Source organism: Oceanobacter sp. 4_MG-2023 (assembly GCF_030689165.1).
Lineage (GTDB): Bacteria > Pseudomonadota > Gammaproteobacteria > Pseudomonadales > Oceanobacteraceae > Oceanobacter.
Genome location: NZ_JAUYVV010000013.1, coordinates 1 through 57671, shown reverse-complemented (window position 1 = coordinate 57671; position 57671 = coordinate 1). Strand labels below are relative to the sequence as shown.

Sequence of the window (57671 nt, the reverse complement as noted above, 5' to 3'; positions counted from 1 at the left end):
GCGCCGGCGAGGATATATAACAGAAAGTCCATGTTTGAGGTCTACACTGCCGAGAACGGAAAGAGGATGTGATGGTACTCTAACCGAGCACCTTCTATACTTAAAAAGAATATTTGATTATATTTTTATAACTGAATTTCTGGGGAGGTAGCATGAAGCTACAGCAGCTTAAATACATATGGGAAGTAGCCCACCACGATCTGAATGTGTCTGCCACCGCTCAGGTGTTGTACACCTCGCAGCCAGGCATCAGCAAGCAGATTCGTCTGTTGGAAGATGAGCTGGGCGTTGAGATTTTTGCTCGCAGTGGCAAGCACCTGACGCGGGTTACCCCTGCCGGTGAAGAAATTCTTGCGGTAGCCGGAGAAATCCTGCGCAAAGTCGAAGGTATCAAGCAAGTTGCCCAGGAATTTAGCGATGAAACCAAAGGCTCCCTGACGCTAGCTACCACGCATACCCAGGCCCGTTATGCCTTGCCAGGAGTGATCAGCGTCTTTATGAAGCAGTATCCTGATGTGGCGCTGCATATGAACCAGGGGACGCCAATGCAGATTGCAGAGATGGCGGCCAATGGTACCGTCGACTTTGCCATTGCGACGGAAGGCATGGAGCTGTTCAGTGATCTGGTAATGATGCCGTGTTACCGCTGGAATCGCAGCATACTGGTACCTGCAGATCATCCATTGGCGCAGTGTCAACAGCTGACGCTGGAGCAGGTCGCCAATTATCCGTTGGTAACATACGTCTTTGGTTTTACTGGGCGTTCCAAGCTGGATGAGGCTTTTAAAAGTCGAGGGCTGACACCGAGAGTAGCGTTTACTGCCGCGGATGCCGATGTGATCAAAACCTACGTACGGTTAGGGGTTGGTGTTGGCATTATTGCCAGCATGGCGCTTGATCCAGTGCAGGATAAAGATCTGGTCGCGATTGATGCCAGCCATTTGTTTGCGCCCAGTGTGACCAAGATCGGTTTCCGAAAAGGTACCTTCCTGCGTGGTTTTATGTATGACTTTATTGCCGGGTTTGCGCCACATTTGACGCGAGAGCTGGTGGATGCGGCGGCACAATGTGGCAGTAAACACGATGTGGAAGACGTATTTGATGGGATCAAGCTGCCGGACGTCTGACCGTAGCCGGTAGGGGGGACCCGCCGGGGTTGGCAAGTTGTCTGGCAGGTAAGCCGTTTACACCGTTACAGCATCGAGGCACTGAGGCTGTAATCGCGGGGTAGCGCATGGATGCCAGGCCCTGATGGAACTGGCAACCGCAGTGCGCAAGCCTCCGCCAGGGCGGAGAGTCGTTATCCCTTGCTGATGATATTGGCGCTGTGCAGGCCACATTCCTTATGGGTTTCTTCTTCCCACCACCAGCGACCTTCCCGTTCGTGCTGGTTGGGTAATACCGGGCGTGTACAGGGCTGGCAGCCGATGCTGACAAAACCACGGCTATGCAGCGGGTTGTATGGCACATCAAACATCTTGATGTATTCCCACACCTGCGCGGATGTCCAGTGGGTTAACGGGTTGTACTTGATTAACTCCCCCTGGCGGCCGGGTGATGCATCAACCTCGATCATTTCGATATTGCTGCGAGTACCGGGGCTCTGGTCACGGCGTTGGCCGGTGATCCAGGCATCCAGGGTGGCCAGTTTGTTTTTTAACGGCTGGATTTTACGAATCCCGCAACACTCTTTATGGCCGTCTTCGAAAAAACTGAACATGCCCTTGTCGGAGGTAAACTCCTGCAGTGCCTGCTGGTCCGGCGTTTGTACCTGGATCTTGATGCCATAGTGCTTGCGTACGGCTTCGATAAATTCATAGGTTTCAGGGTGCAGGCGGCCGGTGTCGAGAGTGAATACCTGAACATCCCGGCGAAGCTTGACGGCCATATCGATCAGCACCACATCCTCGGCACCACTGAACGACACGGCAATGGCGTCGTGCTGTTCAAGGGCGTAGCGAATCAGGTCTTTGGGGCGCTGGCTAGCATACTCTGCATTAAGTTGGGTGAAGTCTGTCATCTGGCTGAACCGCTAATTACTGGAAGTTTGGTTAAATGGTAGCACGCCACTTTTAGGTCAAAAAATACTAATAAAGAATATTGTTATTTCATTATGGTTATAAAGTCAGTGTTTTTAAGCTGCGCGCCGTTAAGGCCCAATACCATCAGCTGGCGGTAGCGTGGCAGGGTGCTGGTAATCATTTAACCAGAAGGAATTCTGTTATTTTGTCCTTGCTCTTAAAAGCTAACAGATCGTTGTTGAACCTTAAACCTCCGTTCCCCCCGGCGGTTGTGTTATAGCAGGCAACTGGCTAGAGTACGGCGGCTGAAAATACCCCGAAAAACTTCCTCGAATCGCGGAGATATCATGGAAATCGCATGTTTGGACCTTGAAGGTGTTCTGGTTCCTGAAATCTGGATTGAATTTGCCAATAAAACCGGGATTGAGGCGCTTAAAGCCACAACCCGTGATATTCCTGACTACGACGTGCTGATGCAGCAACGTCTGGGTTTATTGAAACAGCATGGTTTGAAAATCCAGGATATTCAGGACGTGATAGCGACCCTGTCGCCACTGGAAGGGGCTGCGGAGTTTGTTGACTGGCTGCGTGAGCGTTTTCAGGTAATTATTCTGTCCGATACGTTTTATGAGTTTTCCCAGCCATTAATGCGTCAGCTGGGTTTTCCAACGCTGTTTTGCCACCGCCTGATTACGGACGAAGCCGGTAACGTTGTGGATTATAAATTGCGTCAGGCCGATCCCAAGCGGCAATCGATCCGGGCCTTGCAAACCATCTACTACCGCACCATTGCGGCCGGTGACTCCTACAACGACACCACCATGCTGGCTGAAGCGGATGCTGGCATTCTGTTTCATGCACCGCAAAATGTGATTGACGAATTTCCGCAATTTCCAGCAGTGCATACGTATGACGATTTGAAAAAGGCGTTTATCAAAGCCAGTAATCGTGAACTAAGTCTCTGATCCTGATGTGATTTAATGCATGCATGGTCAAGTATTGTATTTGATGTCATGTATCCACTGTAATACGTATTGAGCGATTGGCGGATTGTCCGTCAATCGTTCATCGGTTTTGTCGTAATGGGCGGTAAGGGTGTGTTGAATAGCCAATACATCTTTTTAGGTCAGCCAAAACAGTGTAATTTGACGATGACATTCATGGGCAGGTACCGCTGACAGCCAGAATGACAATTAAATCGGGAAGTTATTACTGTCGCGACTATACTAGGCGTTCGTGACAGTGTGTTTTTTAAGAAAGCTACGTTATTCAAGATAAAATCTGGTTGGATGTCGTTTTTGCCATGGTGGCCAGAGCATCTTCAGGGATTTTCCAGTACTTGTAATTCCTTTGCTGATAAGTGATAAACGGGTTCTGAATATGTATCAGCAATGGCTGATTTTAAGTATGACCAACAGGCAATGGCGGGAGAATCCAGTCAGGAACTCCAAGAGAGAAACTGTCAGATGGTTGCTGGCATTCGTGCTGTGTGGGCTTGCCCCAACCGTCATGGCTGATAACGTGGTGATTTCCACCGGGCAATCGCATCTGGAAGATCACAAAACCTACGATCAGACTCCAATGACCTCTTCCGGCAGTAGTACGGTGACGCAGCATTCGTCAAGCGCCGGTCAATCGTCTGCTGCCAGCCGTTCTCCGGTAATCCGCTCCGCCGCCAAGGCGCCGGCCGTTGCGCCGGTCAAAACAACAAAACCGGTCGCCAAAGAAAAGAACACCACGACCACGACGGTCACCTCGACTCCCAAAACAGCAACTGCCAGCAACCTGCCAGCCGCTGCGGTAAGAATCGAAGAACAACGCCGCAGCAGTTTTGCTTTGCCGGTTCCTTCGCAGGAGCTGACGGGTGTTGCCCGTACCGAAACGGCCGACACCCCCAGTGGTCATGGTGAAGGGCAAGAGCATGGTGGCAGTGCCGCTGTTGCAGAAGACGAGTTGATGGAAATTCTCGCTGGCAGCGTAGAAGTCGGTGCCGGGAGTGATAGCTCGCCAGAAATCACCCAGCAGGTAGTTAATCCACCAGCGGTCAGTGCTCAGGTGGTCAGTCCGCAAATGACCAGTCAACAAATGACCAGTCCGCAAATGGCAGTGCCACAGGAAGTTGTTCCTCATGTGGCGGAAATACAGCAACACAGTGCCCCGGTAATCAAGTTGCTACCGGCGGATCAGGTCAATCAGTTACAGTCCCGGCGGCGGGTTCAGCCCCAGGAAGCTGCCGGTATGGTGGAGGTGCCGGCGGCACATCATAGTGGGCGCGTCGTGGTCAAGGAGGAAGTGAATTACCGGCCACCGGCTGAAGTAACGTATTTGCCTCCGCAACCACTGGAAGCAGACCGCCACCCAGGTGCTGCTGATACCACTCGATCATCCGTTCCTGCGGCCAGGGTATCTCCGGGTTATACCCGTTCCAATGTGGTTGAGGTCGCGCCAATGCCGACGTCTGAACTGGTTTCCAGAAACAGCTCCGGCAGTACCGGAGTGTCACACCGTCAAGGTGTAAAGAATATTGGTTCCCGCTCCCGGTCGGTTAGTAGCAATACAACCCAAGGGTACACCCGGTCAGAAATTATCGAAGTGGTGCCGATTCCTGCTTCGGCACTGGTTTCCAAAAAAACGGTTCGGGATACCGGGACAGCCCAGCGCTCAGTCCCGGCTTATGTGGCCCCCAAGGCATCGTCTGGCAAGAGTGTGGCTGGTGTGAGCAGCTCTAAAACCCTTGCCACCAAACCTGCGGTGACCAGTCAGCGGGCATTGCCAACGCCGTCCAGCAGTCTGACGCTGAACAAAACAAAGCCGGTGGTCAAGTCGCCTGCGGTGAATCAGGCAGCGACGTCATCGGTCAAGACCACCAAAAAAGTGCCGGCAGACTTTCCGCGCTGGAATGCCAATCGTGATCTGAATAATCCCGGTGCCGAACCTGCGGCGACAACAACCAGTAAAGCCAGGAAAACACCAGTGGCTGCAACCCCTGCCAAGTCACAAGACGAGGCCAAGGCTGAGTCCGCTGTTGTGGCCAAGGCGGTAACCGTGGTCGAACCGAGGGAGCCGGCCAAAGCGGCGGCACCGGCGAAGTCGACCACACCAACCCGGTCAGTCAAGCCAGCCAAAACAACGGCAGCCAAAACAACGGCAGCCAAAAAATCGTCGACCACCAGCACCGGTACGACCGTGATCAGCAAGCAGGATGCGGTAATGAACATCAAGACGCGTGAAAGTGGTGGGCAGGTAATATACCGGATCGATCCGTAGCCATGGCTGATGACCGGTCTGGTTGGCCCTGAACGATGATGTCAGCCGATGATATCCAGCAGCGCCTGAACCTTGCTGTATAACTCGTCGTATTCCCCTGTTGCGGTAGAATCCTTGACCACGCCGCCACCGGCCCAGCATTCTGCCCCCGTTGTGGTCGCCACGACCGAGCGGATCAGAATATTGAAATCAGTTTCCCCCTGATCACTGAAGTAACCAAAAGAACCGCAGTACAGGCCACGGCTATCGGGTTCCAGTTCCTGGATGATTTCCAGTGCCCGTTTTTTGGGTGCGCCAGTGATCGAGCCACCAGGAAAAGCACTTAATACAGCCTGCAACGGTGAAATATCCGCTTTCAGCTGTGCCTGAATGGTGCTGACCATATGGTGGACATTGGCATGGGATTCAATATCAAACAGCTTGTCGACCTGAACACTGCCGGTGCGCGCGGATTGCCCCAGATCATTACGTAACAGATCCACAATCATCAGGTTTTCCGCCTGATTTTTTTGACTGTCGGCCAGCCACTGGCGATTGGCCTGGTCTTCGCTGGCGGTTTTCCCCCGGGGGGCGGTGCCCTTGATCGGGCTGGTGGTCATCTGGCGTTGACGGATACGCATAAAACGCTCCGGACTGACACTGAATAGCGTCAGGAACTGGCTCCGGAAATAGCAAGAAAACGGCGCATCAAAATGCTCCAGCAACCCGGCCGGTGCCGCATCGGTCAGATCGTTTTGACAGCGAAAGGGCATGGTCAGATTCACCTGATACACATCACCGGAAAGGATGTAATCCTGCACCTGATTGAATGCCTGTTCATACTCGCGGGCATTCCAGCGGACTTGCCAAGCGGGTTTGTCCGGTTGTTGGAGCTGAAGAGCGGTGTCGTGAGTACTTTGTTGCTCAAGCGCTTGCTGTAACTGCGTAATCAGCTCGTGACGGTATTGGCCAGTCAGAGGCTGTGGGCTGCGAAGGGTGACGGTGTCTGCGTTGAAGTCGAGTAGCAGACTATGGGGATAATAATGAAATTCTGCCAGCGGTGGTTGTGCCGGTGTCGACTGCGTCGCCGATGGCTGCATGCCCGCGACCGTCTGATGACAGGCATCAAAGGAGAAATACCCCATCCAGCCACTGATAAAACCACTGTTGTCGGAACGGCCCGTCGGGTTTGTTGATGGCGTTTGCCCTGTTTCCAGAGTGCGTTGCAGTTGCTGCCATTGTGATGCACTGCGAGCCGACAGGGTGCGGCTCGGAGCCCAGGCCAGTACGGCCCAGCGTTGAGAGTGCGACTGGCCACTGCTGCCGCTGTACAATAAGGCAGCCTCGGGGAGTTGATGGCAGCAGAACAAGAGTGATCGGGCTGAAAAGGGCAGTCCGGTGGCGTGAGATGCGGCCGGTATGGGCGTGCTGGACATGAGAGCGAAGGATTCCCGATCGGTCGGTGGATAAAATAGCGGCGTATTATCCGGCGCATGGTGTCCGATTCACAACCCCTGGCATTGCTATAACCTGCTGGTTAGACTGGCGCTGTCGTCTTTGGGCAGCCTTTGCCTGCCCGTCGAGCCCTTCTGAACCTATTATTCTGTCAGTTTTAAGGCTAATTGTGGAAAAGCACCCCGTTAATCTTCGTACCACCCGTGTTAATCAACATGCACTGCTGTTGCAATCGACATCGCCATCAACATCTCAGGCCGGGCACCGGCGTCTGGTGTTGCTGCACGGTGCCGGTATCGCCGGGGAACTGACCTGGACGTATGTGGCTAATTATCTGGATGGTTGGAGTGAAATATTGATTCCGGATTTTGCCGGGATGGGCAAGTCGTCCTTTATCGATTGCGACAAGCCAACCATTAACGATTATGCGCAACAAATTGAAGAATTGCTGACAGCGCTGGATTGGTGGGATACCGATCTGGTTGGGTATTCTTTTGGCGGTATGGTGGCGACAGAATTGGTCAAGCGGCATGCGTTTGGGTTGCTGTATTTGCTTGAACCGGCGCTATTGTCTGGTGACGATGCCGCTGGCCTGCAAGATAAAGAAGCGCGCTATGCGGCATTGGCGCAACGTTTCCGGCAAGGGGATGACGGCGCGTATCGGGATTTCCTCGATGTGGTGTCGCCCAATCGCCGACGTAATCCGACAGCAGATAAAGTAGCCATGAAGCGTTTGCAGGCCAATCGTCCGGGGTTGAGCCAGGCTCTGGGAGCCGTCAGTGAATCGCTGGGACGCCAACAGGCTTATTACCTCGACTGGACATCACCACTGCCGGGTATGAGTCTGGTGGGCGAATTGAGTGCCCCGGAGATGAAACAGCGGCAGTTACGGCTGGAGCAGCAAAGCAGCGACTGGATCGCCCAGGGGGTCGCCGGGGCGGACCACAGTCTGGTGTTTACTCATCCCAAGCAGGTGGCGCGGCTGATGAATGATCGTCTGGCGCTGGCGTTGTTGTCATAGCGTAGCGGGTCAGACGTCATACCGGTTTGATCCGTCGCGCACCCTGAATGTCTTGTTCTTCAGGAACGTAGCTTCCGTTGCATGCCCGTCTTGGCCAGGATCCGGGTGGAAATTTCCTCGATCGACTTGTCCGTGGTGCTGATAAAGGGGATTTGTTCGCGCTGGTACAGGGTTTCGACCTCGTCCACTTCGTGATAACACTGCTTCAGGGAAGAATAACGGCTGTTGGCGCGGCGCTCATTACGAATCACCGACAGACGATCAGGATCAATGGTCAATCCAAACAGCTTTTTGCGATACGGCTCAAGGCTTTTGGGGAGTCGTAAATCGGCCATGTCTTCTTCGGTCAGTGGGTAGTTGGCCGCCTTGATGCCATATTGCATCGCCAGATAAAGACAAGTAGGGGTTTTGCCGCAACGGGAAACCCCCACCAGAATCACATCGGCGGTTTTGTATTGGCGGGTACGGGCGCCGTCGTCGTTATCCAGTGCGAAGTTGACGGCGTCGATGCGAGACAGGTAACTGGTGTTCTTGGCAGAGTGGGACATCCCCACGCTGTAGGAAGAATCTTCCCCTAGCGCCTGTTCCAATGGTTTCAGGAAAGCATCAAAGATATCGATCTTCAGGCCATTGGCGGTATCGATGACATGCTGGATGGACTTGTCGATGACGGTATCAAAAATAATCGCTGGCTGGCCGCTCTTGATTGCATCAGCATTAATCAGGGCAACCGCTTGTTCGGCTTTGACGATGCTGTCGATGTAGGGCAGGGTGACACACTCGAATTCAATCTTCTCAAATTGTGCCAGCAGGCTATTGCCCAGCATCTCGGCGGTGATGCCGGTGCCATCAGAAATAAAGTAGGCGTATCGCTTCATATGGAAATTTGTTCTACCTGCACTTAGTATTACGCGCGCTTGCTACGGCCCGATTTGAGTCACTGAGTATACGAATAACCGCAGACGATGATCTGCATCAGTAGACTGTTATGATAATGAACCATATCGGTACGCTGGATGGTCCGGAAGCAGCATAAAAAGGGTTATCTGAACCCGTAATCACCGAAACCCAAAAACGGTGTTCTTACCGTCGAGGTCACCACTGGTGGCGTCGATGAGTTCAGCAGGCTCATAAAGCACGCGATGGTACAGGAGAACAACATTGACTGACTATGTACTTTGGTTTGATCAGGTAGGTATGGCAGATGTGGACCGGGTTGGTGGCAAAAATGCCTCGCTCGGAGAAATGATCAGCCACCTGGCCAGTTCTGGCGTTACCGTGCCGGGTGGTTTTGCCACCAGTGCCGACGCCTATCGGGAATTTCTTTCCTATCAGGGACTGGATGATCGTATCAATGCCGCATTGTCCGATCTGGATGTGGATGATGTACGGGCACTGGCAGAAACCGGTGCTGCCATTCGTAGCTGGATTCTGGCGGCGCCGTTACCACCGGCGCTGGAGTCTGCTATCCGGACAGCGTACGACACGCTGCAAGGCGATAATGACCAGATAGCGGCTGCAGTGCGCTCGTCGGCCACAGCAGAAGACCTGCCAGACGCCTCCTTTGCTGGTCAGCAGGAAACCCATCTGAATATCGTGGGGATTGATAACGTTCTGCATGCGGTTCGGGATGTCTTTGCCTCATTGTTTAATGACCGGGCGATTGCCTACCGGGTACATCAGGGCTTTGATCACAGCGCGATTGCCCTGTCGGCCGGTGTGCAGCGCATGGTGCGCAGCGAGACTGCCAGCAGTGGTGTGATGTTCTCGATTGATACCGAGTCCGGTTTTGATCAGGTGGTGTTTATTACTGCATCATACGGCCTCGGTGAAACCGTGGTGCAAGGGGCAGTAAACCCGGATGAGTTCTACATCCACAAGCACAATCTGCGTGAAGGCCGTCCCTCTATATTACGTCGCAATCTCGGTGCCAAAGCCATCAAGATGGTATACAACGCTTCGGCCAGTGTTGGCCAGTCGGTTGAAACCTTGCGGGTGGATCGTGAGTTGCGACAGCAGTTTTCCATTACCGATACCGAAGCCGAAGCACTGGCACGCATGGCGCTGACCATCGAAGAGCACTATGGCCGGCCGATGGATATCGAATGGGCCAAGGATGGGGATGACGGCAAGTTGTACGTGGTGCAGGCGCGACCGGAAACGGTCAAGAGCCGCACCAGCAAAACCGTGATGGAGCGCTACCTGCTGAAAGAAACCGGCACGGTGCTGGCCGAAGGACGCAGTATTGGCCACCGGATTGGCTCCGGGCCGGTTCGGGTCCTGAACGATATCGACGATATGGATCAGATCCGGGAAGGGGATGTACTGGTTGCCGATATGACCGACCCGGATTGGGAACCGATCATGAAACGCTCGTCAGCCATTGTTACCAACCGGGGTGGGCGGACTTGCCATGCCGCGATTATTGCGCGTGAACTGGGCATTCCGGCGGTGGTCGGTTGTGAAGACGCTACCGAGCGACTGAAAGATGGCCAGCCGGTCACGGTATCCTGTGCCGAGGGCGATACAGGTTATGTTTACGATGGCGCACTGGATTTTGATATCCGCACCAACAGCGTGGACTCAATGCCGGAGCTGCCGTTCAAAATCATGATGAACGTAGGCAATCCCGACCGGGCCTTTGATTTCCAGGAGCTGCCAAACGCCGGGGTTGGTCTGGCGCGGCTGGAATTTATTATCAATCGCATGATCGGTGTGCACCCCAAGGCCTTGCTGAATTTCGACAACCTGCCCGAAGACCTCAAGCCTACGGTACAACGCCGTTTTGCCGGCTATCCGGGGCCGGTCGACTTTTACGTCGAAAAGCTGGTGGAAGGGATTTCAACACTGGCCGCCGCGTTCTGGCCCAAGCGGGTAATCGTGCGCTTGTCAGACTTCAAATCAAACGAGTACGCCAACCTGATTGGTGGCCGTTTGTACGAGCCGGAAGAAGAAAACCCGATGCTGGGCTTCCGTGGCGCTTCCCGTTATATCTCGAAAAATTTCCGCGATTGTTTTGAGCTGGAATGCCGGGCCATGCACAAGGTGCGGGATGAGATGGGCTTTACCAATGTCGAGATCATGGTGCCCTTTGTGCGCACCCCTGGTGAAGCGGAGCAAGTCGTTAACTTGTTGAAAGACAACGGCCTGGAGCGCGGCAAGAACGGCCTCAAGCTGATTATGATGTGTGAGCTGCCGGCCAATGCCATTCTCGCCGACGAGTTTTTACAGCACTTTGATGGTTTCTCGATCGGTTCCAATGATTTGACCCAGCTGACACTCGGACTGGATCGGGATTCCGGTATTATTGCCCATCTGTTTGATGAGCGTAATCCGGCGATCAAGGTGCTGCTGGAAAAGGCCATTCAGGCATGTAAACGACAAGGTAAATACGTGGGTATTTGTGGCCAGGGGCCATCAGATCATCCGGATTTTGCCCGCTGGTTGATGGAACATGGCATCGACAGCGTGTCGTTGAACCCGGACTCTGTTATGGATACCTGGTTCTTCCTCGCGGACAAGTCACATTAATGTCCAAACGGGCTGCCATTCTTATCTTACCGCAATGAGTACCCGGTCGCTGGTGATCGGAGCTTTGGAGATATTCCCGCATGAAAAGCAGCAGTGCGCTGTTTCCGGTAACACTGGCCAGGGCTGATAACCTGGCCGGTTTTACCGATGATGTTTATCTGGTCAAGCACAACCTTGATCAGGATCGCAGTGTCGAAGTGGCGGTAACACACCTGTCCCCCGGCAGTTATGAAACATCTCCAGACCGTGATGGCCGTCGTCCACCGGTTGTGCTGCTGCATGGCTCGTTTACCAATCGCAGTTTCTGGCTGACCGCCGATGGTGACGGCCTGGCTGCCTGGCTGGTGCGGCAGGGGTTTGATGTCTGGTTGATGGAGCAGCGGGGCCATGGATTGTCGCCACGCAATATCGAATACACGGACAATACGGCGCAACAGTACGCCTGTTACGATGTGCCCGCCGTCAATGATTTTGTCTGTGAAAAAACCGGAGAATACCCGGCCTGGATCGGACACTCCTTGGGTGGAGTGGTGCTGGCAACTGCGATTGCAGCGGCCAAATTACACCCGGACAACTGCGCCGGTGTGGTGTCGTTTGGTGCCCAGGTGCTGAAACGCCCCTGGTATTTGTGGATGCCATTAGGGGCATTAAGTTTACGGACGCTGATGTCCATCAAGGGTGAGCTGGACGGTCTCAAGGTCGGCATTGGCCCCGAAAATGAACCGGCCGGTATCGTGAATGAATACCTGGCACGACAGGCTATTTTTGGCAAATGGCAACTGACAGCAGCCAAACAACCATTGTTGCCCGCCTGGCGACAGGCCAGGGTGCCGTTGCGCATGTTTGCCGGTGTCGCTGATCGTGTTGATCCGCTCACCTGCTGCCGTCGTTTTTACGAACACTACGGTTCCGACGCAGGCGTGGAAGTGCCCAAATCCATGACGGTGCTGGGTACCGATAGCGGTTTTAGTGAAGATTATGATCACTCCGGCATGGTCAACAGCCCGACAGCCTGTCATGAAGTCTGGCCATTGGTGGGCGACTGGCTGGGTAATCTGCATGCCTTGCCGGGGAATCCAGTCGTTAATCACTCGTTATTACTTGAATGATTCTTGCTTGCTATCAGCCCAAAGTGGTCTGGACGACAGTGCCCTGTATGGTGTTTGATAGCCAACACACTTAACAGGAGACCACTTGTATGACTGATTATCTGACCCCCGATCTGTGCGATGAATATCCTGAACTGATCGAAGTGGTTGAACCTATGTTCAACAATTATGGCGGCCATGACAGCTTTGGTGGCGAGATTGTGACCATCAAAGCCTTTGAGGATAACTCCAAGGTCCGTGAGCTGGTGGCCACTGACGGCAAGGGCAAGGTACTGGTTGTCGACGGTGGTGGTTCACTACGCCACGCCATGCTGGGTGATATGCTGGCAGAAAAAGCCGCTAACAACGGCTGGGAAGGCATTATTATTAATGGCTGTATTCGTGATGTTGATGCCATTATGGAAACCGCACTGGGTGTTCAGGCATTGGCGACCCATCCACTCAAAACCGACAAGCGTGGCCTGGGTGATGTGAACGTTGAGGTCAAATTTGGCGGCGTTGTATTCAAACCCGGCTGCTTTGTCTATGCCGATAACAACGGCATTATTGTTTCTCCCAAAGCATTGTCGATGCCAGCTGAATAAGTACCCTGCTGACTGGGAAATCAGTCGCCTCCGCTGCGTGGCCCGGTTTGGCCGGGGCATGCAGGTTGGGGCATGCAGGTTGGGGCATGAGGTTGGGAGAAAAAAGAGTGGGTAGAGGGAGAGAGAGGCTGGAAGTGTGGAGCTGTCAAGCGTACGAATAAACACTAATAAACCAATAAAAAGTACAGCCTGAATTCAGCATATCAATAAATCATTGCTGGCAAATCCTGGCGACTGCAAATAAACAATCATGCAATAAAAACAATCAATATCTGGTGCTGATGCATACCGGTTTTCTGGCGTTCTGCAAAATCACAATATCAGAACCGGGTGCAGGATTAATGTTGGTTTTATTTGGTATTCATAAAATATCATCAATGGAGATAATATGTTTCGTGAGCTATAGATGTCCCCTTTACCTTAAAGGCAGCAAGACTGATGAGATTTTGTCGATTGCTGAAATAAAGCGTATATCTGTTGACCCCGAATAAAGAGCGTATTCAAAACCCTGTGTAAGGCTGTTCAGTGTTCTGGGTCAGTCACTGGTCGCGCTACCCATCCAGATACGCGTCGATGCTGCCACTCAAAATGGATGCTCAGCTGCAACAGCGTGAGGTTCCAGTTCTGCCCCTTGATTCTATCTGCCGCTGCCGCCCCATCATGCCTCAGCACACGCTGCAGTCGATGTGGAGCGACAAGCAAGTGGAGCCTGGCGACAAGGTGACACCAAACGGGTCATCGTCACCGATTGCATACAAAATCGTTTTCTGAACAAATATTCTGGCCTTTTTTTAGCCAGATTATGCATTTTCGTATACAATATTAGCCTAAAGTCTATTGTTAATCTCCTTCAAGGGCCTTATTGTGAGCACATCCCAATCGATTGTAGACAATCTGATGGCAGACCCTCAAACACTCGCAGATAAGGTTTTTTCAGAACTCACCACCGCCATTGTGCGGGGAGAGCTGAAGCCGGGTGTACGAGTGTCGGAGCAAATGCTGGTGCAGAAGTACGGCGGTAGCCGTGCGCCGATGCGTGAAGCCATTCAGAAACTGGAAGCCCGGCACCTGGTTGTGCGTATTCCCCATGCCGGAGCCAGGGTAGTGTCGTTATCGTTGGCGGAGCTGCGCGATATCTATGAAGTCCGGGTTGAACTGGAAAGCATGGCTTGCCGTCTCGCCGCCGAGCGGATGACGGACGACGAAATTGCTGAGTTACAAACCTTGCTGAATGAACACGCGGCATCGATTGAGGCTGAGCAAGGGCAGAGTTATTACCAGAAAGCCGGTGATCTCGACCTGCATTACCGGCTGATTCGTGGCAGCAAGAATGAACGCTTGCAGCAAATGTTATACGGCGAGTTGTATCACCTGGTGCGTATGTACCGCTATCAAACCAGTACCAGTACCGAGCGCCCATTACAGGCTCTGCAGGAACACCAACGTATCGTTGAAGCCATCGCAGCACGTGATGCCGAGTTGGCTGAACTGTTGATGCGACGTCATATCCAGACGTCGCTTCTTAATCTTGAACGACTTATGGCAGAAGAGGAGGGTCAATGATGACTCCAGGACAAAAATTTCGTCAGGCACTGGCGGAAAACAAACCATTACAGATTGTGGGCACCATCAATGCTTATAGCGCCATGATGGCTGAACGTATCGGACACAAGGCAATTTACCTGTCCGGTGGTGGTGTGGCGAATGCCTCTTATGGTCTGCCAGATCTGGGTATGACGTCGCTGAACGACGTGATCGCCGATGTTAGCCGTATTACGGCAGCCTCTTCTTTGCCATTGCTGGTGGATATTGATACCGGTTGGGGTGGCGCGTTTAACATTGCCCGCACTATCCAGCAGATGGAAAAAGCCGGTGCCGCTGCGGTTCACCTGGAAGACCAGGTAGCCCAGAAACGTTGTGGTCATCGTCCGAACAAGGAAATTGTTTCGGTTGAAGAAATGACCGACCGTATCCGTGCGGCGGTTGATGCCCGTACCGATCCTGATTTCTTCATCATGGCCCGTACCGATGCCTTTGCCCAGGAAGGTCTGGAAGCGGCGCTGGAACGTGCCAAAGCCTATGTGGCTGCAGGTGCGGATGGCATTTTTGCGGAAGCAATCAAAACCGAAGAACATTACCGTGCCTTCTCTGAAGCGCTGGGTGATGTGCCAGTACTGGCGAACATTACCGAGTTCGGTCAAACCGAATTGTGGAACCGTGAGCAGCTGGGTGAATGGGGCGCTGCCATGGTGCTGTACCCACTGAGTGCGTTCCGTGCCATGAACAAGGCAGCAGAAACGGTATATACCAGCATTCTTGAAAACGGTGATCAGCGCGCAGTTGTCGACATGATGCAGACCCGTATGGATCTTTACTCTTACTTGAACTACCACGATTTTGAACAGAAGCTGGACCAGCTGTTCTCTGAAGGTAAAAACAAGTAAGCCTCCGGCTGACCCAATAATAACACCAGATCTACACCTGTACGTATCGCGTTACTGCGGCCACAACACAACGGATATTGGCTGTTGGCGCGATACGGCATACCACCGCTACAGGTGTGGCAACTGACCAGTTTCGATGGAGCATAATGATGGCTGAAGCAAAAAAACTGAGTGGCGCAGGCTTGCGCGGACAATCTGCCGGTGAAACGGCACTGTGTACCGTAGGTAAAAGCGGTGCCGGTCTGACCTACCGTGGTTACGATATCAAGGAATTGGCCGACAAGGCCCAGTTTGAAGAAGTCGCTTATTTGTTGCTGTACGGCAAATTGCCTAATCAGGCAGAGCTGGACGGTTACAAAGCCAAATTGAAAAGCCTGCGTGGCTTGCCCGACGCCTTGAAAACCGTACTGGAACAGATTCCAGCTGACGCTCACCCAATGGATGTGATGCGGACCGGTTGTTCGATGCTGGGTAATCTGGAAACCGAAACCGATTTTTCCCAGGCCCACGACAGCATTGATCGCATGCTGGCGGTTTTCCCTGGCATGATCAACTACTGGTACAACTTTACCCATAACGATGGTTTGCGTATCGAGGTAGAGACCGAGGCCGACAGCATTGGTGAACAGTTCCTGTGGACCCTGCACAACAAAAAACCTGATCCAATGCATGTGGATGTGATGCACGCGTCACTGATCGTGTATGCAGAACACGAATTTAATGCTTCGACGTTTACTGCCCGCGTGTGTGCTTCCACCCTGAGCGATATTCACAGCTGTGTGACCGCTGCCATTGGTTCCCTGCGTGGGCCACTGCATGGTGGTGCCAACGAAGCGGCCATGGACATGATCGAGCAATGGCGTTCAGCCGATGAAGCAGAAGAAGCCATCATGGGTATGCTGGCGCGCAAAGACAAGATCATGGGCTTTGGTCACGCGATTTACAGAGAGTGTGACCCGCGTAATGCCATCATCAAGGAATGGTCACAAAAACTGGCTGAACTGGTCAATGACAAGCATCTGTACGCTGTTTCCGAGCGTGTTGAAGCGGTGATGTGGCGCGAGAAAAAACTGTTCTGCAACGCGGATTTCTTCCACGCCTCGGCTTACAGCTTTATGGGTATCCCAACCAAGTTGTTTACACCTATCTTTGTGTGTTCACGGGCTTCTGGCTGGTGTGCTCATGTTATGGAACAGCGTGCCAACAACCGGATTATCCGTCCATCTGCAGACTACTCCGGCCCGGAAAGCGCCGAATGGGTTGATATATCTGAACGCAGTTGATTGTTGTGATGAGCAGGTGATGGATGCTGGCCATAGAGCTGTCCATTCGCCACAAGCCGGGTGCCTGAAACCAGTGTGTTGAAGGCACCTGACGTGTTGGGCCAAGCAATGCTGCTGCCTGAAGTCACAACCAAATTACAACAACCGGTTGTTGTCCGACAGCCGGAAGAGAGAACACCATGAATACTGAATTCCGTAAAAACCTGCCTGGTACCGACCTCGATTATTTCGATACTCGTGCAGCTGTTGATGCGATCCAGCCTGGGGCCTATGCCAAGCTGCCGTACACTTCCCGCGTGTTGGCGGAACAACTGGTTCGTCGTTGTGACCCTGCCGACCTGACCGCTTCCCTGACACAGCTGATCGAACGCAAGCGTGACCTGGATTTTCCATGGTACCCGGCACGAGTCGTGTGTCACGATATTCTCGGTCAGACGGCGCTGGTCGACCTGGCGGGTTTGCGTGATGCCATTGCTGACCAGGGAGGCGACCCGGCCAAAGTGAATCCGGTTGTGCCAACCCAGTTGATTGTTGACCACTCGCTGGCAGTTGAAGCCGCAGGTTTTGACCCGGATGCCTTCGAGAAAAACCGGGCGATTGAAGATCGTCGTAACGCTGACCGCTTCCACTTTATTGAGTGGACCAAAACCGCTTTCAAAAACGTCGATGTGATCCCGGCCGGTAACGGCATCATGCACCAGATCAATCTGGAAAAGATGTCGCCAGTGATTCAGGCCCGTGAAGATGACAACGGCAAGCTGGTGGCTTTCCCGGATACCTGTGTCGGGACCGATTCCCACACACCACACGTGGATGCGCTGGGCGTTATCGCGATTGGTGTTGGTGGTCTGGAAGCCGAAACCGTGATGCTGGGCTTGCCATCCATGATGCGCCTGCCAGACATTACCGGGGTTGAGCTGATTGGCAAACGTCAGCCCGGGATTACCGCTACCGATATTGTTCTGGCGTTAACCGAATTCCTGCGCAAGGAACGGGTAGTCGGTGCCTATGTTGAGTTCTTCGGTGCCGGTGCCGCCAGCCTGTCCATTGGTGACCGTGCCACGATCTCTAACATGTGTCCTGAGTTTGGTGCCACCGCTGCGATGTTCTACATCGATTCCCAAACCATTGATTACCTGAAACTGACCGGGCGTGAGCCTGAGCAAGTCGCACTGGTTGAGCAATACGCCAAAGAGACCGGCTTGTGGGCGGATGCGCTGGTCGACGCTGAATACGAGCGCGTGCTGCAGTTTGATTTGTCCTCTGTGGTTCGTAACATGGCTGGCCCGTCCAACCCGCATCGTCGTTTGCCAACCTCGGATCTGACCGAACGCGGTATCGCCGATGAAGGCAAACTGGCTGCTGGCAGGCAGGAAGAAGCCGATGGCCTGATGCCGGATGGCGCGGTGATTATTGCGGCGATTACTTCGTGTACCAATACATCGAACCCTCGCAACGTGGTTGCAGCGGCATTGTTGGCGAAAAAAGCCAATGAATTGGGCCTGACACGCAAACCCTGGGTGAAAAGCTCGTTTGCACCAGGTTCCAAGGTTGCCAAACTGTATCTGGAAGAAGCTGGCTTGCTGACTGAGCTGGAAAAACTCGGCTTCGGTATCGTGGCTTATGCCTGCACGACCTGTAACGGCATGTCGGGTGCACTGGACCCAGCGATTCAGCAAGAAATTATCGACCGTGACCTGTACGCCACCGCAGTACTGTCGGGTAACCGTAACTTTGATGGTCGTATCCATCCGTATGCCAAGCAGGCTTTCCTGGCGTCACCACCACTGGTTGTGGCCTATGCGATTGCCGGTACGGTGCGTTTTGATATCGAGCACGATGCCCTGGCCGTGGTTGATGGCAAGGAAATTACCCTGAAAGACCTGTGGCCATCAGATGAAGAAATTGATGCCATCGTTGCCTCCGCGGTTAAGCCGGAGCAGTTCAAGCAAGTCTATATCCCGATGTTTGATCTGGGTGAAATCGAACAAGCCGAGAGCCCACTGTACGACTGGCGTCCAATGTCGACCTATATCCGTCGTCCTCCTTATTGGGAAGGTGCCCTGGCGGGTGAACGCAGCATGAAAGACATGCGTCCTCTGGCGGTGCTGGGTGACAACATCACTACCGATCACCTGTCGCCATCCAATGCGATTCAGGCACACAGTGCGGCCGGTGAATACTGCGCCAAAATGGGCTTGCCGGAAGAAGATTTCAACAGCTATGCAACGCACCGAGGCGATCACCTGACGGCGCAGCGTGCGACATTCGCCAACCCGAAATTGCTGAACGAAATGTGTCGTGACGAGCAGGGTGACGTGATTCAGGGGTCTCTGGCGCGGGTTGAGCCGGAAGGCGAACAAATGCGTATGTGGGAAGCGATTGAAACCTACATGAACCGCAAACAGCCGCTGATTATTGTGGCGGGTGCTGATTATGGTCAGGGTTCTTCCCGTGACTGGGCCGCCAAAGGCGTTCGTCTGGCAGGCGTGGAAGTGATCGTCGCAGAAGGTTTCGAGCGTATTCACCGGACCAACCTGGTGGGTATGGGAGTATTACCGGTGGAATTCAAGCCGGGTACCACTCGTCTGACCCTGGGTCTGGATGGCACCGAAACCTACACCATCAAAGGCGATATTTCTCCACGCAGTGAGCTGATCCTTGAAGTGACTCGCCGTAGTGGTGAGGTGGTTGAGGTACCGGTGACCTGTCGTCTGGATACCGCAACGGAAGTACGTGTTTATAACGCCGGTGGCGTATTGCAAATGTTTGCCAAGGACTTCCTCGGACAGGAATAAGCGGCAAACTCCGTAGCCGCTGGTTGCCCCTGAAAACAAGAGGCCGCCAGCGGTTCGTTTTGTCCAGAACCGATTTATAGACATGGCCGGTGCCTGTTTCCCGGTACCGGCTCATCAAGGAGACCATATGGCCCACGTTCCTCAAATTAAAATTCCGGCGACCTATATTCGTGGTGGGACATCAAAAGGTGTGTTTTTTCGCCGCCAGGATTTACCGCCTGCCGCTCAGGAGCCGGGTGAAGCCCGTGACAAGATTCTGCAGCGTGTGATTGGCAGCCCGGATCCTTACGGTCAGCAGATCGATGGTATGGGGGGCGCTACTTCCAGCACCTCGAAAACCGTTATCGTGGATAAAAGCACCCAGCCAGACCATGATGTGGATTATTTGTTTGGTCAGGTAGCCATCAATAAAGCATTTGTCGACTGGTCGGGTAACTGTGGCAACCTGACGGCAGCGGTGGGTGCCTTTGCCATTATGTCCGGTTTTGTGGATGCCGGGCGGATTCCGGAAAACGGCGTCTGTACGGTACGTATCTGGCAGAAAAACATCAGTAAAACCATTATTGCCCATGTGCCCATCACGGCGGGAGAAGTACAGGAAACCGGTGACTTTGAGCTGGATGGAGTGACCTTCCCGGCGGCAGAAGTCGAAGTGGAGTTCATGGATCCGGCCGATGGCGAAGGCTCGATGTTCCCAACCGGCAACCTGGTCGACGACCTGGAAGTACCGGGTATCGGAACCTTCAAGGCAACCATGATCAATGCCGGTATTCCGACCATTTTTGTCAATGCTGCGGATATTGGTTACACCGGTACCGAGTTGCAAAAAGACATCAACAGCGATGCTGAAGCACTGGCACGTTTTGAAACCATGCGGGCCTGGGGTGCGGTCAAAATGGGATTGATTAACGATATCTCAGAAGCAGCCGCTCGCCAGCACACTCCCAAAATTGCATTTGTGGCTCCTGCGACAGCGTATGTCTCGTCCAGTGGCAAGCAGATTGAGGCCGACGCCATTGATGTCTGTGTCCGTGCCTTGTCGATGGGTAAATTGCACCATGCCATGATGGGAACGGCATCGGTGGCTATTGCTACTGCGGCGGCAGTGCCCGGCACGCTGGTGAATCTGGCAGCCGGTGGTGTCGAGCGTGACGCGGTTATTTTTGGGCACCCGTCCGGTACCTTGCGAGTCGGTGCTGCGGCAGAGCTGGTGGATGGTGAATGGCGTGCCCAAAAGGCCGTGATGAGTCGTTCCGCTCGCGTATTGATGGAAGGTTTTGTCCGTATCCCCGGGGATACGTTTTAGCTGCCGGGCAGGCCATTAAAGCCTGCCGGGTTTGTAGCTGAAGACAGCAGGAGTCCCTGTGACCTGCGTTCACGATGCTCCTCGCGGAACGCAGTTTTTTGCCCCCGGTCTTAGCCAGGCCGGGGGCATTTTTATGGCTGGTCGGTACTGGCCAGCAGGCTTTGATATTTGCTCATCAGGTTTTCGATCAACACAATGTCGAAGGTATCGATGGCGGCGAGCAGATTGCTGGCAATTTCAGTCAGTGAGGTGATGCCTTCTGCGGTCGATAACTGCTGCAATGCCTGGGCAAATTGGCCGATGTCTTTCAGGTTGTGGGTATGACGGGCCTGCTCGTAAAGCGGCATCAATTGGTCCTTGATGCTCACCAGTACGCTGCTGTCGGGAGGGTTCGACAAGGGTAAGGGTGTGGTATCGGTGGTGGTATTGGCTGTTGCCGGTGTGTCCGGGCGGTTGTTTTCGTCTCTGGTGGCGAGGAACTGCTTCAGTGTCTTGATCAGTTCACGCTGCAAGACCGGTTTTTGCAAATGGGCGTCAAAGCGTTGCAAATCCGGTGCAGATTCTCCCCCTTGTAATACTGATGCTGTCAGTGCGACCACCGGCAGGCCCGGGTAACGCTTGTGCAGGATTCGGGTGGCTTCATAGCCGTCCATTACCGGCATGCGGATATCCATCAACACCAGATCCGGCGGTGACAAGGCGACGGCATCGAGGGCTTCCTGGCCGTTGGCTGCGGTGAGAATCTGGATCTGTGAGTGCTCAAAAATACGGGCAATCAGTTCGCGGTTATTGTCGATGTCATCAACCACCAGAATGCTGCAGGGTTCAAAATCATCGATCCGGAGGCGACCAAGTTTTTGTCCCGGCTCTGTCCGGTCAGCGGTTTCAACTGATGCGATGTCGATACCAACCAGTTTGAGGGTAAATGTTGATCCCTGGCCGGGGCTGCTGGTGACGGAGATGCTCCCTCCCATACGTTCAATCAGGCGTTGGGATATGGCCAGCCCCAACCCGGTGCCACCGGCGTGGCGGCTGTCGAGTTGTTCAAACTCGGTGAAAATGGCCTGAATCTGATCCGGCTCAATGCCTATGCCGGTATCACTGATGGTGATTTCAAGGTCGACCTTGCTGAGGTGATCGTCGATGTGCAAGGTGCGTGAGGTGAGTGTGATGGCACCCTGATGGGTGAACTTGACGGCATTACCCACCAGATTGATCAGGATTTGTCGCAGGCGGACATCGTCGAGTAATAAAAAAAGCGGTAATCGGGTATCGGTGTTGACGACCAGATTCAGTCCCTTGGTAGTGACTGCGAGAGAGAAAAACTGGGCGATTTCATCAATCAGAACATTCACATTGGTGGGCGCCTTGGTTATCGCCATCTTGCCGGATTCGATTTTCGACAGATCCAGAATGTCATTGATCAGTTGCAGCAATGAGCTGCTGGCTTTGTGTACGGTGTCGACATAAGAGCGCAGGCGAGGCTGGTCGAGCTGCTCACTCAACAGCTCGGTAAAGCCGATAATTGCGTTCATGGGGGTACGGATTTCATGGCTCATATTGGCGAGAAATTCCGATTTGGCGCGGTTGGCGACTTCGGCCTTGTCGCGGGCGCGGGCCAGTTCAGCGGTGAGCCGTTTCTGCTCTGAAATATCTTTCAGTACGGCATAAATGGCTGGCTGGCCTTCGTAGTGAATGCGCGTCAGGGAAATATCAAGCCAGCGTTGGGTACCATCCTGACGGCGAATCATCAGTTCCAGGTGAAAGGTGCCATTGTTGAGACAGGTCGCAAAGGCCCGGGTGATCACCTCTTCAGACTCGCGGCCATCGGGCTGGGTTAATGGCGTGGCATTGGCGAGTGTCATGCCGTCGATATTGTGGCCGTTGCGATAACCCAGCAGCCGTTCGGTGGCGTGGTTGTGGGCGATACACTGGCCAAACTGAAAGATCAGATTGCCTTCGGTGGCTTCCTTGAACAGGGTTTTGAAGTTGTCACGTTCGGTTTGCAAGGCCTGCTCGGTCTGTTTGCGCTGCTCGACTTCCTTGCTCAGGCGGCGGTTCCAGTAAATGCTGATAATGATGTAGAGGATGAAAACGGCAACAACACTGGCAACCAGCTGATAGTTGATGCGTTCGGCAAACTGGATATTTGACCATTGGTTGAGAACGGACAGCCGGTCGGCATCACTGAGTTTGATTCCGGTGGCCAAGATAGCCGACATCAACTCCGGTGACTGGCGGTTTACCATAATGGCGGGTTGAATTGTCACGCTGGTTTTACCCACCACTTTGAGATGACGGAAGTTCTCCAGCCGCAGCAGGTGATTGGCTTGTATCAGAGGCATGGTCACGGCGTCGAGTTGCCCGGCTTCGAGCATGTCCAGCAGCTGGGTAGGGGAGTCGATATGGGTCAGCAATAAACCGGGAATCCGCTTGCCCAACAGTTGGTCAAAACTGGCAGATGCCAGTATTCCTACTCGCAAGCGGCTGAGCTGCTGTTCGTCATCGATAAACGCCGCATCCTCGGTCATCAGAATAACAACCGGAGTTTCCAGTAGCGTTGCGACCGCTCGATAGTCGTCATTGAGTGCAGAATCGTTGAGATCGCAGATAATGATATCGGCATGATGGTCGGAGGGATTGGGCGCAAAGCGAATATCCAGAGCCTTGCCGACCCGGCTGAAATATTCACCCGCGATGCCACCGATTTGTTCTCCTTCGGTGATTACCAGAGGAGGCAGGAAGTGGGCATCAACAGTGACTTGCGGGTGCTGCTGTAGCCATTCGATTTCATGGCGCGACAATAATAGCTGATGATTGCTGCTTGGGTGGTCAGGCAACCAGGTTTGTGACAGGGCACTGATATCTGCAGCGGATATTTCCAGCAACGCCTTGTCGATAATACCTTGCAGGATTGGCTGTGAACGAGGCACGGCCATATGCAGGTTCACGGCATCATAAGGCACCAGTGGCTTGATATTGATGATGCCCTGACGGCTGAGTTTGTAATGCATCACCGCGTAGATATCGATCAGCAAGTCGGCCTGGCCTTCCAGTATCATGCGGATGGCTTCATCCAGATTGGACACGGTGAGAATAGTGAGGTCGGGGTAAAGAGCCCGGATGCTTTCATCCAGAGCGAAGTCGGCAGGCATGACCAGACGCTGTTTCATCAGCATCTCTTTGCTGGCGCCCACCAGATCGCTGTGACCAAAAAAATACTCACTTAAACGCAGGTAAGGCTTGGTGAAGTGCAAATATTCTTGCCGCGCAGGGGTGTGGACCAGGGAAGGCAAGATCAGAATCTCGCCGGAACGGGCATCACGCAGCAAGCTGGACCAGTCATCGATACGATAATCGGGCTGGATGCCGACTGAGGCCAGAATATTGCTGATCAGGCGTTGGGAAATGCCATCTGGATTGCCGTTGTAGTCTACAAAGTCAAAAGGGGCCCAGTTACGCTCGACCGCCACCGTGACGGTGGGGTGGGCATCGATCCAGGCTTGTTCTTCCGGAGTGAGTTCGAATCCGGCCACGACCGTTGAGGACAGTAATAGCGTCAACAGCAGGAGCAGGGTTCTGCTGTTCCTGAGCCAGCTGGCTTGTTGCCAGTGGCTACACTTCTGCAAGCGCAATGAATTGATCCAGGTTGTCCCGAAACAGCTCGACCAGATAAGGGTCAAAATGGGTGCCGCTGTTATTGATAATGTAGGCGGTGGTGTCTGCCATGGTCCAGGCTGGTTTGTAGATGCGCTGGTGGGACAGGGCGTCGAAGACGTCGGCCAGAGCCACAATGCGGCCATAGATATGAATATCATGGCCTTTGAGGCCCAGCGGGTAGCCGCTGCCATCCCAGCGTTCATGATGTTGCCAGGCGATGGTATCCGCAGCCTTGAGAATACGACGGGGCGAGTTCTTGAGGAAATTATGGGCACAGGTGGTGTGGGTTTTCATGGTGTCGTATTCCTCTGCCGTCAGTTTTCCGGGCTTGTGAAGAATCGCTTCAGGCACAAAGACCTTGCCGATATCGTGCATCGGGGAAGCGTGGAAGATGATGACGGCATCTTCTTCGGTCAGGCTGTTGTGCAGCTGTGCCAGCAGTTGCGAGTATTCGGCCACACGTTTGATATGGCGGCCGGTTTCATCGGAAGTGAACTCCATCAGCTCGGTGAGGATATGGATCATTTCCAGCTGGGTTTGCTCCAGCTCGGAGAGTAGGCGTTTTTCGGTCAGCTCTACTTTTTGACGCAGGCTGATATTGTGCTTTTGCAGCAGCGCTTTGGCAGTATGCAGCTCCAGATGAGTGCGCACCCGGGCGAGCAATTCGGCGGCATGAAAGGGTTTTATGATGTAGTCGACCCCTCCAAGCTCGAAGCCCTTGACCACTGAATCGACATCCGCCCGTGCGGTGAGAAAGATAATGGGGATGTCCCGATGCTTGAGGTCTTTGCGGATGCGTGTGCAGACATCAAAGCCATCCAGATCGGGCATCATGACATCGAGTAAAATCAGGTCAAAAGACTGGGTTCGCAATAAAGCGAGGGCATCGTTACCCGACATGGCGTAAGACAGTTCGTAGTTGTCTTCACGCAGGATATTCATGGCGACCTGAATGTTGTTGGCGACGTCATCGACAACCAGGATACGTGAAGGCTGATCCACAGGTTCCTCTACCTCGTCCTTATCTGAATATCGTTTAAAACTAGCACGTAGCGGGGCAGGAGAGAATGTTATTGGTCGAAATCTTGGTTGCTATTGGACATATCGGCAAGATTGGCGCAGTTGTGTCCGAATTCGTGTGGTTGCACCGGCTTGGCTGGAGAGGGAGTATTGATTGATGGTGAAATTCAAAAGGCCTGCACGATGGCAGGCCTTTTGAATAGAAAGCCAGCGGACTTTGGGGAGTCCGCCTGTTTTCGTCTATTGTCCAGAAATCAGGAGGATTTCGGATCTTTGCTGGTTGCGGTGTCGTCAGTGGCGGTTGTTTCCGCCGGTGTGACTGCAACCTTGCTGTCAGCTGCTGTGTCGTTGGTTTCGGTCGTGGTTTCTGCGACAGGTTTGGCTGGCGCAGGATCATCGACTGTCACTTCGGCTTCTGTTTTTACTTCGGCTTCTGTTTTCACTTCAGCTTCTGTTTTTACTTCAGCTTCTGTTTTTACTTCGGCTTCTGTTTTCACTTCAGCTTCTGTTTTTACTTCGGCTTCTGTTTTCACTTCGGCTTCTGTTTTTACTTCAGCTTCTTTAGCCTCAACAACCTTAGCAGCAGCGACTGGTTCAGCAGCAAGTACTGGTTCCTCTGCAGGCGTGGTGGTTGAAGTCTCTGTCGTATCCAGCGGTTTGGCTGCTGTTTCTGACTCGGTTTTAACGTCACCCTGGTTGCGAGGATCATTCGGCGCACGGTAGTTTTGGCGACGGTTACGACGGCGGCGAGGCGCTGTCTGTTCCTTCGTGGTGTCTGCCGCTGGCGGTGTTTCCACTGCGACCGTCGCTTCTGCCGTGGCGGTTGTCTCGGTTGCTGGAGCAGTTTTGGCTTCCGTCACTTCGGCGGTCACGGTCTCGGTGACGGCTTCTTTGGCTTCTGTTTTGACTGGCTCTGGTTGCTCAGCAGTGTCAACCGGTGCCGGGGCGCTGGCTGTTGCCGGAGCCGGTTCCGGGGTTGCTGTTTCGGCTTTCGCGTTGTTATCCGGCTGCTCTGTTGCTGCAGATTCGGATGTGTTGTCGCGGTTTGAGCGATTACGGCTACGACGGCGACGGCGGGGACGGGTTTCTTCGGTCGTCTCTGCTTTTTCTGGCGTCGGGGCTGCTTCCGCTTGCGGAGCGGGTTCAGCTGCTGCGTCAGTGGCCGGGGTGTCCGTGGTTTCAGACGGCGTGCTAACCGCAGTGTCTGTTGCATCAGCGCTGGTATCGACAGCAGTAGCGGTCTTGTCGTCGGTAGCCGCAGTGGCTGCAACGTTACTCTCGGTCGCTGTGCTTTCTGCAACCTTGGTTTCAGTTTCAGCTTCTGGTGCCGTGGTTTCGGTCGCTACCGTGTCAGCGCTTGCCGTTTCTACTGCTGTTGTGGTTTCTGTTGTTGTCGTTTCTGCTGCTGCTTCAGTTTGGCGATCTTCATTACGGCTGCGACGACGACGTGAACGGCGTGGTGATTTTTCTTCACTGCCGGACTCATTGCTGCTGTCGGTTGCCGTGGTTGAGGAGCTGGCATTACGGCTCGCAGGTGCGATGGACTGCTTTTCTCCTTCTTCTGCACCTGGTTTTGGCGCTTCACGACGGAACTCACTGCTGCCACGACTGCGGTCACGACGTGGACGACGACGATTGTTCGACGAGGTCTCTGTTGCCGAGCTGTTGGTTGTGTTGTTGTCGGTCGTTTCCTGCGGGGTGCTGGTGGCCTCTTTGGTGGCCTTGTCCGTTACCTGCTCGGATGTTTTTTCAATGTTTTTGTCGGTAACCGCGGTGTTGCTGCTGTCTTCCGGACGTTCGCGACGACGGTTACGGCTACGGCTGCGGTTGTTTTCCCGGTTGGATGAATCGTTGTCCGGGTTGCCGGACTGGCGTTCTTCGCGACGTGGGCGACTGGCTCGCTCTTCGTTGCGGTTGTTACGCGGCTTGTCGTTATCCGTTTGGCTGTCGTTGCTGTCGGTATTACCAGCGTTGTTGCGACGACGACGGCCACCATTACCGGAGCGTTCTTCGCTACGGGAGGACTCTGAACGGCGGCGATTGGTGCTGCTACTGCTGCGATTGCTATTGGCCGCTGCTGGTGTGGATGGCGTGGCTGCCGGTGCTGCTGTTTTGGCCGCCGGGCTGCTGGTAGTGCTACTGTTGCCGGAATCGCCACCAAACAGGCCAGACAGGAAAGACGCCACTTTCTCTATCATGCCCGGGTTGTTATTGGCGGCCGGCGCGGCAGCAACCGGGGTGGCGGCTGGAGCTGCTGCAGCTGGTTCTGGTACAGCGGTGGTGGTTACTGGCTTGGCGTGAACCACACCTTTAACGGCTGCCTGTTGGGTTTTGGCTGTTTCTTTGAGATTGGTGTCGATGCCGTATTCCGGTTCGACTTCATCAAAGCGGTGCTCGTAGGAAACCTCTCCTACCAGGGTGTCATCTGGACGCAGGCGCAGGACTTCAAAATGCGGCGTGTCCATGTTCGGATTTGGCAAAACGACAACACGGTTACCGTGACGGCTTTCGATGGCGTCAATCAGTTTGCGTTTTTCGTTCAGCAAGAAGCTGGCGACCGATACCGGCACAATGGCACGTACCTGGCCAGTGTTTTCCTTGGCGGCTTCTTCTTCAATCAGGCGCAGAATGGACAGGCCAGTGGACTGGATGTCACGGATAACACCGGTGCCGTTACAGCGTGGGCAAACGTGGCCACTGGTTTCTTCCAGTGACGGGCGTAGGCGCTGACGAGACATTTCCATCAATCCAAAGCGGGAAATACGGCCAACCTGAACGCGGGCGCGATCCATTTCGAGGGCTTTTTTCAGGCGTGTTTCGACTTCACGCTGATGCTTGTTGGAGAGCATGTCGATAAAGTCGATAACAACCAGGCCACCCATGTCACGCAGACGCAGCTGGCGCGCAATTTCATCGGCAGCTTCGAGGTTGGTATTGAAGGCTGTGTCTTCAATATCGCTGCCTTTGGTGGCGCGTGAGGAGTTGATATCGATCGATACCAGTGCTTCGGTCGGGTCGATAACAATCGAGCCACCGGCAGGCAGCTTGACTTCACGCTGGAAGGCGCTTTCGATCTGGGTTTCGATCTGGTAACGGTTAAACAGCGGCACGCTGTCGTCGTAGCGCTTGAACTTGTTCTGATAGTGCGGCATGACTTGCTGCACAAAACCAAGGGCTTCGGCATAGGCGGCATCGGTGTCGATCAGCACTTCGCCTACGTCTTGACGCAGGTAGTCGCGAATCGCACGAATGATCACGTTGCTTTCTTGCAGCAGCAGGGAAGGGGCTTTGACTTCGTTGTAGGCGCGTTGAATGGCATCCCACAGTTGCACCAGGTAGTCGAGATCCCATTGCAGTTCCTGACCGCTGCGGCCAATACCGGCAGTACGGACGATCACGCCCATTTTGTCGGGAACCGTGACGTCTTTCATGGCTTCACGCAGTTCGGTACGCTCATCCCCTTCGATACGGCGGGAAATACCACCGGCACGAGGATTGTTGGGCATCAATACCAGATAACGACCTGCCAGGCTGACCTGGGTCGTCAAGGCTGCACCTTTGTTGCCGCGTTCTTCTTTATCGACCTGGACGATGATTTCCTGGCCTTCGCGCAGGACGTCCTTGATGTTGATACGGCCAGGGCCGGGATCGCGGGCAAAGTATTCTTTGGAGATTTCCTTTAACGGCAAAAAGCCGTGTCGCTCGGCACCAAAATCCACAAATGCTGCTTCAAGGCTGGGCTCTATTCGAGTGATCCGGCCTTTGTAGATGTTGGATTTTTTCTGTTCGCGAGCACCGGATTCAATGTCCAGATCGTAGAGTTTTTGGCCGTCTACCAGGGCTACGCGCAACTCTTCAGGTTGAGTCGCGTTAATCAGCATTCTTTTCATGCAGTACAAATTGCTCAGTAGGGCAACGTACTCTGATGGCAATTCCAGTCGTTGATATGACTGGCCAATACCAAAATTTTTATGGGTGCTTTGCTTTATCCTGCCAGCACCGCGCAATGACTGCCCGGTCTGTCTCAGTGTGTAAGCATAGGGGCCTTCGTTGAGGCTCCGACACGTCAGGTTGCTGTCTGTTGTCACTCTGGGCAGTTGGCCACGCTGCGGCAGGGGTATTAGCGCTGCGGGAGGTGGCTTGCATCAGAGTGTTGCCCGGACCGGTTTGTGGTCTGGTATCGGCAACACCGTCCATAATTTGATAATGCGAGATCGCCCGCAGGTCGCTGCGTGGTTTATCTCACCGGGCGGCGCCAATATGGTTGATCGTACAGGGCGAGGTTTGGCGGACGTTTTGTGTGTCCGGGGACTCTGCTGGCCGGGGCTGGGGCAAGTTGCCTGCAGCTATCTCACTGACCCGTCAAGTCCGACGCTCGTTTATACGACCTGTTATACTGGCAAGCCTGCCGTGTTAAATCTTGCGAAGAGTTTTGTTGCTGACTCTTCTTCTTCTATACTCGCCGCTTTCGATGTTGGCGATACTTGCATCGGTCAAAATGTTTGTGTAAGACCCGAATGCCGCTGGAATATAGCAACAAAGTATGAAGTCAGCAAAGTATTAGATTCTCTGTCGCGGTAATGTGACACTCAATTCTCTTTAAATCCGGCGCTTGTTGCAGCAATCACGCCGGTGGTTACCCTGAATATATGGCAAAGTTTGAAATAGATACCACCAAGGTGTCGTTGCTGGAAGTGACGACGGATAACGATGGCCAGCGTGTCGATAATTTTTTGATGGCGGTGCTGGGAAAGGTACCGCGAGCGCTGGTGTATCGCATTATCCGCAAGGGCGAGGTCCGGGTTAACAAGGGAAGAGTAAAGGCCGACTCTCGTGTGGCCGCGGGTGATGTTGTACGTATTCCTCCGGTGCGTTTGCCCCAGGAACAGGCGGTTGGTCATGCTTCGGCAGATCTGCTGGCGGGGCTGAAAAAAGCCATTGTTTATGAAGACGATGCCCTGATTGCCATTAACAAGCCGCATGGTTTGGCGGTGCATGGCGGCAGTGGCGTCAATCTGGGGCTGATTGAAGCCATGCGGCAGTTGTATCCGGATCACAGCTTTCTGGAGCTGGTGCACCGGCTCGATCGGGATACGTCCGGTATTATCATGATTGCGCGCAAACGATCGGCGCTGGTAGCGTTGCAGAAAATGCTGGTGAACAAAGTCGGTATCCGGAAGCGTTATCTGGCTCTGGTGCACGGTCATTGGCCTTTGTCTGTTACTGAGGTGAAGGCACCGCTAAAAAAATCCGAGCGCCAGTCCGGTGAGCGCATTATGTTGGTGGATGCCGAAGGCAAGGCCTCGCATACCCGCTACCGGTTGTTGTCGAGCGGCCCGCATTATTCCTTGCTGGAAGCGGAACCTGTCACCGGTCGAACCCATCAGATTCGGGTTCATTGCCAGTTTCAGGGGTTTGCCATTGCCGGGGATGAAAAATATCGGGATCGTGCACAAGTGGCGATCGATCAGCAGCATGGGGTCCGGCGGTTGTTTTTACATGCCTTGCGACTGGAGTTTCGCCATCCATTAACCGGAGAGGCGTTGTCGCTGACCGCACCTCCGAATGCAGATTTTGAGCGACTACTTATAAAGGAAGGCTGTGGTTATGAGCTATGACCTCATTGTTTTTGATTGGGATGGTACGCTGGCTGATTCCACGGGGCGGATTGTGGACAGTATGCAGCGGGCAGGACGGATTATCGGCTTGCCTCCGGTCACGGATGCCCAGGTGCAGAATATTATTGGCCTGGGATTGCCTGAAGCCATTACAACACTATGGCCAGCTATTGATGAGCAGAACATGGCGGCGATGAAAGAGTGTTACGCCCGTCATTTTGTCTCAGACAGTCCGGTGGCGATGGGGTTGTTTGCCGGGGCAGAAACGATGTTGGCACGCTTGCAGGAGCAAGGCATATTGTTGGCCGTTGCGACAGGTAAAAGTCGGCGGGGGCTGGATCGTATTCTGGATGATCTGACGTTGCGGCACCGGTTTGCTGCCACCCGTTGCGCCGATGAAACCTGCTCCAAGCCCGATCCGCTGATGCTGCAGGAAATTCTGGCGCAATTGAGAATTCCAGCATCGAGGGCGTTAATGGTGGGAGATACCACCTATGATCTTGATATGGCCAATGCTGCCGGAATGGCATGTGTGGCCATGAGTCACGGTGCTCACGATGAAGTGGCCTTGTCTGCTTGTCGGCCCTTGGTGATGTGTCATAACATCGCCGGGCTTGATGCCTGGCTTGCCCGGCATTTATCAACGGCTGGTAAATAAAGTTGTCTGTATGTTGTCACTGAATAAATTGGAAGTCATGCATGAATCGTCCTGAAGACAGCAGTAAAGAGTGGAAGTTGATCAGCAAGTTGGTGATGGACTTGCAAAAGGAACAGCGACGGTCACGCCGTTGGGGAATATTTTTTCGGGTACTGATGTTCAGCTATCTGTTTGTTGTGCTGTGGATGTTCCGTACACCACTGGAAGATGCAGCAGCAGGGGGTAGTGCTGGCGGCGAGCCATTTGCGGCGGTAGTTGAAGTCACAGGTGCTATTGCGGCAGACAAGGAAGCCAGTGCCGATGCGCTGATCAGTGGGATTCGCAAAGCATTTGAAGATCAGGATGCCCTTGGATTGATTCTGCGCATCAACTCACCCGGGGGAAGCCCGGTACAGGCCGGTTATGTGTATGACGAGATCAAGCGCCTGAAAGAAACCCGCCCGGATTTTCCAGTGTATGCCGTGATCGTAGACCTGGGTGCTTCCGGGGCTTATTACATTGCCGCTGCCGCCGATGAAATTTATGCCGACAAGGCCAGCCTGGTTGGCTCTATTGGTGTGGTGGGTTCCGGCTTTGGTTTTGTGGATGTAATGGACAAACTGGGGGTTGAGCGCAGAAGCTACACCGCCGGGGAGCACAAGGGGTTTTTGGATCCATTCTTGCCGGAGCGTGCTGATGAGCGTGAATTCTGGGAAGGCGTTTTGGCAGTTACCCATAAACAGTTTGTTGAGCAGGTGCGCAACGGCCGTGGCGATCGTCTGAAAGAAACCCCGGATATGTTCAGTGGTTTGATCTGGTCTGGCGAACAAGCACTGGAGATGGGGCTGATTGACGGCCTGTCATCTACCAGCCAGCTGGCACGAGAACAGTTGGATACCGAAACCCTGGTCAACTTCACCTTGCGGCCCAACCGTTTTGAAGAGCTGGTTGGACGCCTGGGAGCCAGTATGGGTCGTGGGCTTTCCAGTGTTTTTGTCGATCAGGGTATTACGCTGCGCTGATACTGGCGTTGGTTAATCAAATAATTTTGACAACAGGAGGCGAGATACCTATTATCTCGCGCACTATGGCAGAGGCACAAATACCCCACCGGGTTGATGCACCTAAACTTGTTGAACATAATCAACAGTTTAAGGCGGCAATCAACAGTTCCGATCTTCCTCGTCTGAACGAAGCCGTCGATCAGTGTCTGGCACCGATCGACTGCGTTATTTCTTTCGAAAAAGATGCTGAACGTTTTCGTATGATTGTGGGTAGTTGTTCTACTCGTGTCGCCATGACTTGCCAGCGTTGTCTGGGGAGAGTGGAGATAGCGGTTGGTAGTCAGTTTTCACTGGGTTTGGTTTTTAATGACGAGCAGGCGAGAAATTTGCCTAAACGTCTTGAACCTGTGGAAATGGACGAAAATGGCGTGATCGACCTGTGGTCGGTGTTGGAAGACGAAGTGCTGTTGGCACTGCCTGCTTTTCCAACCCATCCCGAGTCCGAATGTCAGATTCAGCAGCCCGAGCCTGAAGACATAATCAGTAACGAAAAGCGGCCCAACCCGTTTGACGTTTTGGCACAGCTCAAACAGAAATAGTGTAGGAGCCAATCATGGCTGTTCAGAAAAACAAAGTAACTCGATCCAAGCGTGGCATGCGTCGTTCACACGATGCACTGGATACTGCTTCAGTAGCCCTGACCACAGATCCAACCACGGGTGAAATTCACCGTCGTCACCATGTGAGCGATGATGGTTTCTATCGTGGTAAAAAAGTTGTGGAGACTGGCACCAACTAAGATGTTAACCATCGCGGTAGATGCCATGGGCGGGGACTTAGGTCCCCGCGCTGCGTTTTATGGCTGCAAAAACCTGCTTGGCAAGCATCGGCAAGTCAGGGTGATGCTGTTTGTTGAGCAAGGCTGGGTTGGTGAAGCCACCCGGAGCACGGCAGAGTTTTCTGACCGTATCAGGATTGTAGGTTGCGGTACCAGTATCGCGGCTGATGAAAACCCTTCTGTAGTACTTAAAAAGCGCCAGTCTTCATCCATGGTGATGGCTCTGTGTGCGTATCGCGATGGTGAAGTGCAAGGTGTGTTGTCAGTTGGCAGCACGGGTGCACTGATGATTCTTTCTCGCCGCTTGTTGGGTGTACTTCCTGGTATCGATCGTCCTGCTCTGGCAACGCAAATCCCGACCCGTGGCAAACCTTTGTTGCTGTTGGATCTGGGGGCTTCTCTGGGAGCTACCTCGTCGCAGCTGGTGCAGTTTGCTGTGCTGGGGGTGGCCTGGTGCCGTTCCATGAAAATAGAGCGGCCGGATGTGGGCTTGCTGAATGTTGGTCATGAGTCTGGCAAAGGCACGGCGGATATCCGTACTGCCGATTCGATACTCAGCTGTTTGTTGCCTGAGAACTACGCCGGTTTTTATGAAGGCGATGATCTGTATCGTGGTGATCTGGATGTCATGGTCTGTGATGGTTTTACCGGTAATATCGCGCTGAAAACCAGTGAAGGGTTGACCGACTGGCTCACCCAGATGGTAAAAGACGAACTCAAGCAGCATTGGGTGTTGCGGCTGGTGTCGCCCTTGTTGCGGCAGGCGTTCAAGCGTATTCACAAACGTATTGCACCCACCCGACATGGCGGTGCCATGTTGTTGGGAATTGATGGTGTGGTGGTGAAAACCCACGGTAAATCTGATATATCTACTTATGAATTTGCCATGGGGTATTTGGTCGAGCAGGCCATAAATCATGACCGTGAGGCACTAATCAGGCAGATTTTGCCCATGCAAGAGGCGATTGCCTGAAACAAATTCATTAAAATTGTGCCAATTGGGTGTTTACTGGAGCGAGCGAGAATCCTACTATGGCGCCGCTTCCGGGTTATTGGACACCGTATTTGTTTTGAATCAGTGTGCTTTGGCCTCTGGAACCGGTTTCCAACTGGTATCAATACATGCCCGCTACAACAACGGCAGCTAACCGATTTGGTGATTGATAATATGACAGAAGTAATCGCAATTTTCCCCGGTCAGGGTGCTCAGCAAGTGGGTATGCTGGCGGATTTGGCCGCAGAATACAGCCTGATCGGTGATACCTTTGCAGAAGCCTCGGAAGCGCTTGGGTTCGATCTTTGGGCGTTGACCCAGGATGGCCCGGCGGAAACACTCAACCAGACCTATAATGCCCAGCCAGCCTTGCTGACGTCCAGTGTTGCCCTGTTGCGCTTGATTCAGACTCATTGCCCTGCGTTGCAAATTGTTGCCGCGGCCGGTCATTCGTTGGGTGAATATTCGGCGCTGGTCGCCGCTGATGCGATTGATTTTGTTGATGCTGTCCGTCTGGTACGGCAGCGAGGCCAGCTGATGGAGCAAGCCGTTCCTGCCGGTCAGGGCGGCATGGCCGCGATTCTGGGGCTGGATGAAGCCACTCTGCGTCAGGTTTGTGACGATGCCAAACCAGCTGGAGTGGTCGAACCGGCCAATTTTAATGCACCTGGCCAGATTGTTATTGCCGGTGATATGGCTGGTATTGAAAAAGCCATCGAGCTGGCCAAGGCAGCCGGTGCCAAACGGGCTTTGCCATTGGCGGTGAGTGGCCCGTTTCACTCCAGTCTGATGCGGGCAGCGGCACAGAATTTCAAAGGTGCTCTGGCCGACGTCAACTGGCGGGCGACGGAATTTCCGGTGTATCACAACGTTGACAATGAACCGGCACCCTTGGCGGAAATGCAAGAAAAATTGCTGGATCAGTTGTACAGCCCGGTTGACTGGACGGGTGCGATTGCTGCAGTACGCAGCAAAGCGGATGTGGCGATTGAATTTGGTCCTGGCAAGGTATTGGCAGGGCTCAACAAGCGTATCGATAAAACCCTGACAACCTGTGGTACTGGTGATCTTGCCAGCGCCCAGGCAGTCATGGCCATGATTCAAGGACAATAAGCATGACAGACAAGGCACTGGTACTGGTTACTGGCGCATCCCGGGGTATTGGGCGAGCGGTGGCCGAGCGCCTGGCAGGCAAAGGATACAAGGTCATCGGCACGGCGACCAGTGAGTCGGGTGCAGCGGCTATTCGTGAGGCATTACAAGTAATTGATGCCGACAACGATGCCGTGGTGCTGAATATTTCAGATGCAGAACAGACCAGTGAGGCCCTCAAGGCGCTGGTTGCTGAGCATGGTACGCCCGCAGTACTGGTGAATAACGCCGGTATTACTCGCGACAACCTGTTTCTGCGTATGAGCGACGATGAGTGGCATGCGGTGATCAATACCAACCTGACCGGCGTGTTCCGTGTCTGTAAGGCACTGGTCAAACCGATGATCAAGGCGAGAGCCGGTGCCATTATTAATATCAGCTCCATTATCGGCACTACCGGTAATGCGGGTCAGGCTAACTATGCAGCGGCCAAGGCCGGTCTGGAAGGCTTTTCCCGTTCTCTGGCACAGGAAGTGGCCAGTCGCAACATCACGGTTAATTGTGTTGCACCGGGTTTTATCAAAACAGACATGACGGACGTCTTGCCTGAAGCCCAAAAAGAAGCCATCCTGTCGTCCATTCCAAGCAAGCGCTTGGGGCGGCCAGACGAGATTGCCAGTGCTGTTGCCTTTTTGGCCAGTGACGAAGCGAAATACATTACAGGCCAGACCATTCATGTGAATGGCGGTATGAATATGGGTTAGGGTCGCACTGACCTTCGAAACACTGAAACGGTAGGAAAAAACATGAGCAATATCGAAGAACGCGTAAAAAAAATCGTCTGCGAACAGCTGGGCGTTAAAGAAGACGAAGTGAAAGCAGCTTCTTCTTTCGTTAATGACTTGGGTGCAGATTCTCTGGACACTGTAGAGCTGGTAATGGCTCTGGAAGAAGAATTTGAGACTGAGATTCCAGACGAAGATGCCGAGAAGCTGACTACCGTTCAGGAAGCAATCGACTACATCGTTGCGAATCTGTAATAATCGCGACGTCTGAAAGCCGCCTCTTCGGACGCGGCTTTTTTTGTGTCTGAGACGGGGAAACGAAAACAGTGATGACGAAACGACGCGTAGTGGTAACGGGCCTGGGAACTGTTAACCCAATGGGTCTGGACGTGGCGACAACCTGGCAAGCAGTGTGTCAGGGCAAATCCGGCATCGGACCGGTAACGCATTTTGATGCCAGCAGCTATTCAACCCGAATTGTCGGGTCAGTAAAAGACTTCGATGTAACCAGTGTTATGTCGGCCAAGGAAGCACGCAAACTCGACCCGTTCTTGCAATACGCAATGGTGGCAGCCGAACAAGCGATGCAGGATGCCGGATTTCCTGAAGATCTCGATCGCACACGCTTCGGTGTTGCCGTTGGTTCAGGAATTGGTGGACTGAACACCATTGAGCAGAATTACCAGCAACTGACCAAAAGCGGTCCTCGCCGGGTGTCACCTTTCCTGGTGCCCGCTGCGGTGATTAATATGGCGTCGGGCAATATTGCCATTCGTCATGGCCTGCAGGGCCCTAATTTTGCTATTACGACCGCCTGTACCACAGGTACCCACAATATCGGTTACGCCGCCCGGACGATTGCGTACGGCGATGCCGACCTGATGCTGGCAGGAGGCACAGAAGGTGCGTCTTCTCCGCTGGGTATGGCTGGTTTTGCGGCGGCAAGAGCCATGAGCACCCATAACGACGAGCCGGAAAAAGCCAGTCGCCCATGGGATAAAGACCGTGACGGTTTTGTACTGAGTGATGGCGCAGCGATTCTGGTGCTGGAATCACTGGAACATGCCCAGGCACGTGGTGCTCATATTTATGCCGAACTGATCGGATTGGGCATGAGCGATGACGCCTACCATGTGACCAGTCCACCGGTAGACGGTTCAGGTGCGTGCACCGCGATGACCAATGCGCTGCGAGATGGCGGTGTTACACCGGATCAGGTGGACTATATCAACGCGCACGGCACATCGACGCAAGTGGGTGATATTGCCGAAACCAACGCCATCAAGACGCTGTTTGGGGATCATGCCTACAAACTGGCGGTGTCATCGACCAAATCCATGACTGGCCACTTGTTGGGTGCGGCAGGGGCGATTGAAGCCATGTTCACCATTTTGACGATTCAGGATGGCATCATCCCGCCGACAATCAATCTTGACAATCCGGATGACGGTTGCGATCTGGATTATGTGCCGCATACCGCCCGCAAGGCTGATGTGTCGATTGCACTGTCCAACTCCTTTGGTTTTGGCGGCACTAACGGCAGCTTGCTATTCTCGCGTTTTAACGGCTAAGACCAGTGACCAGGGTACTTTGTCGATTGGCGGGTCAGTGGCAGGACGATTGGCCTGCCACTGACCGAGGCCTGCACTATGGCGACGGTTTGTTCGAAACCATGCGCCTGTCCGCTGGCCGTATTCCTTTATGGCCATTGCATCAGGCCCGGCTACAGGCCGGGATAACGGCGCTGCGCTTCCCGTCAGCCACCATGGACGACGTCTTGCAAGCACTGGAGACGCTGCCCGAGTCTCAACGACTGGATCGTTACTCGGCGGTCAAACTGCTGCTGAGTCGTGGCACTGGGCCGCGAGGTTATGCCATCCCCGAACCGACAGCGATCAATCTGCAGCTGCACCTGTTCGATGCCCCCCAGTGGCGCTGGAGCGGGTTATCGGCTGAGTGCCCTGGGTTGACCATTGGAGTGAACCCGGTACGGCTTGGGCGGCAGCCCCGGCTGGCCGGATTAAAACACCTGAATCGGCTTGAGCAGGTGTTGGCCCGGGCAGAATTCCAGCCAGGCTGGGATGAAAGCCTGATGCTGGACGATCAGGAACAGGTGATAGAAGGATGTTATTCCAATCTGATAATCCGTCGTGGTGGGCAATGGTTGACGCCGTCACTGGCGACATCCGGTGTCAATGGCGTGGTGCGGCAGTGGTTGCTGCAGCAGCTGGATGTCACCGTCACTGGCTTGTCGCTGGATGACATCAAACAGGCCGATGCGCTGTTTATGAGCAACAGCCTGATGGGAATTGTGCCGGTGGCCCGAATGGACACGACAAGCTATGCCCCAACCTCTGAAACATTGGATGTCATGCGGGCGTTGCAGACCAGACTGGAGAGTCTTTTTTGAAAAAAATATTGGCGTTGATCGCTACCTTGCCAGTACTGCTGCTGGCTTTGAGCCTGGCGGTCTGGACGTTACCTGCCAGCAATGATGACCTTGTCCGTATCGAGATCAAGGCGGGGGATACCCTGACTGGCAAAGCCCGACAATGGGAAGCCGATGGGTGGCTGCCTTCGGCCTTGCTGTTACGTATCCAGGCCCGAGTATTAAATAAACAACACTTGCGCGCCGGGGAGTACGATGTTCCGCCACAGCTGACTGGCCCGGAGTTGCTCGCCTGGCTTGAAACCGCCGAAGCGGTCACCTATCGGGTACGGCTGATTGAAGGCACCCGTCTGGTGGATGCATTGGCCAATATCGCCAGCGCCAACAAGCTCAAGCAGGATATCCAGCCACTGACGCCAGAACAGGTTGGGCAATATCTTGGTATTGATGGCAACCCCGAAGGCTGGTTGTATCCGGACACCTATGTTTATCCCAGTGGCGCATTAGCCTCTTCGGTCATTACCCAAGCCTACCAGCGTATGCAAAACCAGTTACAGGAGGCATGGAGCCAGCGAGATAAGGATCTGCCGTACAGTACGCCCTATCAGGCACTGGTGATGGCCTCGATTGTTGAAAAAGAAACCGCCGTGGCCTCCGAGCGTCCTCAAATAGCCGGTGTCTTTGTGCGGCGCTTGCGTAAAGGCATGCGACTGGAAACCGACCCCACGGTGATCTACGGCCTTGGAACGGACTTCTCCGGCAATCTGCGCAAACGCCATCTGCTGGATCGCAGTAACGTCTACAACACCTATCGCAACCATGGCTTGCCGCCCAGCCCGATCGCGCTGGCCGGTCGGCAGGCACTGGATGCCGCACTGCACCCGGATGAGGGTGATGCCTTGTTCTTTGTGGCGCGCGGGGACGGCTCACACGTGTTCTCCGCGACGTTTGCGCAGCACAACAAGGCTGTGTACCAATACCAGATACGTAACCGCAAGGCGGATTACCGTTCAACGCCGGAACCGGCGGCACCTTCTTCACCCGCATCGCCTGACGCAGGAACACAACCATGACTTCAGCCAACACCCCGCCGCCACGCGGCAAATTCATTACCTTTGAAGGAGGGGAGGGTGTTGGTAAGACGACCAACGTCCAGTGGTGTGCCGACTGGCTGATGGAGCGCGGGCTGGAGGTAATGGTGACCAGAGAGCCTGGGGGGACACCGATTGCCGAGCTGATTCGCAACAAGTTACTTAAAGCCCATCATGCCGAGTCCATGGTGCCAATGGCCGAACTGCTGCTGGTGTTTGCCGCCCGGGTACAACATCTCGAAGCGGTTATTTTACCGGCGTTGTCACAGGGCACCTGGGTGTTGTGTGACCGTTTTACGGATTCCACCATTGCCTATCAGGGGTTTGGTCGAGGTCTGGACCTGGGTAGTATCGAAACGCTCAAAAACCTGGCTCAGGGCACACTGGAACCAGACTGTACCTTGCTGCTTGATGCCCCTGTTGACGTTGGAATGGCACGGGCACGTGGTCGTACAGCCATCAGCGGTGAAGACATCGATCGCTTTGAAACAGAACAAATGGCTTTTTTTGAACGGGTAAGAGACGGATTTCAAGCCCTGGCAGCGACCCAGACCCGTTTTGTTACTCTGGATGCCACTCAGTCACTGGATGATATTCAATCCGAGTTGGCGATTCGGCTCAGCTTGTTGAGTGGGCTATGAGCGATTCTCACTGGTCGCATGTTTATCCTTGGCAGTCCGACCTTTGGGATAGCCTGATCAAACGGCATCAGCAGCAGGGGTTGCCCCATGCACTGATGCTTACCGGTGTTGAAGGAATTGGCAAACACGCCCTGGCGCTGGAAACGGCGCGCTGGCTACTCTGTACCCGTCGGATTGAACAGCATGCCAATGTTGCTTGTGGTGAATGTCACAGCTGTCGTTTGTGGCAAGCAGGCAATCATCCGGATTTTATGGAATGCCAGCCAGAAGACGACAGTCGGCAAATTCGTATCGACGGCGTGCGCAAACTCAACGAATTTCTGATGCAAACACCGCAAATCAGCCCGTGTCAGGTGGTCAGCCTGCATCCGGTGGAAGTCTTGAATGGCAACGCCGCCAACGCCTTGCTTAAAACCCTGGAAGAACCACCGGGTGAAAGCTTCCTGTTACTCGAAACCGAGCGTCTTGGCTCGGTCATGCCGACCATTCGCAGCCGCTGCCAGCGTTTGACACTGGCGACACCATCGCCGCAGCAGTCCCTTGACTGGATGCAGGCCAACGGCTGTGACCCCTTGGTGGCTGAACAGGCGCTACGCATGAACCAGATGGCACCGATCGCGGCTCTGGCATGGGTACAACAACAACGCCATGAACAACATAACCACTGGTTGCAACAACTGCAGCAATGGTCCAACGGCAGCTTGCCACTCGATGCCATGGTTGCCATCTGGAAAAAAGACGAGCTGACCGGGATTCTGTCCTGGTTGGGGCAGCTGAGTGCTGATTTGATGCGGGCACATATGGGGGCCGACCACAGCCAGTTGCTGGAGCCTGCCATCTTGGGCTGCTTTGACGCATCTACTCTGCAGCCCGCAAAACTGATAGCCTTGCATGACCGGATCAACAGCACATTAGGGCAAATACAGTCCGGTGCCAGCTATTTTAATCGCCAGCTGTTGCTGGAATCATTGATGATCGAGTGGCAAACACTCGTAACCAACCCAGGGAGAGACTGATGGCCAATATGGGGCGTAGCGGTATTCTGACGCTGACCATCAAAGATAAGGCTGTTCTGTACGGTGCGTATATGCCGTTTCTCAAAGAAGGCGGCTTGTTTATTCCAACTAACCGCAGCTACAAGTTGGGTGATGAAGTCTTTTTGTTATTAAAGCTGATGGATGACCCGGAAAAACTGCCGGTGGCAGGCAAGGTTGTCTGGATTACACCGCAGGGAGCACAGGGAAATAAAACGGCCGGTATTGGCGTCCAGTTCTCTGGCGATAACACCATGGCACGGGACCGGATCGAAACCCATCTCGTCGGGGCGATGAAATCTGAACGCCTTACCCACACCATGTGATACCCATGTGCCTGGACACGCCCGGCCTGACCGGCCCTGTCTGTGGCGCGACACCCGTTCTGTCACGTCAAGCACTCTTCCGATCGCACGCGACCGGAAAGTGATGTATACGGAGTACGAACGTCGTCTGAACACTACAAGGTTTGTATATGTCTGATTCTGCTTTTCGTCACCTGAGTGCCACACCGGTTGAGTCGCTCAACCTGGTGGTTCACCACTATGAACACACCGGCACCGGGGCGGTCCACTACCACCTTGAGTCTGATCACGACGAAAAGGCCTTTATGGTCGCAGTCCGTACCATGCCGAAAGACTCCACCGGGGTCGCCCATATTCTTGAGCATACGGTGCTGTGCGGCTCAGAAAAATTCCCGGTGCGTGATCCTTTCTTTATGATGACCCGGCGCTCGCTCAACACCTTTATGAACGCCATGACCAGCAGCGACTGGACCGCCTATCCGTTTGCTTCCCAGAACGACAAAGACTTCAATAACCTGCTTGATGTGTATCTTGACGCGGTGTTTTTCTCGCGACTGCATCCGCTCGATTTTGCCCAGGAAGGCCATCGTCTGGAACTGGAAGACCCGCAAGACCCGAACTCCAGGCTGGTCTTCAAGGGCGTGGTGTTCAATGAAATGAAAGGGGCCATGTCTTCACCGGTGTCACAACTGTGGCAAGGTATCAGTGCCTACCTGTTTCCAACCACCACCTACCACTTCAACAGCGGCGGTGATCCGGCTGAAATTACCCAGCTCAGCTACGAGCAGTTGATGAGCTTTTACAAAAGCCATTACCACCCCAGCAACGCGGTGTTTATGACGTTTGGCAATCTCGACGTTGACGCACTGCAAGCACGGCTTGAAAGCGAAGTCTTGTCCCGCTTTGAGCGGCAGACCCAGCGCTGGAGCGTACCCGCAGAACAACGTTATGCCGCGCCAGTTGCCGTACAGGAATACTACGGCGTCGACAGCGACGACCTCAGCGGTAAAACCCACCATGTCACCGGTTGGCTGCTGGGCTCTTCGGTTGATCTCGACGCCCAGCTGGAAGCCAACCTGCTCAGCCAGATTCTGCTCGATAACAGCGCTTCGCCATTACGCCGGGCGCTGGAACAAACCGAACTGGGTGGCTCACCATCGCCGCTGTGCGGGCTGGAAGAATCCAACCACGAAATGAGCTTTATGTGTGGCGTCGAAGGCAGTGAGCCGGAACACGGCCAAGCCATTGAAACCCTGATTCTCGACACCCTGCAACAGATCGCCACCGATGGCGTGGACGCTGACATTGTTGAATCCGCCTTGCACCAGCTGGAATTGCATCAGCGGGAAATCGGTGGCGATCATTACCCATACGGTCTGCAACTGGTGTTTAACGCCTTGCCCGCTGCGATCCATCATGGTGACCCGGTGGCAATGCTCAATCTGGATCCGGCGCTGGCTCGCTTGCGCGCCAACGCCAGCCAGCCAGGCTGGGTGCAGGCAACCGTGACCCGGTTGCTGCTCAACAACCGCCATCGGGTACGTTACAGCCTGTTGCCGGATGCCGGGCTGAATGCGGAAGCCAAACGACTGGAACAACAGCGACTGGATACCATTCGCGCCAACCTGACGGAACAACAGCTGCAAGCCATTCGCGACCAGGCGGAGGCGCTGCAACAACGCCAGGCGGCAGAAGACGATCCCGGCTTGCTGCCCCAGGTGACTCTCGAGGACGTCAAACCGGATATCCACTACGTTGCCCCCGATAATCATTACACCGACACACTGACAACCACTGAATATGTTACCGGCACCAACGGTATTCTTTACCAGCAGCTGATTGTCGGCCTGCCAGCATTCAATGCAGAACAGCTCAGCTGGTTACCTATGTTTACCAATGCCTGGAGTGAAGTGGGCGCTGGCGGTAACGATTACCTCACCCAACAAATCAAGCAGACCGCACTGGTGGGGAGCCTGTCGAGCTACGCCTCTATCCGTGGTGATGTCGACAGCAATCAGCACCTGCACGGTCACCTGGTAATGAGCGGTAAGGCCTTGGGCAGTAAAGCAGAGGACTTCAGCGCGCTGATGAAAGAGACCTGGCAGACTCCGACTTTCGACGACAATGCCCGGTTACTGGATCTGATGACGCAAATGAAAGCCCGTCGCGAGCAAGGTGTGACCGGCAGTGGCCACAGCCTGGCGATGTCAGTCGCGGCGTCGACCTTGAACCCGGTCGCCAATATCACCAATATCATGACTGGTATGCCCCAGCTGGTTGAATTGAAACAACGACTGAAACAGGCACAACAAGACGGTGGCGCCTCGCTGTCGGCAGCGCTGAACAGCCTGTACGCCTGTATTACCAGCAGCCCGGATGAAGCCTTGCTGATTCACGACGCACCATATCGGGAAATCCACCTCGATGCACTGCAGCAACAGTGGCCCCAGGCATCGGCCAGTACACCCATCGACTTGCCCTGGACACCCGTTGCGAGCGCTAATTACTGGATGGTCGATTCCCAGGTCAATTTCTGCGCCTGGGCGTTGCCCACCGTCTCTATGGTGAACGAGGACGCCGCCGCCCTGTCGGTATTGGCAGGTGTCATGCGCAACGCCTACCTGCACACCGCCATCAGGGAAAAAGGTGGTGCCTATGGTGCCGGTGCCACACAAGACAACAGTAGCAGCTGCTTCAAGTTCTACTCCTATCGCGATCCTCGGGTAGAAGGAACGTTTGATGATTTCGCGGCTTCTATCGACTGGGTGCTGGAACGTACCAACGGCGATGACCTGGTTGAGCAAGCAGTGCTGGGACTGATTGGCGGTATGGATCGCCCCGGCTCTCCGGCCGGAGAAGCCAAACAGGCATTCCATATGGATCGGGGTGGTCGCACCCGGGCTCTGCGTCAACAATACCGCGAGCGTCTTCTGTCTATTCGCTGGAGCGACGTTCAGCGGGTCGCCGCTACCTACCTGCAAGGGCAGGAGGGCAGCAAGGCAGTGATTGCGCCACGAGGCACACAGGATATTGCCGCGGCACTGGGCCTGACCGCACAAGACTTTTAGACCATCGGTTTTTAAGTCAGACTTTTCACTACCAACGCTTGAACTACACAACCAGTAGGTGTTTGCCACCTGCTGGTTGCTTTTTTTTACCCACTTTTAGAGCAACCTGATGACCATCTTGCTTTATCTCGCCCGTATTTTGCTTGTCGCCGTACTGGTTGTGGTGGTTTGGGCTTCGCTCAAACAAACCGGCAGTGCCATCGCCGGATCCGACAAAACTGCTCACTTCCTTGCGTATATGGCATTGGCCGGACTGGGGCTGGCCAGCTTTCAGTTATTGCGCAATCAGGGATTGTTTATGCTGTTCTGTCTGGCACTGGGAGGCGCGATGGAACTGATTCAGGGACAGCTTCCCAGTCGAGTCATGGGCTGGGACGACATGCTGGCCAACAGCCTGGGCGTGCTGGCAGCGATTGTCGTGTATTGGCCTTTGAGGAAATGGATTGAGCGGCTGCTGGGGCGGGGAGGAGCTACTGTTATTCGTGGTGAATAACGTCGTTCTTGCGTATCTGCTGCGGCAGGACATTATCTGGCAACGATATGGTGTATTCAGGGAGGAATTCGTATGGTCGAGCATAACTATTATCGCTATCTGGGCAAAGCCAGTGCTGGGGAAGGCAGTACGCCCCGCTACCATTTATTGGCTTATCACTCGCTTGACGTGGCGGCAACGGGGTATACGTTGTTGTCTCAGAAGGATGGATTACTGGACGATTTGGCGGATTTACTGACGCTTCCTCCAGAGTCATTAAAACGTCTGCTTACCTTTCTGTTGGCATTACATGATCTTGGCAAGTTTTCGGCGGCTTTTCAGCAATTGCCTGTGTTTTCGGCTTTCCCTTCCGGGCTTAAATCCCCAGCCAGAGTCTATGATGCCAGTACACACCGCCATGATCGTTTGGGTAGCTACCTGGTGGAACAATTGTTTCGCCACGGCCAGGTTGATATTCCAAGTTGGAATTATCGATCGGTTCATGCTCGTAAAAGTGCCGTGCAGTTCAGTAAATTATTGGATGTCATGCTTGGCCACCATGGCAAGCCGATCAATGCTCGTACCGGTGGGATGCAAGCTTTTTATTGCGAGGAAAATATTGCCGATGCGTCAGCTTTTGTGGCAGATGTGTTCAATTTGCTCGATGTTGATATACCCATTGAACAACTGGTAAATAAAGAGTGGCAAGATCGATTCACTCTGGCCAGCTGGGTTCTGGCCGGTTGGGCAGTTATCTCAGACTGGGTTGGTTCGGATCAGCAATATTTCCATTACTGCACTGATGTGATGCTGGTTGATGAGTATTGGCCAATAGCGCAACAAAATGCTCGTAGAGCGTTGAATGCAACGGATCTGATTGCCGGTATTCGGGCCAGTGATTTTCCAGGGTTTCAAGCCCTGTTTGGTTTTGAGCCAACGCCGTTACAGCGTTGGGCGGAACACGTCGAGTTATCCGAGCAGCCGCAACTGTTTATTCTGGAGGACATTACCGGGTCGGGTAAAACTGAAGCTGCATTGACGCTGGTGCATCGATTGATGGCGGCAAAACACGCCAAGGGTTTTTATTTTGGCTTGCCGACCATGGCGACGGCTAATGCCATGTTTCATCGTCTGGCAGATCATTATTTGAAAATGTTTGACACGAGTTCTGACCGTAAGCCCTCGTTAGTATTGGCACACTCTGCCCGCGCAATGGATGAGCGCTTCCGGGAGGCTGTCGGGGTTCAGGGAGCCGATGACAGTGCTTATGATCATGATGATGAAACCGCCAGCTTGTATTGTAATCACTGGCTGGCAGACTCTCGCAAAAAAGCCCTGTTGGCCCCGGTAGGGGTTGGCACGATCGATCAGGCTTTACTCGGGGTGTTGCCACGGAAGCATCAGAGTTTGCGGGTGCTGGGGCTGCATCACAAAGTATTGGTGTTCGATGAAGTTCACAGCGCTGATGCCTATCAGCTGCAATTGCTGGAAACCCTCTTGAAGCTCCACCTCCATCAAGGGGGGAGTGCTATATTGCTCACCGCTACCTTGAGCTTTGATGCTCGTGAGCGGTTGTGCCGAATCTGGAATGAGGTACCGGTGTCGTCATGGGGTAAGCCTTTAAGGGGCCCTTGGTTGACACAGTCGAGAAGACTGGATGCCTTTCCTTTGGCGACTCGTGTTGCAAAAGGGAGTATTCCGGATGAGGCATCTGTGGGCGGTAGAGCTGCAGTTTCCCGGCGAGTCGACGTTGATTTTTTGCATGATGTTGAGCTTGTGATCCAGCAATTGTTGGCTGCGGCTAAAGCGGGGCGTTGTGTTGTGTGGGTTCGTAACTCCGTTGGGGATGCCCAGCAAGCCTATGACACCATTAACCAGCGATTGGCTGATTCTCCATCAGACTCTGTCTGCTCTTGTGAAACCCTGTTGTTTCACAGTCGCTTTACGCTGCATGATCGTCAACGTATCGAACGGCAGGTATTACATTGGATTGGAAAAGCGAGCCAACCGGTCCACCGCGCTGGCAAAATCATTGTCTGTACCCAGGTATTCCAGGAAAGCCTGGATGCTGATGCGGATTTGTTGATAACCGACTTGTGCCCAATCGATGATCTGATTCAGCGGGCAGGGAGACTGCATCGTCATTTTCGGCAGTATCGGTTGGGCGAACCTCCCAAACTACTGGTTTATTCGCCAGAATGGCAAGAGCAGCCAGGCCTTGATTGGCTGCAACAGGATTTTCGAGCGACACAAGCAGTGTATCAAAGTCCGGCTTCGCTCTGGATGGCAATGAAAGTGCTGCGAGAGGAGGGCGGATACCGTATGCCGGACGATGCCAGACGGTTGATCGAATCGGTTTATGGTGAGTTGGCTCCAGCGTTGCCAGAAGCTTTTGAAACGATTGAATTGGAATATCGAACGGCGCAGCGTCGCAAGGCCAGTGCTGGCCAGATTCGTCGTATATCCATTGAACAGGGTTATAGCTGGGGGGTTGATGGCGACTGGCCAGAGGATCAATCTGATCTCAGCACCCGTTACCAGGAAGTTGATCAGGATTCGCTGGTTTTGGTACGTCGGGTTGATGACCAGTTAATCCCCTGGGTGACTGATGCACAATTCGCGATAGAGCTCAGCACCGTCAAGCTCGCATCGAACAAACGTAAACAGCTGACAGCCTTGCTGGGCCCTTCGGATGGCAAAAGTGGCTCCCCAGACGTGCTGGATTTTCTGCAGCGTTATCGTAATGCCAGATACCAGTACCTCTGGTTGGCGGAAGAAGATGAGGTGATGCGGTATTGTATGGAATCAGGTGTTATTGCTGGCGTAATAAATAAAAGCTAATGTCTTTCAGTTATTTTGATTGGTATAGTGTGTATCAAATGAATACACAAAAAGACAGGTATTGTTATGGCTAGAACAGCGCCAATCAATATGAGAGTTGAGCCAAGTCAACAGGCACTATTGACCAAGGCAGCAGCTTTGGTACACAAGGATAGAACATCTTTTATCTTGGAGGTTGCCTGTCGAGAGGCTGAGAATATACTGCTCGACCGGCGACTCTTTCAGCTGGACGATAGCGCGTTCCAGACATTTGAAGAAGCGCTTGATCGGCCAGTACCTATGAATACAAAGCTGAAAAATCTTTTGTCGGAAGAATTTCCCTGGGATTGAGGGAATCTGTAAAACCCCGCAAAGCGGGGAACAACAGCGAACTACAGCAGTAAACTACAGCCATCGTTGGTATATCTCCAAATTGTTGGAGAACAGTTTGAGTCTAACTGATAGTCGTATTTTTAAAAAGGAAGACGATAGCTGTTGTTTTTTTTTGGAAATTGTTGATATTCTGGATGCCAGGCAAAGATAGGAGTTTGTATTGATGGGAGCGCTGCTACAGCCTATGGCATTGAATCATACTCATGAGTTACTGGGGTTCGATTGCGGCAACGAGACCTTGAATGAATGGTTGATAAAACGTGCGCTCAAAAATCAGGCCGGTGGGGCCAGTCGTACTTTTGTGATCTGCTCTGACCAGAGGGTGGTTGGTTACTATGCGCTGGCAACAGGCAGTGTCGAACGTGCGCTGACGAATAGTAATTTTGCTCGTAATATGCCAGAACCTATTCCGGTGATTGTATTGGGACGGTTGGCGATTGACACGCGTTGGCAGGGGAAGCGATTGGGCGCTGCTTTATTAAAAGACGCACTGACAAGAGTTTTACAGGTGTCCGATCAGGTAGGTATTCGGGGAGTATTGGTACAAGCAATCTCAGATGCTGCAAAAGTTTTTTATCAGCAGTATGGATTCCAGCCGTCGCCTGCGGATGACATGTCGTTACTGATTTCTGTTAAAACCATACGGGAACATATTGTCTCGTGACTACCCCGATAGATTTTTTACTCTGAGCAAGCATAAAACGAAGGTTTCGATAGATAACACAGGAGGTGTGATGAATCTGCTCAATGACCCGTGGCTACCGGTTATTCTGATCAACGGCCAGCAAACAAATATCCGCATGGCAGAGATTGTCAGGCCGGATATCCAAAATCTTGCATTTCCTCGCACCGATTTTCAAGGTGCTGCCTACCAGCTGATAATCGGCGTATTACAAACCGCGTTTGCGCCGGAAAATGAAGATGAGTGGCTTGAGCGTTTGCAAACCCCACCGTCAGAAGACGATCTGCAGCAGGCGTTCGAACAAATAGCCCATGCCTTTAACTTGGCTGGCGATGGCCCTTTGTTTATGCAGGATTTTGACTCATTAGAGAGCGCCAAATCATCATCTGTTGCGTCGCTGTTGATCGAAGCTCCGGGCGAAAACGGCATCAAGCTTAACACCGACTTTTTTGTTAAACGGCAGATTGCGCAGCAGATGTCGTTACCGATGGCGGCCTTGGCCTTGTTTACGCTACAAATCAACGCGCCTTCTGGAGGTCAGGGGCATCGTACCGGTTTGCGTGGTGGTGGACCGCTATCGACACTGGTGTTGTCGAATCAGACTGATGCCACGTTGTGGTCATCGCTGTGGCTGAATGTTATGTGTTTGAGTTGGCTCCAACAAGCGATCAAAAATGAATGGCCGGAACCGGATTTTACCGATGGTTCAGTATTTCCCTGGTTGGCCGCCACCCGTACCAGCGAGAAGAAGGGTAGTGCCGTACTACCAATAGATGTACATCCGCTGCAGCGCTATTGGGCTATGCCTCGTCGTATTCGCTTGAGCCCCGAAGAAAGGGAGGGGCAGTGCGATCTTTCTGGAATGGTATCGAAACCGCTGGTCAGCCAATACCGGTCACAAAATTACGGTGCTAACTATGAAGGTGACTGGTATGTCCACCCATTCACACCGTATCGCGGTGATCCTAAAAAACCTGAAAATGAACGTTTGTCGATCAAGGGTCAACCGGGTGGCATCAGCTATAAGCACTGGGATGTCTTGCGGCTGGCCGCAGATAGCAGTTCTGGTGCTAACCAGACCCCTGCATTAGTGGTCGAGCATATGCATGAAATGGCCTACCAGCTGGCTGATGAGTTGCAAGACCAACTGCGATTATGGGCGTTTGCCTACGATATGGACAATATGAAACCCCGTGGTTTCTATAGCATTGAAATGCCGTTTGTTGCTTTGCCACCGGCGTTGGAAAAAGCCTTTTTTAGCGAGGTTAAACGGCTGCAAGGCTTGGCGACGGACATACTCAAACAAGTACGCTCCCAGATCAAAAAGGCCTGGTTTGAACGCTCTGAAGATGCCAAAGGCGACTTCGGCTTTATTGATCTCACCTTTTGGCAGCGAACGGAAGTGCACTTTTTTACTGCCATCAGTGAGCTTGGCAAAATCGCCAAGGCGCACCCGGATTATCTGCAATTGTCGCCAGAGAGTGCCCGGCGTTGGTTATGGTCCATGCAGCGCAGCGCGCTGGATATCTTTGACGAAACGGTACTCTCCAGTGAGCCAGAACCACGCAAAATGAAAGACAAGATACAGGCCAGAAACGAACTGAAAGCCTGGCTGAATTACAGTAAAAAACCGATTCAACAGTTCAAAACGGATTATCAGGTTGACGTAACCAAACCACAGGAGGTGAACCAGTGACAATCGCACCCTATTGCCAGTATTTAACGGAAGAGCAAGCCAAGCAGCTTCGACGCTGGCACCAATCGATGAATGCGGCTCCGAGTGAACTACAAGAGCAGAATATTATGCCAGCACCTTCTGGCCAGCGAGCCAGGTTATGCCGATCTGAAAATCTGCCTGCGCTCCTGATGACCGATGGGTTTCGTCGGCTCTGGTTCGCGATCAACCCTCCAGAACAAAATGATAATGGCGACGCTTCCTGCTTGCCAGACGATGGCAAGTCAGCGGTCAAGTCGGTACTGAGTGAGCGGGTACAACACACTCCATCTCCAACCAAACGCAACTACCTGAATAACCACTTCGCCATGCTGGCCTGGGCCTGTGTGGCGGGTGTATTGGCGGATGTACGGACCGATGTTACCCCAAGGGCAAAAACCAAAGCCCCTGCCAAGGGAAAATCCAGAAGCGAAGAAAACATCGATTATCGCTCGCTGGCCGCTATGGCCGGATCACCTGCAAAAAACAGTGATCGCTCCCAGTTGAGTGAGCTGAGATTTCAGCGGCTTCAGACCGCAGAGAGTGAAGAAGAGTTGTTACTGCTGTTGCGCCGTCTGGTAAAACAACTGGATCGCAAGGCACCACTGGCCCGACTGGCCGACGACATCCTCTGCTGGTTTGCGGAATATCACGACCGTGTGCCCCGGGACGTCGAAAAACGCATTGCTCTGAAATGGGCGACTGAATATTACCGCGCTGCCAGCAGCCACTCTAAATAAACTCACCGTAAAAGGAATTCATCATGAGCCAGTTTTTACAGCTTCATATCCTCACATCTTATCCGCCATCCAATCTCAATCGTGATGATATGGGCCGACCCAAAACTGCCCGTATGGGCGGCAGTGAGCGCCTGCGCATCAGCTCCCAGAGTCTGAAACGACACTGGCGCACATCCGACTTGTTTGAGGATGCTTTGTCCGGCCATATCGGCACGCGTACCAAAAACATCGGCCCCAACGTTTATGCTGAACTGGTGGCTAATGGCGTGGCTGAGAAAAAAGCCAAAGAATGGGCAGCAGACATTGCCAATGTGTTTGGCAAGGCAAAAAAAGAACAGCTGGAGATTGAACAACTGGTGCATGTCAGCCAGGCGGAGTGGGAGGGCGCCATGGCGTTGGCCAAACAGTTAGCTGAAGAACAAAGGGCCCCGGTAAAAGAAGAATTGGAACTGTTGCGTAAGGACCGAATGGATGCCGATATCGCCTTGTTCGGTCGTATGCTGGCATCCAAACCTGCTGAAAATGTCGACGCTGCCTGTCAGGTTGCTCATGCTATCAGCGTCCATTCTGTCACCATTGAAGACGACTATTTCACCGCAGTGGATGATCTGAACGACGGACAAGATGATCTTGGTGCCGCGCATATTGGCGAGCGGGGTTTTGCTGCTGCCTTGTTCTACAGCTACCTTTGTATCAACGTTGACCAGCTGGTGGAGAACCTTAACGGCAATAAAGATCTTGCTGACAAAACACTCAAGGCACTGACAGAAGCCGCTGTCAAAGTCTCGCCAACTGGCTATCAAAACAGCTTCGGCAGCCGCGCTTATGCCAGTTACGTATTGGCAGAGCAAGGCGAGCAGCAGCCTCGCTCCTTGTCTGTTGCCTTCCTCAAGCCCGTAGACGGGCGAGAGCAGGGTATGGCGCTGGACACCATCGACGCGCTAAACAAACAAGTCGAGATTTTCGACCAGGTCTATGAACCTTGTGCAGATACTCGCTACGCACTCGATGCCGTCACCGGCCAGGGAAGCTTCAAGGAATTGTTAGCATTTGTTGGTTTGAATGATGAGATCGGCAGCGGGGAATAGCCAATATGGAATATCTGGTTTTTCGACTCTATGGACCAATGGCCAGTTGGGGACAAGCCGCCGTTGGCGGTGACCGGCCAACCGCAATGGCCCCTGGAAGAGCCGCTATCATTGGTTTGCTGGGTGCCGCTTTGGGGGTGAAACGTGATGATGAAGCCGGTCAACAGCGGCTGTTCGACACGATTGTCGTGGCAGTAAAACAGCTGGGTGCGGGCACTTTGCTGCGTGATTATCACACCGTACAAGCACCTTCGACGGATAAAAAATTCACTCATTACAGCCGTAAAAGTGAACTGGCTGGCCCCAAGGAAAAACTGAATACCGTATTGTCGAGTCGTCATTATCGTCAGGATGGTGTTTGGGTGGTGGCCATTTCTCTTTCCCAACACTCAGCAGAACTGACTTTGGAATACTTGCAAGCAAAGCTGCAACGCCCGGTTTTTCCACTGTATCTGGGACGTAAATCTTGCCCGCTGGCATTGCCTTTGACCCCCATGCTGGTATCGACCGATCAACTGAAACACGCTTTGGACACTGAATTCCCTGCCATCGTGGGAAGGGATGGTGTGGGCAGCGATGTACATACCAGTGTTGCGACGGACCGCTATTGGTTGGGTATGGGTAAACAGGCGACTTACTACTGGCAAGGTGAGCTGGTGGATCTCGATGGAGAACGTCACGATGACACCTTGACGTATCATCCCTGGGATAACCCCATCAGTCGTAGCCGCTGGCAGTTTGGCCAACGCCGTCAACACCAGCTTACCCTGATGGAGGATCGCTGATGTATTTTTCCCGAGTCACAATCAGCAACGCCTTGACTGCATCCCAAGAGCTTGTGGAGCTGCAAAAAAATGGCGCATACGCCAGTCATGCATTGCTATGGCAGCTGTTTCCCGGCTATGAAGACAGCTGGAGCAACCTTAAAGGTAAAGCAAAAGAACAGACCCAACGCCCGTTTCTGTTTCGCGAAGAAATCGATAGCAATGGTCTGCCGCTTTTTTATGTACTGTCTGAACAACAGCCAGTAGTGACACATTCTGCCCTTACCTGTCAGACCAAACCGTATCAGCCACAATTGAGCATGGGTGATCGGCTGGCCTTCAAGCTGCGGGTGAACCCTGTGGTCAGTATTCGTGACGCGCAAGGTAAATCACGGCGTCACGATGTCCTTATGAATGCCAAGAAAAACGCCGACGTCTCTGGCCTGAACTCCCACGCAGCACAGCAAAAAAAAGCACTGGCAGCCCATCAAGCTGCCCTTGGCTGGATTTCCGACAACAAACGTCTGGCGGAGTGGGGCATACAGTTGGAAAGTGAACCCGAGCTTGATCACGACAGTTATTATCAACACCAACATTATCAGCCAAAAGGAAAACACACGATTCGCTACTCCACGGTGGATTATCAAGGGTTGTTGACGGTTGTTGATCCCGAGCGTTTTTTGCAGACCCTGGCCAAAGGCGTTGGCAAGGCCAAAGGCTTTGGCTGTGGATTGTGGTTAATTCGTCGGTGTTAGTCATGAACATCCAGATAAGCCTGGCCTGTATCGGCCAGGCTCTGTTGAGCGGATACTGGCCGCAAGAGGTTTACCCCATGACCCAAACTTGCTCAGAATCTGATTTGGCGGACTGTTCGACGACATCGGCTTAACTTATTACCCACTTGCAAGGATGCACTTATGAGTTTTATTCCCCTTAAGCCCATCCCCATCAAAGACCGCAACTCCATGATCTTTATTGGTATGGGGCGCATTGACGTCCGTGATGGCGCTTTTGTTGTTATCGATGAAGTGCACGGCGAACGCATGCACATTCCGGTGGGGTCTATCGCCTGTTTGATGCTGGAACCTGGCACCCGTATTAGCCACGCGGCGGTTAAGCTGGCCGCTACCACAGGCACTTTGCTGATCTGGGTTGGTGAAGCGGGTGTCCGGCTCTATTCTGCAGGACAACCTGGTGGAGCACGATCTGACAAATTGCTGTACCAGGCACAACTGGCACTCGATGCCGATCTGCGGTTGAAAGTTGTTCGTAAAATGTTCGAAATCCGCTTTGGTGAAGAAGCGCCACAGCGGCGTAGTATCGACCAGTTACGTGGCATTGAGGGCAGTCGGGTTCGTAAAATCTATCAGCAACTCGCCAAACAATATAGCGTGGACTGGCACGGCCGGGACTACGACGTAAAAGACTGGGACAAAGGAGATGCCATTAATCAATGTCTGAGTTCAGCCACTGCTTGTCTGTATGGCGTCACCGAAGCGGCCGTATTGGCTGCGGGATATGCACCGGCCATCGGATTTTTACACTCAGGTAAACCGTTGTCGTTTGTGTACGACATTGCCGATCTGGTCAAATTTGAAACTGTCGTACCCATAGCTTTCAAAATAGCCGCTAAAAAGCCACGTCAGCCAGACCGGGAAGTGCGTATTGCCTGTCGTGAAATATTTCGCTCCAGCCGTTTACTAAGTCGACTGATTCCATTGATCGAAGACGTACTGGCTGCAGGAGAAATAGAACCGCCCAAACCACCAGAAGACGCCCAGCCACCCGCGATACCGGAACCACCCGGAGTGGGGGATGAAGGGCACAGGAGTAAATAGCCATGAGCATGGTAATGGTTGTTACAGAAGCCGTACCGCCACGACTGCGCGGACGACTGGCTGTATGGCTGTTGGAAATCCGGGCAGGCGTTTACGTTGGTGATGTATCACGGCGAATACGTGAAATGATCTGGCAACAAGTCGATGTACTCGCCGAAGACGGCAACGTCGTGATGGCCTGGGCAACCAATACAGAGTCAGGCTTTGACTTTATTACTTACGGCCATAATCGTCGTATGCCCATTGATTTTGATGGGCTTCGACTGGTGCGCTTTCTACCCGATGAACCCGATTCAAAAGATGCATGAATGAAGTTCCGAAACGTTCTTTAATAACATAAATTTTTTGGTGGATTTTGAAGGTATAAATTTCCTTTTTAAAATCAACCATGTACATTTAGAGCGTTCCCCGCGTAGCCGGGGATCAACCGACCAATACACCCGGCCCCTAATAATAACGTTTGCGTTCCCCGCGTAGCCGGGGATCAACCGCCTTTGACAGAATACGAGCAGGCCGAATCCGAGCGTTCCCCGCGTAGCCGGGGATCAACCGTAACCTGTAGTCGTAGAGTGATAGAGGTTAGCGCGTTCCCCGCGTAGCCGGGGATCAACCGGAACCATTCCCGGTGCGCTGTCACTCGCGGTTGCGTTCCCCGCGTAGCCGGGGATCAACCGCCTGTGAATTTAACCACTCGTTTTGAATTTGTGCGTTCCCCGCGTAGCCGGGGATCAACCGCAATGGCCGAACTGGCCGAGCAGTCGATATGTGCGTTCCCCGCGTAGCCGGGGATCAACCGTGCCATTCAGAGTGATTTCAGTGCTCATGATTGCGTTCCCCGCGTAGCCGGGGATCAACCGCTGACCTTGTCTTCAAACAGTGGGTTTTTCTCGCGTTCCCCGCGTAGCCGGGGATCAACCGCTGTCAGAGTACACTACCAGCATTGAGGGTGAGCGTTCCCCGCGTAGCCGGGGATCAACCGCTCTGGTACTGACTCTGCATTTGTCGGGGATTGCGTTCCCCGCGTAGCCGGGGATCAACCGGAAAAATCGATTTCTGGCCAGGTACTGGGCGCGCGTTCCCCGCGTAGCCGGGGATCAACCGGAGCTGCAGGAAGAAATCAACCGGGCCGACTCGCGTTCCCCGCGTAGCCGGGGATCAACCGGCAGTACCTTTCCTTGCTCAGGATAACAAAGAGCGTTCCCCGCGTAGCCGGGGATCAACCGTTCTTCCTTTTTCATCACTCACTCCCCGCACGGCGTTCCCCGCGTAGCCGGGGATCAACCGCGGCCCACCATGGCGCCTTCAAACAGGCAGATGCGTTCCCCGCGTAGCCGGGGATCAACCTTTATCGAGTGGTGCACGCCACGCTCAGAGGATGCGTTCCCCGCGTAGCCGGGGATCAACCGCGTCTGACTCCGCTTGTTAGGATTGTATTTTTGCGTTCCCCGCGTAGCCGGGGATCAACCGGTTGCGCAGTGACGCGCTTTTGCCGGTTCCGGGCGTTCCCCGCGTAGCCGGGGATCAACCGCCGAGCGCGTGGCAAACCACCAGCGCAACCTTGCGTTCCCCGCGTAGCCGGGGATCAACCGGCAATGCCACCGACTTGCGCCGGGCGGCGGACGCGTTCCCCGCGTAGCCGGGGATCAACCGCCATTCCTCGCATTTTGGCAGCCAGCGAGCTAGCGTTCCCCGCGTAGCCGGGGATCAACCGGGCGTCAACCTGTTGAGACGCCCAATCGTCCAGCGTTCCCCGCGTAGCCGGGGATCAACCGTTCATCTGTTCGGTTTGAAATATCAATATATTGCGTTCCCCGCGTAGCCGGGGATCAACCGGGGTCGAGTAACCCATTGATTGACACGGGCGAGCGTTCCCCGCGTAGCCGGGGATCAACCGCATATTGATTCTGGTTTGTGGTCGATTCCGGCGCGTTCCCCGCGTAGCCGGGGATCAACCGCATTGGTTTTAACCATGTGACATTTTCGGAAGGCGTTCCCCGCGTAGCCGGGGATCAACCGTGATCGACGGCCGTGCGGGCGCGTCTGGCCAGGCGTTCCCCGCGTAGCCGGGGATCAACCGCTCTGTTGTGGTTGGTACCCTTCCAACCGGTAGCGTTCCCCGCGTAGCCGGGGATCAACCGCTCTGTTGTGGTTGGTACCCTTCCAACCGGTAGCGTTCCCCGCGTAGC

46 protein-coding genes and 1 CRISPR repeat array (1 of these 47 running past the window's edge) are annotated in these 57671 nt (G+C 53.7%); of the genes, 39 read left to right on the top strand and 7 right to left on the bottom strand.

The genetic code is table 11. The features are described from left to right. A protein-coding gene (locus tag Q8W24_RS10760) for a sulfite exporter TauE/SafE family protein (RefSeq protein ID WP_305451883.1) crosses the window boundary here: on the bottom strand, positions 1-32 show its 5' portion. Its footprint begins 739 nt before the window's first position; the window shows 32 of its 771 coding nt (coding positions 1-32); it begins with the start codon at positions 30-32; its stop codon lies off the left edge, out of view. Between the two features lie 120 nt (positions 33-152). Here Q8W24_RS10760 and cysB point away from each other — a divergent pair, with 120 nt between their 5' ends. Beyond that, entirely contained in the window at positions 153-1127 is a 975-nt protein-coding gene (gene cysB, locus Q8W24_RS10755) for an HTH-type transcriptional regulator CysB (RefSeq protein WP_303431446.1), read from the top strand. A 173-nt stretch (positions 1128-1300) separates the two neighbouring features. Here the strand turns inward: cysB and Q8W24_RS10750 are convergent, their stop codons facing one another. Next, positions 1301-2020 carry a phosphoadenylyl-sulfate reductase gene (locus Q8W24_RS10750; RefSeq protein WP_303431447.1) on the bottom strand — a complete coding sequence of 240 codons (720 nt, stop codon included), beginning with the start codon at positions 2018-2020 and terminating at the stop codon, positions 1301-1303. Positions 2021-2368: 348 nt separating this feature from the next. Here Q8W24_RS10750 and thrH point away from each other — a divergent pair, with 348 nt between their 5' ends. Together thrH and Q8W24_RS10740 are read left to right on the top strand one after the other, a co-directional pair. Continuing rightward, positions 2369-2986 (top strand): bifunctional phosphoserine phosphatase/homoserine phosphotransferase ThrH, encoded by a 618-nt coding sequence (gene thrH / locus Q8W24_RS10745; RefSeq protein WP_303431448.1) that lies wholly within the window; start codon positions 2369-2371, stop codon positions 2984-2986. 544 nt (positions 2987-3530) lie between these two features. After that, positions 3531-5288, top strand: a complete 1758-nt coding sequence (locus Q8W24_RS10740; RefSeq protein WP_305475262.1) for a hypothetical protein — start codon at positions 3531-3533, stop codon at positions 5286-5288. A 41-nt stretch (positions 5289-5329) separates the two neighbouring features. On the opposite strand, the gene Q8W24_RS10735 is transcribed toward Q8W24_RS10740, so the two are convergent. Beyond that, entirely contained in the window at positions 5330-6703 is a 1374-nt protein-coding gene (locus Q8W24_RS10735; protein WP_305475261.1) for an anthranilate synthase component I family protein, read from the bottom strand. Positions 6704-6891: 188 nt separating this feature from the next. Between Q8W24_RS10735 and Q8W24_RS10730 the strand changes: the two genes are divergently transcribed. After that, positions 6892-7743, top strand: a complete 852-nt coding sequence (locus tag Q8W24_RS10730; RefSeq protein ID WP_303431451.1) for an alpha/beta fold hydrolase — start codon at positions 6892-6894, stop codon at positions 7741-7743. 59 nt (positions 7744-7802) lie between these two features. On the opposite strand, the gene Q8W24_RS10725 is transcribed toward Q8W24_RS10730, so the two are convergent. Next, positions 7803-8621 (bottom strand): pyruvate, water dikinase regulatory protein, encoded by an 819-nt coding sequence (locus Q8W24_RS10725; RefSeq protein ID WP_303431452.1) that lies wholly within the window; start codon positions 8619-8621, stop codon positions 7803-7805. 283 nt (positions 8622-8904) lie between these two features. Between Q8W24_RS10725 and ppsA the strand changes: the two genes are divergently transcribed. The 8 genes from ppsA to prpF all read left to right on the top strand — a co-directional run bounded on the left by ppsA (position 8905) and on the right by prpF (position 20798). Beyond that, positions 8905-11274, top strand: coding sequence for a phosphoenolpyruvate synthase (gene ppsA / locus Q8W24_RS10720; RefSeq protein ID WP_303431453.1), 2370 nt, complete (start codon positions 8905-8907; stop codon positions 11272-11274). Between the two features lie 80 nt (positions 11275-11354). Beyond that, on the top strand, positions 11355-12383 hold the full coding sequence (locus Q8W24_RS10715; RefSeq protein WP_303431455.1) for an alpha/beta fold hydrolase: 1029 nt from the start codon (positions 11355-11357) through the stop codon (positions 12381-12383). A gap of 89 nt (positions 12384-12472) precedes the next feature. Continuing rightward, on the top strand, positions 12473-12967 hold the full coding sequence (gene rraA / locus Q8W24_RS10710; RefSeq protein WP_305413390.1) for a ribonuclease E activity regulator RraA: 495 nt from the start codon (positions 12473-12475) through the stop codon (positions 12965-12967). 897 nt (positions 12968-13864) lie between these two features. Continuing rightward, on the top strand, positions 13865-14530 hold the full coding sequence (locus tag Q8W24_RS10705; protein ID WP_303431715.1) for a GntR family transcriptional regulator: 666 nt from the start codon (positions 13865-13867) through the stop codon (positions 14528-14530). Further along, positions 14530-15411 (top strand): methylisocitrate lyase, encoded by an 882-nt coding sequence (gene prpB, locus Q8W24_RS10700; RefSeq protein WP_303431716.1) that lies wholly within the window; start codon positions 14530-14532, stop codon positions 15409-15411. Before Q8W24_RS10705 ends, prpB begins: the two co-directional genes overlap by 1 nt. A gap of 149 nt (positions 15412-15560) precedes the next feature. Next, entirely contained in the window at positions 15561-16694 is a 1134-nt protein-coding gene (gene prpC / locus Q8W24_RS10695) for a 2-methylcitrate synthase (protein WP_303431458.1), read from the top strand. A 179-nt stretch (positions 16695-16873) separates the two neighbouring features. After that, the gene (gene acnD, locus Q8W24_RS10690; RefSeq protein ID WP_305475259.1) at positions 16874-19492 is read left to right on the top strand and encodes a Fe/S-dependent 2-methylisocitrate dehydratase AcnD; all 2619 of its coding nucleotides are present in this window, start codon (positions 16874-16876) and stop codon (positions 19490-19492) included. Between the two features lie 127 nt (positions 19493-19619). Beyond that, positions 19620-20798 carry a 2-methylaconitate cis-trans isomerase PrpF gene (prpF, locus tag Q8W24_RS10685; RefSeq protein ID WP_303431461.1) on the top strand — a complete coding sequence of 393 codons (1179 nt, stop codon included), beginning with the start codon at positions 19620-19622 and terminating at the stop codon, positions 20796-20798. Positions 20799-20929: 131 nt separating this feature from the next. On the opposite strand, the gene Q8W24_RS10680 is transcribed toward prpF, so the two are convergent. From Q8W24_RS10680 to rne, 3 genes are all read right to left on the bottom strand, one after another. Beyond that, the gene (locus Q8W24_RS10680; RefSeq protein WP_305475258.1) at positions 20930-24433 is read right to left on the bottom strand and encodes a transporter substrate-binding domain-containing protein; all 3504 of its coding nucleotides are present in this window, start codon (positions 24431-24433) and stop codon (positions 20930-20932) included. Continuing rightward, positions 24414-25460, bottom strand: a complete 1047-nt coding sequence (locus Q8W24_RS10675; protein WP_303431463.1) for an HD domain-containing phosphohydrolase — start codon at positions 25458-25460, stop codon at positions 24414-24416. Before Q8W24_RS10675 ends, Q8W24_RS10680 begins: the two co-directional genes overlap by 20 nt. A gap of 272 nt (positions 25461-25732) precedes the next feature. Beyond that, positions 25733-29368, bottom strand: coding sequence for a ribonuclease E (gene rne, locus Q8W24_RS10670; RefSeq protein WP_305475256.1), 3636 nt, complete (start codon positions 29366-29368; stop codon positions 25733-25735). 759 nt (positions 29369-30127) lie between these two features. Between rne and Q8W24_RS10665 the strand changes: the two genes are divergently transcribed. The 27 genes from Q8W24_RS10665 to cas2e all read left to right on the top strand — a co-directional run bounded on the left by Q8W24_RS10665 (position 30128) and on the right by cas2e (position 55793). Then, positions 30128-31096 (top strand): RluA family pseudouridine synthase, encoded by a 969-nt coding sequence (locus tag Q8W24_RS10665; protein WP_303431465.1) that lies wholly within the window; start codon positions 30128-30130, stop codon positions 31094-31096. Continuing rightward, positions 31086-31754, top strand: coding sequence for an HAD family hydrolase (locus Q8W24_RS10660; protein WP_303431466.1), 669 nt, complete (start codon positions 31086-31088; stop codon positions 31752-31754). Before Q8W24_RS10665 ends, Q8W24_RS10660 begins: the two co-directional genes overlap by 11 nt. Before the next feature lie 41 nt (positions 31755-31795). Beyond that, entirely contained in the window at positions 31796-32755 is a 960-nt protein-coding gene (locus tag Q8W24_RS10655) for a S49 family peptidase (RefSeq protein ID WP_303431467.1), read from the top strand. A gap of 8 nt (positions 32756-32763) precedes the next feature. Next, positions 32764-33336: a YceD family protein gene (locus Q8W24_RS10650; RefSeq protein ID WP_303431469.1), complete on the top strand. Its 573-nt coding sequence runs from the start codon at positions 32764-32766 to the stop codon at positions 33334-33336. A gap of 14 nt (positions 33337-33350) precedes the next feature. After that, entirely contained in the window at positions 33351-33536 is a 186-nt protein-coding gene (gene rpmF / locus Q8W24_RS10645) for a 50S ribosomal protein L32 (protein ID WP_303431471.1), read from the top strand. 1 nt (position 33537) lies between these two features. Next, the gene (gene plsX, locus Q8W24_RS10640) at positions 33538-34548 is read left to right on the top strand and encodes a phosphate acyltransferase PlsX (protein ID WP_305413384.1); all 1011 of its coding nucleotides are present in this window, start codon (positions 33538-33540) and stop codon (positions 34546-34548) included. Positions 34549-34743: 195 nt separating this feature from the next. Further along, positions 34744-35682, top strand: a complete 939-nt coding sequence (fabD, locus tag Q8W24_RS10635) for an ACP S-malonyltransferase (protein WP_305413382.1) — start codon at positions 34744-34746, stop codon at positions 35680-35682. 2 nt (positions 35683-35684) lie between these two features. Beyond that, complete coding sequence (fabG, locus tag Q8W24_RS10630) at positions 35685-36425, top strand: 3-oxoacyl-ACP reductase FabG (RefSeq protein WP_305475254.1); 741 nt, start codon at positions 35685-35687, stop codon at positions 36423-36425. Between the two features lie 42 nt (positions 36426-36467). Beyond that, on the top strand, positions 36468-36701 hold the full coding sequence (gene acpP / locus Q8W24_RS10625; protein ID WP_303431478.1) for an acyl carrier protein: 234 nt from the start codon (positions 36468-36470) through the stop codon (positions 36699-36701). Positions 36702-36775: 74 nt separating this feature from the next. Then, complete coding sequence (gene fabF / locus Q8W24_RS10620; protein ID WP_303431480.1) at positions 36776-38017, top strand: beta-ketoacyl-ACP synthase II; 1242 nt, start codon at positions 36776-36778, stop codon at positions 38015-38017. Positions 38018-38022: 5 nt separating this feature from the next. After that, a complete protein-coding gene (gene pabC, locus Q8W24_RS10615; protein ID WP_305475253.1) occupies positions 38023-38856 on the top strand; it encodes an aminodeoxychorismate lyase in 834 nt (277 codons plus the stop codon). Further along, positions 38853-39908, top strand: coding sequence for an endolytic transglycosylase MltG (gene mltG / locus Q8W24_RS10610; protein WP_305475252.1), 1056 nt, complete (start codon positions 38853-38855; stop codon positions 39906-39908). The genes pabC and mltG overlap by 4 nt, the downstream gene beginning before the upstream one ends. Next, positions 39905-40567: a dTMP kinase gene (gene tmk, locus Q8W24_RS10605; RefSeq protein WP_303431485.1), complete on the top strand. Its 663-nt coding sequence runs from the start codon at positions 39905-39907 to the stop codon at positions 40565-40567. Before mltG ends, tmk begins: the two co-directional genes overlap by 4 nt. Next, the gene (gene holB / locus Q8W24_RS10600; protein ID WP_303431486.1) at positions 40564-41583 is read left to right on the top strand and encodes a DNA polymerase III subunit delta'; all 1020 of its coding nucleotides are present in this window, start codon (positions 40564-40566) and stop codon (positions 41581-41583) included. The genes tmk and holB overlap by 4 nt, the downstream gene beginning before the upstream one ends. After that, the gene (locus Q8W24_RS10595) at positions 41583-41927 is read left to right on the top strand and encodes a PilZ domain-containing protein (RefSeq protein ID WP_303431488.1); all 345 of its coding nucleotides are present in this window, start codon (positions 41583-41585) and stop codon (positions 41925-41927) included. Before holB ends, Q8W24_RS10595 begins: the two co-directional genes overlap by 1 nt. A gap of 149 nt (positions 41928-42076) precedes the next feature. Next, a complete protein-coding gene (locus tag Q8W24_RS10590) occupies positions 42077-44974 on the top strand; it encodes an insulinase family protein (protein ID WP_305475251.1) in 2898 nt (965 codons plus the stop codon). Positions 44975-45083: 109 nt separating this feature from the next. Beyond that, positions 45084-45467 carry a VanZ family protein gene (locus Q8W24_RS10585; RefSeq protein ID WP_305475249.1) on the top strand — a complete coding sequence of 128 codons (384 nt, stop codon included), beginning with the start codon at positions 45084-45086 and terminating at the stop codon, positions 45465-45467. A 72-nt stretch (positions 45468-45539) separates the two neighbouring features. After that, positions 45540-48287 (top strand): CRISPR-associated helicase Cas3', encoded by a 2748-nt coding sequence (gene cas3 / locus Q8W24_RS10580; RefSeq protein ID WP_305475248.1) that lies wholly within the window; start codon positions 45540-45542, stop codon positions 48285-48287. A 66-nt stretch (positions 48288-48353) separates the two neighbouring features. Continuing rightward, the gene (locus tag Q8W24_RS10575) at positions 48354-48617 is read left to right on the top strand and encodes a DUF1778 domain-containing protein (protein WP_305413370.1); all 264 of its coding nucleotides are present in this window, start codon (positions 48354-48356) and stop codon (positions 48615-48617) included. Between the two features lie 205 nt (positions 48618-48822). Beyond that, entirely contained in the window at positions 48823-49323 is a 501-nt protein-coding gene (locus Q8W24_RS10570; RefSeq protein WP_305413431.1) for a GNAT family N-acetyltransferase, read from the top strand. Between the two features lie 70 nt (positions 49324-49393). Then, a complete protein-coding gene (gene casA / locus Q8W24_RS10565) occupies positions 49394-51037 on the top strand; it encodes a type I-E CRISPR-associated protein Cse1/CasA (RefSeq protein ID WP_305475247.1) in 1644 nt (547 codons plus the stop codon). Continuing rightward, the gene (gene casB, locus Q8W24_RS10560; protein WP_305475245.1) at positions 51034-51795 is read left to right on the top strand and encodes a type I-E CRISPR-associated protein Cse2/CasB; all 762 of its coding nucleotides are present in this window, start codon (positions 51034-51036) and stop codon (positions 51793-51795) included. Before casA ends, casB begins: the two co-directional genes overlap by 4 nt. Positions 51796-51818: 23 nt before the next feature. After that, positions 51819-52883, top strand: a complete 1065-nt coding sequence (cas7e, locus tag Q8W24_RS10555) for a type I-E CRISPR-associated protein Cas7/Cse4/CasC (protein WP_303431497.1) — start codon at positions 51819-51821, stop codon at positions 52881-52883. A 5-nt stretch (positions 52884-52888) separates the two neighbouring features. After that, positions 52889-53668: a type I-E CRISPR-associated protein Cas5/CasD gene (cas5e, locus tag Q8W24_RS10550; protein ID WP_305413366.1), complete on the top strand. Its 780-nt coding sequence runs from the start codon at positions 52889-52891 to the stop codon at positions 53666-53668. After that, on the top strand, positions 53668-54402 hold the full coding sequence (gene cas6e, locus Q8W24_RS10545; RefSeq protein ID WP_305475243.1) for a type I-E CRISPR-associated protein Cas6/Cse3/CasE: 735 nt from the start codon (positions 53668-53670) through the stop codon (positions 54400-54402). Before cas5e ends, cas6e begins: the two co-directional genes overlap by 1 nt. A 162-nt stretch (positions 54403-54564) precedes the next feature. Then, positions 54565-55485 carry a type I-E CRISPR-associated endonuclease Cas1e gene (gene cas1e / locus Q8W24_RS10540; RefSeq protein WP_305475242.1) on the top strand — a complete coding sequence of 307 codons (921 nt, stop codon included), beginning with the start codon at positions 54565-54567 and terminating at the stop codon, positions 55483-55485. 2 nt (positions 55486-55487) lie between these two features. Beyond that, positions 55488-55793: a type I-E CRISPR-associated endoribonuclease Cas2e gene (cas2e, locus tag Q8W24_RS10535; protein ID WP_303431502.1), complete on the top strand. Its 306-nt coding sequence runs from the start codon at positions 55488-55490 to the stop codon at positions 55791-55793. Positions 55794-55886: 93 nt separating this feature from the next. Further along, positions 55887-57623: a CRISPR direct-repeat array (repeat unit 29 nt; unit sequence GCGTTCCCCGCGTAGCCGGGGATCAACCG). Positions 57624-57671 lie beyond the last annotated feature (48 nt).

What these genes read in the sequence shown, in the direction of transcription:
- cysB (WP_303431446.1), top strand. Translation starts at nt 153, where the DNA reads ATGAAGCTACAGCAGCTTAAATACATATGGGAAGTAGCCCACCACGAT.
- Q8W24_RS10750 (WP_303431447.1), bottom strand. Translation starts at nt 2,020, where the DNA reads ATGACAGACTTCACCCAACTTAATGCAGAGTATGCTAGCCAGCGCCCC.
- thrH (WP_303431448.1), top strand. Translation starts at nt 2,369, where the DNA reads ATGGAAATCGCATGTTTGGACCTTGAAGGTGTTCTGGTTCCTGAAATC.
- Q8W24_RS10740 (WP_305475262.1), top strand. Translation starts at nt 3,531, where the DNA reads ATGGCTGATAACGTGGTGATTTCCACCGGGCAATCGCATCTGGAAGAT.
- Q8W24_RS10735 (WP_305475261.1), bottom strand. Translation starts at nt 6,703, where the DNA reads ATGTCCAGCACGCCCATACCGGCCGCATCTCACGCCACCGGACTGCCC.
- Q8W24_RS10725 (WP_303431452.1), bottom strand. Translation starts at nt 8,621, where the DNA reads ATGAAGCGATACGCCTACTTTATTTCTGATGGCACCGGCATCACCGCC.
- Q8W24_RS10715 (WP_303431455.1), top strand. Translation starts at nt 11,355, where the DNA reads ATGAAAAGCAGCAGTGCGCTGTTTCCGGTAACACTGGCCAGGGCTGAT.
- rraA (WP_305413390.1), top strand. Translation starts at nt 12,473, where the DNA reads ATGACTGATTATCTGACCCCCGATCTGTGCGATGAATATCCTGAACTG.
- Q8W24_RS10705 (WP_303431715.1), top strand. Translation starts at nt 13,865, where the DNA reads ATGGCAGACCCTCAAACACTCGCAGATAAGGTTTTTTCAGAACTCACC.
- prpB (WP_303431716.1), top strand. Translation starts at nt 14,530, where the DNA reads ATGACTCCAGGACAAAAATTTCGTCAGGCACTGGCGGAAAACAAACCA.
- prpC (WP_303431458.1), top strand. Translation starts at nt 15,561, where the DNA reads ATGGCTGAAGCAAAAAAACTGAGTGGCGCAGGCTTGCGCGGACAATCT.
- acnD (WP_305475259.1), top strand. Translation starts at nt 16,874, where the DNA reads ATGAATACTGAATTCCGTAAAAACCTGCCTGGTACCGACCTCGATTAT.
- prpF (WP_303431461.1), top strand. Translation starts at nt 19,620, where the DNA reads ATGGCCCACGTTCCTCAAATTAAAATTCCGGCGACCTATATTCGTGGT.
- rne (WP_305475256.1), bottom strand. Translation starts at nt 29,368, where the DNA reads ATGAAAAGAATGCTGATTAACGCGACTCAACCTGAAGAGTTGCGCGTA.
- Q8W24_RS10665 (WP_303431465.1), top strand. Translation starts at nt 30,128, where the DNA reads ATGGCAAAGTTTGAAATAGATACCACCAAGGTGTCGTTGCTGGAAGTG.
- Q8W24_RS10660 (WP_303431466.1), top strand. Translation starts at nt 31,086, where the DNA reads ATGAGCTATGACCTCATTGTTTTTGATTGGGATGGTACGCTGGCTGAT.
- Q8W24_RS10655 (WP_303431467.1), top strand. Translation starts at nt 31,796, where the DNA reads ATGAATCGTCCTGAAGACAGCAGTAAAGAGTGGAAGTTGATCAGCAAG.
- rpmF (WP_303431471.1), top strand. Translation starts at nt 33,351, where the DNA reads ATGGCTGTTCAGAAAAACAAAGTAACTCGATCCAAGCGTGGCATGCGT.
- plsX (WP_305413384.1), top strand. Translation starts at nt 33,538, where the DNA reads ATGTTAACCATCGCGGTAGATGCCATGGGCGGGGACTTAGGTCCCCGC.
- fabD (WP_305413382.1), top strand. Translation starts at nt 34,744, where the DNA reads ATGACAGAAGTAATCGCAATTTTCCCCGGTCAGGGTGCTCAGCAAGTG.
- fabG (WP_305475254.1), top strand. Translation starts at nt 35,685, where the DNA reads ATGACAGACAAGGCACTGGTACTGGTTACTGGCGCATCCCGGGGTATT.
- acpP (WP_303431478.1), top strand. Translation starts at nt 36,468, where the DNA reads ATGAGCAATATCGAAGAACGCGTAAAAAAAATCGTCTGCGAACAGCTG.
- fabF (WP_303431480.1), top strand. Translation starts at nt 36,776, where the DNA reads ATGACGAAACGACGCGTAGTGGTAACGGGCCTGGGAACTGTTAACCCA.
- tmk (WP_303431485.1), top strand. Translation starts at nt 39,905, where the DNA reads ATGACTTCAGCCAACACCCCGCCGCCACGCGGCAAATTCATTACCTTT.
- holB (WP_303431486.1), top strand. Translation starts at nt 40,564, where the DNA reads ATGAGCGATTCTCACTGGTCGCATGTTTATCCTTGGCAGTCCGACCTT.
- Q8W24_RS10595 (WP_303431488.1), top strand. Translation starts at nt 41,583, where the DNA reads ATGGCCAATATGGGGCGTAGCGGTATTCTGACGCTGACCATCAAAGAT.
- Q8W24_RS10590 (WP_305475251.1), top strand. Translation starts at nt 42,077, where the DNA reads ATGTCTGATTCTGCTTTTCGTCACCTGAGTGCCACACCGGTTGAGTCG.
- Q8W24_RS10585 (WP_305475249.1), top strand. Translation starts at nt 45,084, where the DNA reads ATGACCATCTTGCTTTATCTCGCCCGTATTTTGCTTGTCGCCGTACTG.
- cas3 (WP_305475248.1), top strand. Translation starts at nt 45,540, where the DNA reads ATGGTCGAGCATAACTATTATCGCTATCTGGGCAAAGCCAGTGCTGGG.
- Q8W24_RS10575 (WP_305413370.1), top strand. Translation starts at nt 48,354, where the DNA reads ATGGCTAGAACAGCGCCAATCAATATGAGAGTTGAGCCAAGTCAACAG.
- Q8W24_RS10570 (WP_305413431.1), top strand. Translation starts at nt 48,823, where the DNA reads ATGGGAGCGCTGCTACAGCCTATGGCATTGAATCATACTCATGAGTTA.
- casA (WP_305475247.1), top strand. Translation starts at nt 49,394, where the DNA reads ATGAATCTGCTCAATGACCCGTGGCTACCGGTTATTCTGATCAACGGC.
- cas7e (WP_303431497.1), top strand. Translation starts at nt 51,819, where the DNA reads ATGAGCCAGTTTTTACAGCTTCATATCCTCACATCTTATCCGCCATCC.
- cas5e (WP_305413366.1), top strand. Translation starts at nt 52,889, where the DNA reads ATGGAATATCTGGTTTTTCGACTCTATGGACCAATGGCCAGTTGGGGA.
- cas6e (WP_305475243.1), top strand. Translation starts at nt 53,668, where the DNA reads ATGTATTTTTCCCGAGTCACAATCAGCAACGCCTTGACTGCATCCCAA.
- cas1e (WP_305475242.1), top strand. Translation starts at nt 54,565, where the DNA reads ATGAGTTTTATTCCCCTTAAGCCCATCCCCATCAAAGACCGCAACTCC.
- cas2e (WP_303431502.1), top strand. Translation starts at nt 55,488, where the DNA reads ATGAGCATGGTAATGGTTGTTACAGAAGCCGTACCGCCACGACTGCGC.